Raw genomic sequence first — 52,405 nt, forward strand, 5'->3', positions numbered from 1 at the left:
AATTCACCGCGCGGCCATTTTTCTGATACACCTCCAGGCTTAACATCGGGTAGCGCTGCTTAACTTCGTTGAGCAGCGCGCTGCCAATGCCGCGATGCAGCGCCTGCGGTGCCACGAACAACGCCCCAACAAACTGGTTATCCATCACGCTGATAAACCCCAACAGGGTATCATTTTCTTCCCACACCCAGGTTTGTGCCGCCGGTAGGTAAACGTCGCGTACCAGCGCGAGGCTGTCGTGCCAGTACTGCTCATCAATAAAAGGATGCGCGAAGGTGGTGCTTTCCAGCCACAGCGTGAGCACCGGGTCGAGAGATTTAGCTGTCCACTTGCGGATCATGCTGGCCTCCGGGATGGCAGAAACAGCCCGTTACGTGATCGTTCACCAGCCCGCACGCCTGCATAAAGGAGTAGCAAATGGTCGTGCCGACAAATTTAAAGCCACGTTTTTTCAGCGCTTTTGATAAGGCATCGGAGGCGGGCGTCGATGTAGGAATGCCGGAGAGCTCTGCCGCCTGGGTGACGATGGGCGTGTTATCCACGAACGACCAGACGAAATCGACAAAGGGCTCGCCATTCTCTTCCATCGCCAGATACGCGCGTGCGTTACCAATGATGGCCTGAATTTTCCCGCGATGGCGAATAATTCCGGCATCCAGCACCAGCCGCTCAACATCTTCTTCCGTCATGGCCGCAACCTTGCGCGGGTCGAAATGGTGGAAAGCGTGACGGTAGTTTTCGCGTTTCTTAAGTACCGTTATCCACGAAAGCCCGGCCTGCTGGCCTTCAAGGCAAATCATTTCAAATAGCTGCTGCCCGTCTTTCTGCGCAACGCCCCACTCCTTGTCGTGATAGTCGATATAGAGTGGGTCCTGACTGACCCAACCACAACGCTGCATACCCTTCTCCTGTTTCATGGTCCTGACCTGATAATAAAACCTGCAAATCATGCTTGACGCCAGAAATAAAAAGACAATATTTAATACAGGGATACACACCCCCTAAAAACATAACAATATCGCCGGGTTCGGCTCTTTTCTGGAGTCGCTTGAATGATTGATAAGAAATGCACTGGCTTTCGACCAGGTGTTTTGACGGCGCCTGTCTTTATTTGCTTATTATTTGCAGCTTCGGCGCACGCCTGGCAGCAAGAATATATCGTGACTGACACAGAAAGTCGTACCGCTGAACGCTATACATGGGATAGCGATCACCAACCGCGCTATGACGATATTCTGGCGGAACGTATCAAGGCTGCCAGCGATGGGCCCGGTCTGGCGATGACGATGCCGGACGAGACGCCGCTGGACGCGACCAAATCAATGAGCATTGGCTGGAACATGCCGCTGACCGCGGGCCTGACGACCGGGCCGGTTGCTGCATGGCGTTACGATGGCTCGCCTGCCTCTGTGTTTAATGACTCGGGTGATAATGGCAGTTATACCGACCCAATGTGGCATGCCAGCATCAGTACGCTGGGCTGGCGAGTGGACTCCCGCTCCTGGTGGGGGGTTCATCCGTGGGCGCAGGTCAGTTATAACCAACAGTATGGCGAAAATCAGTGGAAAGCCCAGTCCGGCCTTAATCGCATGCCGGGCACCAATCAGGAAGGCAACTGGGTCGATGTGACGCTGGGGGCTGATATGTTTCTTAATCAACATGTTGCTGCGTATGCGGCTCTGTCGCAGGCGGACAACATGACCACCGGTTCCAACTACCTCTATACCATGGGGGTGAGCGCTCGCTTTTAGATTGTCGGATGGCGCGGGCGACAGACCGCGCCATCGGGCATAAGCTGCACGCAATGTCATTCATTCCACTCTCAGTGCATTTCATTCCGTCCTCAACGCACTTCATGCCTTTTTCCCCCATGGAATACGCGGGTTTCGTTATCGTAGCCGCAGTTAATTCAAGAAGGCATCTTCATCATGAACGCTGCAACTCAAAATCATACTCGCTGGCTGACGCTTATCGGCACCATCATTACCCAGTTCGCGCTGGGGTCAGTTTACACCTGGAGTCTGTTTAACAGTTCGCTCTCGAGCAAGCTGGATGCGCCGGTCAGCCAGGTCGCTTTCTCCTTCGGTTTATTAAGTCTTGGCCTCGCGCTTTCGTCCTCTGTGGCCGGCAAATTACAGGAACGTTTTGGCGTAAAACGCGTCACCATGGCTTCCGGGATTTTGCTGGGCGTCGGCTTTTTCCTGACGGCGCACTCTAACAGCCTGATGATGCTGTGGCTGAGCGCAGGTGTGCTGGTTGGCCTCGCCGACGGCGCGGGCTATCTGCTGACGCTCTCCAACTGCGTGAAATGGTTCCCGGAACGTAAAGGGCTGATTTCCGCGTTTGCTATCGGTTCTTACGGTTTAGGCAGCCTCGGTTTTAAATTCATCGACAGCCACCTGCTGGAAACTGTCGGCCTGGAAAAAACCTTCATGATTTGGGGCGCGATTGTACTGGTGATGATCGTCTTCGGCGCGATGCTGATGACCGATGCGCCGCAGCAGGAAGTGAAAAGCGTTAACGGCGTGGTCGAAAATGACTTCACTCTGGCGCAGTCCATGCGTAAACCACAGTACTGGATGCTGGCGGTGATGTTCCTGACTGCCTGCATGAGCGGCCTGTATGTCATTGGTGTGGCGAAAGATATTGCCCAGGGCATGGTACATCTGGATATCGCTACGGCGGCGAACGCAGTGACCATCATCTCTATTGCTAACCTGAGCGGTCGTCTGGTGCTGGGTATCCTGTCCGATAAAATCTCCCGTATCCGTGTCATTACTATCGGTCAGGTGATTTCGCTGGTGGGGATGGCCGCGCTGCTCTTCGCTCCGCTTAATGCCACCACCTTCTTCGCCGCCATCGCCTGTGTGGCCTTTAACTTCGGCGGTACCATCACCGTGTTCCCATCGCTGGTGAGTGAGTTCTTCGGTCTGAACAATCTGGCGAAAAACTACGGTGTGATTTACTTAGGTTTCGGTATCGGCAGCATCTGCGGTTCGTTGATTGCCTCACTGTTCGGCGGCTTCTACGTGACCTTCTGCGTTATCTTCGCTCTGCTGATTATCTCGCTGGCGCTGTCTACCACGATTCGTCAGCCGGCCCAGCCAACACTGCGCCAGATTCACGCGCACTAATTGCAAGTCCGAAAAAAGAGGAGCTATGCTCCTCTTTTGCTGTTTTTAACCCCTCTTTTGTCCGCTACCGCACTTGCTTTTTTGTAAATATCTGTAGCCAAAACACACATCATTGCCACTTTTCCCTCTGACTGTGGTCTACTTAGCCGCGCGTGTACCGAATGGACTCTATTACTTCCGCACAATTTGCCTGATGCGCGTACCCGGATGGTATAGCGCTGATCTGTTGTTCCCTTTTTTCAGGGTTATTTGCATGCGATATTTAAAAACGATGTCTCAGCAGACGCTGTGCTGGCTGCTGGCGGTCTACATCGGTCTGTTTATGAATGCCTCAGTCTTCCTGCGTCGCTTTGAAGGCTACGCTCAGGACCTCACTTTCTGGAAAGGCGTTGCGGCTATCGTAGAGATGCTTGCCGCCGTTCTGATCTGCTTCTTCTTGCTGCGTGTTCTGTCGTTACTCGGTAGACGGGTCTGGCAGGTACTGGCGTCGTTGCTGGTGCTGATCTCCGCTGGCGCCTGTTATTACATGACCACCATGAACGTCATGATTGGCTACGGCATTGTCGCGTCGGTGATGACGACGGATATCGATCTGTCAAAAGAAGTGGTTGGCTGGACACTGGTTATCTCAGTGGTGCTGATAAGCGCTATTCCGCTGTTCCTCATCTGGTTTAACGGCAGCAACATGACGCTGTGGCGTCAGATTCGCACCCCGAAACAGCGCTGGCGCAGCGTGCTGGTCGTGCTGCTGGCCGGCCTGATGGTCTGGGGCCCCGTTCGTTTTCTTGATACGCGCCAGAAGCGTGATGACCGTATCGCAGGCGTGGATATGCCGAGCTACGGTGGCGTACTGGCCAACTCCTACCTGCCGTCTAACTGGCTCTCAGCGCTGGGGCTTTACGCTTTTGCCCAGGTGGATGAGTCATCGGATAACAAATCGCTGATGAATCCGGTTAAGAAATTCACCTATACGCCGACGCAAAACCTCGACGATATCTATGTGATTTTTATCATCGGCGAAACCACTCGCTGGGATCACATGGGGATGCTGGGTTACGAACGCGACACTACGCCAAAACTCTCTAAAGAGAAGAACCTGGTGATGTACCGTGGTTACTCCTGTGACACCGCGACCAAGTTGTCGCTGCGCTGCATGTTTGTGCGTGAAGGTGGGGCGGAAGATAATCCGCAGCGTACGCTCAAAGAGCAGAACGTCTTTGCGGTGCTTAAGCAGTTAGGTTTCAGTTCTGATCTGTATGCGATGCAGAGCGAGATGTGGTTCTACACCAACACGATGGCGGATAACATCGCCTACCGTGAGCAGATCGCCGCTGAACCGCGTAACCGGGGTAAAGCCGTGGACGATATGCTGCTGTCGAGCGAAGTTCAGCGTTCGCTGGATGATAACCCGCAGGGTAAACACCTGATTGTGTTGCACACTAAAGGGTCGCATTACAACTATACTCAGCGTTACCCACGCGCATTCGCTAAGTGGGGGCCAGAGTGTTATGCCGTCGATCGTAAGTGTCCGAAAGACCTGATGATCAACTCGTTTGATAACTCCATCACCTATGTCGATCATTTTATCGATAACATTATCGATCAGGTGCGCGATAAGAAAGCGATCGTGTTCTACGCCTCTGACCACGGTGAGTCGATTGAAGAACGCGAGCACCTGCATGGCACCCCACGCCATATGGCCCCGCCGGAGCAGTTCCGCGTGCCGATGATGGTGTGGATGTCGGATAAATATCTGGAGAATCCCTCGAATGCTGCGGCCTTTGCCCAGTTGAAGAAGGAAGCGGATATGAAGCAGCCGCGTCGTCATGTCGAGCTGTATGACACCATTATGGGCTGCCTTGGTTACACCTCGCCAAACGGCGGGATTAACGAGAATAACAACTGGTGTCACATCCCGGATGCCAGCAAGAAAGCCACGAATTAACCGGGATGGCGAGTTTCTCGCCGAACGAATGGCTTTTTTAAGGTAAGGGATTGACGGGGATGCATCACAGCAGTAAGATGCGCCCCGCATTCGGTGATTGGCGCAGCCTGGTAGCGCACTTCGTTCGGGACGAAGGGGTCGGAGGTTCGAATCCTCTATCACCGACCAAATTTGAAAAGCCCGCTCTTTGAGCGGGCTTTTTTGCGTCTGGTGTTTGAAGACAACCCTCACCCTAGCCCTCTCCCTGAGGGAGAGGGGACCGATTGCATGCAAGTTTAAGGTTAGCGCTGGTTTTCTGCCTCCCCGTGAGGGAGAGGGGACCAATTGCACGCAGGTTTAGGTTCGTGCCGCTTTTCTCCCTCTCCCTGTGGGAGAGGGCCGGGGTGAGGGCAACAGCGTGCGACGATCACACATAAGGCCCTTTACGCATCTGAATCACCGCGACCTCTCCATTTTGTGACCTATTCCATTGCTTTTTTTTATACATAGTCAGATCTTTTTTTTCGTTGCTTATGGATAACCTCAGCATTTTCCCCTGTGCGTTTTAACGTTCGCGGTATTTATCGCTCAGATAATCACCGTTCTGTGATTATTTTTTCATAATGTGATTAAACGTTAATCACTGACCACCCGGAAATATCAAGAACAAAACTCTGGCTCGTGGCGAGTAGCATAAATTTCTCTGCTGAAAATACCGCTCTGGAGTTTTTTTAATCTTTGCCTGCCAATTCTCACCCTCGTTGTAAATCCCGGATGAGTGTATTGACGTTTTCACATTCTGTTGACAGATTGTAGGGCACGAGGGGCATTTCAGGGAGGATCTGCGCTGCAACTCACACGCTCACCTGAAAGGAATCTCCATCCCCTGTAACGCCTTCGGGCACTACCGACCAGACCGGTTAAAAAACAAATAAAGGCTGGCGGAATAACAACAACACAACACACATAACCTGGAGCACAATAATGAGTATTTCCTTGAAGAAGTCAGGGATGCTGAAGCTTGGTCTCAGCCTGGTGGCGATGACCGTCGCAGCGGGCGTGCAGGCCAAAACCCTGGTTTATTGTTCTGAAGGCTCGCCGGAAGGCTTTAACCCACAGCTCTTTACCTCGGGAACCACCTATGACGCCAGCTCGGTGCCAATCTATAACCGTCTGGTGGAATTCAAAACCGGTACTACCGAAGTTATCCCTGGCCTTGCTGAAAAGTGGGAAGTCAGCGAAGATGGCAAAACCTACACCTTCCACCTGCGTAACGGTGTGAAGTGGCAGGACAGCAAAGATTTCAAACCGACGCGCGACTTTAACGCCGATGACGTTGTGTTCTCATTCGATCGTCAGAAAAACGACCAGAACCCGTACCATAAAATTTCTGGCGGCAGCTATGAATACTTCGAAGGCATGGGCCTGCCGGAGCTGATTAGCGAAGTGAAAAAAGTCGACGATCACACGGTTCAGTTCATCCTGACTCGCCCGGAAGCGCCGTTCCTTGCTGACCTGGCAATGGACTTCGCCTCTATTTTGTCAAAAGAATATGCTGACAACATGCTGAAAGCCGGTACGCCGGATAAAGTCGACCTGAACCCAATCGGTACCGGACCATTCCAGCTGCAGCAGTACCAGAAAGACTCCCGTATTCTCTACAAAGCCTTCCCGGGCTATTGGGGCACCAAGCCGCAGATCGACCGTCTGGTCTTCTCCATCACGCCTGACGCTTCCGTGCGTTACGCCAAACTGCAGAAGAACGAATGCCAGGTGATGCCGTATCCGAACCCGGCGGACATCGCACGCATGAAGCAGGATAAAAATATTACCCTGCACGAGCAGGCAGGCCTGAACGTGGGCTATCTCTCCTACAACGTGCAGAAAAAGCCGCTCGATGAAGTGAAAGTTCGCCAGGCGCTGACCTACGCGGTGAACAAAGAAGCGATCATCAAAGCTGTTTATCAGGGCGCTGGCGTAGCCGCGAAAAACCTGATCCCGCCAACCATGTGGGGCTATAACGACGACGTTAAAGACTACAGTTACGATCCTGAAAAAGCCAAAGCGCTGCTGAAAGAAGCAGGCCATGCAGACGGTTTCACCATCGACCTGTGGGCAATGCCGGTTCAGCGTCCCTATAACCCGAACGCTCGCCGTATGGCTGAGATGATTCAGGCTGACTGGGCGAAAGTGGGCGTGAAAGCCAACATCGTTACCTATGAGTGGGGCGAGTACCTGAAACGCGCCAAAGCGGGTGAACACCAGACGGTGATGATGGGCTGGACCGGCGACAACGGGGACCCGGATAACTTCTTCGCCACCCTGTTTAGCTGTGCGGCCTCAGAGCAAGGCTCCAACTACTCGAAATGGTGCTATAAGCCGTTTGAAGACCTGATTCAGCCGGCACGCGCCACCGACGATCACAACAAGCGTATTGAACTGTACAAACAGGCTCAGGTGGTGATGCATGACCAGGCTCCGGCACTGATCATCGCTCACTCCACCGTATACGAGCCGGTGCGTAAAGAAGTCAAAGGCTATGTAGTCGATCCGTTGGGCAAACACCACTTCGACAACGTCTCCATCGAATAATTAAAAAGCTGGATTGCTGCGCCTGTCCTCACCTGCACCTGTAGGCCGGATAAGCGCAGCGCCATCCGGCGTAATACTTAGCCCGTGGCAGTGTACGTGCGGGCCAGGATTTGTGAGCAATACAGACACCCAGTTCCAGGCTGAGTGTCACTAGAGAGAATCCGGGTTATGTTGCAGTTTATTCTCCGACGTTTGGGACTCGTCATCCCCACGTTTATCGGTATTACCCTTCTCACGTTTGCGTTTGTCCATATGATCCCCGGCGACCCGGTGATGATTATGGCGGGCGAGCGTGGTATCTCCCCTGAACGCCATGCCGAACTGTTGGCAGCACTCGGCCTTGATAAGCCGATGTGGCAGCAGTACCTCCACTATATCTGGGGCGTGTTGCACGGTGATTTAGGGATCTCGCTGAAAAGCCGTCTCCCGGTGTGGGACGAGTTCGTGCCGCGTTTTAAAGCGACGCTGGAACTTGGTATCTGCGCCATGATGTTCGCCGTTGCCGTGGGTATCCCGGTGGGTGTGCTGGCTGCGGTGAAGCGCGGCTCTATCTTCGATCACACTGCGGTTGGCCTGGCGTTGACCGGCTACTCCATGCCTATCTTCTGGTGGGGCATGATGCTGATTATGCTGGTCTCGGTGCAGTGGAACCTGACGCCGGTTTCAGGGCGCGTGAGCGACATGGTGTTCCTTGATGACTCGAACCCGCTAACCGGTTTTATGCTGATAGATACCGCTATCTGGGGCGAAGAGGGCAACTTTATTGACGCGGTGGCGCATATGATTTTGCCAGCCATCGTGCTGGGGACCATCCCGCTGGCGGTGATTGTGCGTATGACGCGTTCTTCCATGCTGGAAGTATTAGGTGAAGATTACATCCGTACCGCGCGCGCCAAAGGGCTGACCCGCATGCGGGTCATCGTGGTGCACGCGTTGCGTAACGCCATGCTGCCGGTGGTGACCGTTATCGGCTTGCAGGTGGGGACGTTGCTGGCAGGGGCCATCCTGACGGAAACCATTTTCTCCTGGCCGGGGCTGGGCCGCTGGTTAATCGACGCCTTGCAGCGCCGCGACTACCCGGTGGTACAGGGCGGTGTGCTGCTGGTTGCGACGATGATTATCCTCGTCAACCTGCTGGTTGATCTCCTCTATGGCGTGGTGAACCCGCGTATTCGGCATAAGAAGTAAGGGGCCATCATGTCACAAGTTACTGAAAATAAAACGGTGTCCGCACCGGTGCCGATGACGCCGTTGCAGGAGTTCTGGCACTACTTTAAACGTAACAAAGGCGCCGTGGTTGGCCTGGTTTATGTGGTTGTTGTGCTGTTTATCGCTATTTTTGCCAACTGGATTGCGCCGTATAACCCGGCAGATCAGTTCCGTGATTCCCTGCTCGTGCCGCCGGTCTGGCAGGAAGGCGGAAGCTGGGCGCATTTGCTGGGAACGGATGACGTCGGCCGCGATGTGATGACGCGCTTAATGTATGGCGCGCGTTTATCTCTGCTGGTGGGGTGTCTGGTAGTGGTGCTGTCGCTGGTGCTGGGGATTGTTCTTGGGCTGGTGGCGGGCTACTTTGGCGGCCTGGTTGATAACGTCATTATGCGCGTGGTCGATATCATGCTGGCGCTGCCGAGCCTGCTGCTGGCACTGGTGCTGGTAGCCATTTTCGGCCCATCGATTGGTAACGCCGCGCTGGCGCTGACCTTCGTTGCGCTGCCGCACTACGTGCGCCTGACGCGTGCTGCCGTACTGGTGGAAGTGAACCGCGACTACGTCACCGCGTCTCGCGTGGCGGGGGCGGGGGCGATGCGCCAGATGTTCGTCAATATCTTCCCGAACTGCCTTGCACCGCTGATTGTTCAGGCGTCGCTCGGTTTCTCTAACGCCATTCTCGATATGGCCGCCCTTGGCTTCCTCGGCATGGGTGCGCAACCGCCAACACCGGAGTGGGGCACGATGCTCTCCGACGTGTTGCAGTTCGCGCAAAGCGCCTGGTGGGTCGTGACCTTCCCCGGTCTGGCGATCCTGCTGACGGTGCTGGCATTTAACCTGATGGGTGACGGTCTGCGTGACGCGCTCGATCCCAAACTGAAGCAGTAAGAGGTTCGAGATGGCGTTATTAAATGTAGATAAATTATCGGTGCACTTCGGTGACGAAGGTACACCGTTCCGCGCCGTTGACCGCGTCAGTTACAGCGTTGATCAGGGCGAAGTGGTCGGGATTGTGGGCGAGTCAGGTTCCGGTAAATCCGTCAGCTCACTGGCGATTATGGGGCTGATTGACTATCCGGGCCGGGTGATGGCAGAGAGCCTTGCCTTTAATGGGCAGGATCTCAAGCGTATCTCGGAGAAAGAACGCCGCAATCTGGTCGGGGCGGAAGTCGCGATGATCTTCCAGGATCCGATGACCAGCCTCAACCCGTGCTACACCGTCGGTTTCCAGATAATGGAAGCGATTAAGGTGCATCAGGGCGGTAACAAGAAAACACGTCGTCAGCGGGCAATTGACCTGCTGAATCAGGTCGGCATTCCTGACCCGGCCTCGCGTTTAGACGTATATCCGCACCAGCTTTCCGGTGGGATGAGCCAGCGCGTGATGATCGCCATGGCGATAGCCTGTCGGCCAAAACTGCTGATTGCCGATGAACCGACAACGGCGCTCGACGTGACCATTCAGGCGCAGATTATTGAACTGCTGCTGGAGCTTCAGCAGAAAGAGAACATGGCACTGATCCTGATTACCCACGATCTGGCACTGGTTGCGGAAGCCGCGCATAAAATTATCGTGATGTATGCCGGCCAGGTCGTGGAAACCGGGGCGGCACATGATATTTTCCGCGCGCCGCGCCACCCATACACCCAGGCGCTGCTGCGTGCGTTGCCGGAGTTTGCTCAGGACAAAGCCCGCCTGGCGTCGCTGCCGGGCGTGGTTCCGGGCAAATATGACCGTCCGAACGGATGTCTGCTTAACCCGCGTTGCCCGTATGCGACGGATAGATGCCGCACTGAAGAACCGGATCTGAACCTGCTAGATGGCGCGCGTCAGTCCAAATGTCACTACCCACTCGATGACGCCGGGAGGCCTACAAAATGAGTACGCAAGAGGCCGCTCTGCAACCGCTGTTGCAGGCAACCGAACTGAAAAAATACTACCCGGTGAAAAAAGGGCTGTTTGCCCCCGAGCGTCTGGTAAAAGCGCTGGACGGCGTGTCGTTTACGCTCGAGCGCGGTAAAACGCTGGCAGTAGTGGGGGAATCCGGCTGCGGGAAATCGACGCTGGGGCGTCTGCTGACGATGATTGAAACGCCTACCGGGGGGGCGCTTTCTTATCAGGGGCAGGACCTGCTCAAACACGATCCGCATGCGCAGAAATTACGTCGGCAGAAAATCCAGATTGTCTTCCAGAACCCCTACGGCTCGCTGAACCCGCGAAAAAAAGTGGGGCAGATCCTGGAAGAACCGCTGCTGATTAACACCTCACTCAGCAAAGCCGAACGTCGTGAAAAAGCGCTGGCGATGATGGCGAAAGTGGGCCTGAAAACGGAACACTACGACCGCTATCCGCATATGTTCTCCGGCGGCCAGCGTCAGCGTATCGCCATCGCGCGTGGGTTGATGCTCGACCCGGACGTGGTGATTGCCGACGAACCGGTTTCCGCGCTGGACGTTTCGGTGCGCGCGCAGGTGCTCAACCTGATGATGGATTTGCAGCAGGAGCTGGGGCTGTCTTATGTCTTCATCTCCCACGACCTGTCGGTGGTCGAGCACATTGCCGATGAAGTGATGGTGATGTACCTCGGCCGCTGTGTGGAGAAGGGGACGAAAGACCAAATCTTCAATAATCCGCGTCATCCGTACACCCAGGCACTGCTTTCAGCGACACCGCGTCTGAATCCGGACGATCGTCGCGAGCGCATTAAGCTCACCGGTGAACTGCCAAGCCCGCTGAATCCACCGCCGGGTTGCGCTTTCAATGCCCGCTGCCGTCGTCGGTTTGGGCCCTGTACCCAACTCGCGCCGCAGCTGAAAGAGTATAACGGTCAACTGGTTGCGTGCTTTGCCGTAGAGCAGGATGAAAACCCTGAAAAGGCGTTATAAGGTCTGGAAGGCAGCGCGCATCTTGCGAGATTGCCAGGTGAAGAGAATAAATAAAAAAGCGTAGTATCGACGCCAGGCCGGGTTCGCCCGGTCAGGCGCAATGTTGCGGGGGCTTGATCCCCGGCGGCATTGGTTGCTGGAAAGAGAAAACCCCCGCACGTTGAGAGGTTTAACCTGACAACATAACGGGGGCTTATCTTGACTCTAGACAATTCAAGAATAGCCGCGAACCGTTGTCATTTCAAGCAAGGCGGCTATATGACGTTCGCACAACTCTGTGTGATCTTCTGGCACGATCTGGCAGCGCCGATTCTGGTGGGGGTTATTACCACCGCAATCGTGAGCAGGTGGCGTAACCGGAGATAATCCGCAGGCGGGCGTCAGGCTGTCGAGATGGCAACGTGCGCCCGAAACAGGCCGCAGGGGTAACATCCTGCGGCCTTTTTTGCTTATTGCGGGTACGGCACCCAGTCACCGCCGTTCAGGCGAACGTAAGGTTTACCCTGGTATTGCATCACAACGGCGTTGGAGTTCTCGGAGACCGGAGCCGTTTGCGGCAGGTTGTTGGTATAAGCCTGCCAGTCCACGCTGTCTTCATTGAACATCTTACCGTCAACGGCGCGGGCAACCAGTTCGGAGACCGCAAGGTAGCTGCTCGGCTGATCGATGACGATCGGCGCGCCCTGATGCGGCGCTTTCATGCCAAAGAATTTCACTGCGGCAGGAACATGCGTAATGGACGGGCTCGGGATATCGCGCAGGCCAGAAACCTGCATTTTATCGCCCTGCAGCGCTGCGCCGTGTTCCGGCACCACGACGACCATCACTTTACGCCCTGATTTTTCCAGCTCGGTAAAGAAGGTATCCAGCTCATCAAACAGCTTCTGCGCACGCGCTTTGTAATCGGCGGTTTTGCTCTGGCCCTGATAGTGGTTACCGTCGTGCAGCGGCAGAATGTTGAAGAAGGTTGCGGTGCGTTTTTCCGCCCCCTGGCCTTCCGACTCCTGCCAGCGTTTCAGGACGGCAAGATCGTCATACACCGGCGAGCCGTCGAAGGAGAGCAGGTTAACCGGCAGTTTGCTTTGATCCATCAGCGGGCTTTGCACGCCTCCGTTATCACGTATTTCTTTCAGGAAGCCACCAAAGACGCCGTTGTGATCCAGCATCAGTTGCTGCGCGAAGCCCAGTTTGCTCAGGTTGTCGAACAGGTAGCACTGATTCCCGGCGGGTTGATATAGATTGGTATGCGACGGTTGACCGCAGCTGGCGCGCAGCAGGCGAATCGCCGCCGGTCCGCTGTAGGAGGTTGCTGAGTTGAAGTTGGTAAAGCGAATATCAAAGTGCGACCACAGCGGGTGCTGCATCAGGCCAGCCGCTTCAATATCGGCGTTCGAGAGCGAGCAGATGTTGATCACCAGCAGTTCAAACGGCTGGGCATCGGCAGGCAAGGCGTCCGGGAATTTGGTCGAGCGTTTCTCTTCAGATTGATAGAAGCTGCTTAGCCAGGCGTTGAGATTGGCCGAGGTCGGCGGCGCAGTTTGCGCAGGGATATCTCCGACGACCGGCGTATTGCCCGCCGTAGCGACCGTCGCGGCAGCCGTGCCGCCAGTGGTGGTGACAGTATTGGTCGGCTGGCCGCCCGGGAACAGGCTAAAAGAGGGGCCAACCAGGGTAATCAGGTTCAGCCAGACCATCGCCGCAACCACAAATACCGTTACGCGAATCCACTGGGTTAAGAACAGCCAGGCGACCAGCAGCACAAAGAAGGCGCCGACCATCTGCCAGTTAATAAAGCGAGTGACCAGATCCCACATGTAGTCCGCACTGAAGCCAGCAATTTGCGAGCCCTGGCTCATGATGCTTTCCGGACCCGGCAGCCAGGTATCATGCCAGAAGAGGGCAAAGCCTATCGGGATGGCAATCCAGTTACGCCATTTATGCAGGCGGCGATTGGGCAGCGGAAACAGCAGAAACGCCATAAACACCAGGTTCTGCATGGCGTGGAAATTGAGGTAACCGGCCCACAGCAGGCCGAATTTTACCAGGAAATAGAAGTTCCAGCCGGACAAGCCGCGCCAGTATTGCCAGAGCGGCGATGAGGCCGTGGCGGTTTGGGTTGATTGGGTCATTTTTCTGTTTTCGCTCTGGAACTGGAACCCCGGCGGACGATACCAGCCGGTTTGACATAACGCGGTTTAAAGAACATCAGCCGGAAGGCGTTTTCGATGCGGCGCTGATAGTGGCGCGTCAAATATCCCAGCGGGAAGAAAAGCAGCGCGCACAAGACGACTAACTGAATAATATCGCTTATCGACATCATGATGACTGTTCTCCCGTGTCAGCGGATAAACGATGCGGTTCCGGATACCGACGCCAGTGACGGCCATCGTGCGTGGCGTTGATAATTTTGCCCGGCTGGATGGTCACCGGCAGCGGCTTCGTCCAGCGCTCCGGTTTCACGTCCTGCATATTCACCAGTTCTGCCGCGATTTGTTTATCTTCAAACCAAATCACCCGGTTAGAGAAAATGTCGCCCGTCGGCAGCGGGAAAATATGGTTCAGGGCGATATCGAGATCGTTGACCCGACAAAACGATAAAAAGATCATCAGGCGCTTATCTGCAATGGTAGCAATATCGCCCATACGGTGCGGACGGCACAGGGTCAGCGCTTGTTCAACGCGCAATCCCGGCGCCGGACGCAGCGCGACCAGCACACCTTTGCCATCGGCAGGCAGCAACGGATTGCTGACGATTTTTTGTACCGCATCGCAGAATACATCCCACTTCTGGTAACCTTTAAGCTTCAGGGGTTCGGTATTACTGAACAGCGTAGTCAAATCTTCCGGTACGCGGCGGCTGAATTGCTGATTTTGCACGCTTTCAATTAAGGTCAGGCAGCGCGAAAGCGCCGAACTGTGAGAGATCACAAGGTTCGCCCCGCAGCTTAACAGCAGGCGCTCGTCGGTGGCGCGCAGGCTGGGCACGCTTTCGCGCACCACGATTTTCAACGCTGTACCGCGCTGGCGTCGTAAGGTGTGAATATAACGCGCGAGCTGTTCAATCTGGCTGTTCTGGCCCATCACGAAAATCACCGTCGCGGCCTGCGCGCTGCGCGCGGCATTAAAGACGGCATCGTTGGTGTCGAATACGGACCAGTGCTCAGAAAGCGGCGGAGCCCCTTCCAGAAAAGCAATATTGCTTAATACCGCTTTTTCATCAGTACGCGGCTGAACATTTGCCAGCTCTTCAGGAACTAATTCCAGACCGTTATCGTTTTTCCTGATGAGAAGTTGCTGGCGGGCGCTTACGCCTTTTTCATTTGCCCAAAAGGCAATGTCAAAAAGCATTCCATCGCCCTGGTAACGTAAACTTGCCAGACCGGCAAGCGAACCGTACTCACTTAACAAACGCGAGGTTTGGGCATCCGAATTGTTTCCGGGGCTGAGAATCAATAGGGTGCAACGATGGTATTTTACCCACTTATTGGATTTACTGAGCCAATCGTGAAATTTTTCTGGAGGAATATTTTTCCATGCATTATTGCTGCATAAAACCACAACCAGATAATTTGTAGGATCGAGACAACAGAGTAAATCGCGGCGCATAAAGTATAGACTGCTTTCATTTTCCTGCATGGAAAAAAGATCTATTTTTTGAGGCCCACAGTCTTCGTCTAACTTTATGATTTTCTTTGGATCTGAACCCATGCAGACCACCGCGACCCGCGCCTCTTTTGGTTGCGCGGAAAGGGTTTGGTTGAGCAGGCTGACAGCGTCTTCATGGCGATCGGTATTAACCCACCATATGCCACCGGTCGGCATGTGACTGACTTCGTCCCATAATGACTGAATACCAATAGAAAATATGGGGTTCATCGTGTCCTTCTTTTTGCGGATTAGCCTGCATATCAGTTTACTAGCGAAAGCAGTAGAATAAACCTAAGATTGAAATTAAATAACATCAGATTTAGCATGTAAACGAATTTCAGGAAAAGCTTGCATAGCACCGTAGCGTAGTTCCTGGTTTATTCCATAGGGATCGACAAAAATGCCTGATAATGAACCCATGACATCGTCAGATTCGACGCTCGGTTATACATTTCAGAATGACTTCCTGGCATTGAGCCGGGCATTTTCTTTGCCGGACATAGACTACACCGATATTTCTCAGCGCGAACAACTTGCCGCAGCCTTTAAGCGTTGGCCTTTGCTGGCTGAGTTTGCAGAACAAAAAGTCGAACAAAAATAAGGAAGCCATAATGGCCATTCTGGGATTACAGGGCTTGCGTGGCGGAGTGGGAACCACTTCCGTTACGGCAGCGCTAGCCTGGTCATTACAACTACTTGGCGAATCGGTGCTGGTGATTGATGCTTGCCCCGATAATTTGCTGCGCCTGTCATTTAATGACGACATCGCCCACAAAGGCGGCTGGGCGCGTGCGGTGCTTGACGGAGCCGACTGGCGCGATGCCGGGATGCGTTATACCTCGCTGATTGACGTTTTACCGTTTGGCGCGCTGACGCCGGGCGAGCGTGAGAATGTCCTGTCGCTGGCGGATAAACTTGCGGAAATTACCGCCATTGTTGACGCGCTCCAGCGTCAGGGAGAGTATCGCTGGATCCTCCTCGACCTGCCGCACGGTTTTTATCCGTGGACGCAATCCCTGATGGCGGCCTGCCATCATACGCTGATGATTGTCCAGCCGGACACCAACTGCCACGTGCGCCTGCACCAGCAGGCGCTGCCGGTGAATGCCCATATCCTGATTAACGACCTGCGCGTCGGCAGTCAGCTCCAGGAAGATCTTTATCAGGTATGGCTGCAAACCCAGCGCCGCCTGCTGCCGATTGCCGTGCATCGTGACGAAGCGATGGCCGAGAGTATGGCAGCGAAACAACCGCTGGGCGAATATCGTCACGACTCGCTGGCGGCGGAAGAGATCCTGACGCTGGCGAGCTGGTGTCTGCTGCATTACGCCGGTGTCCGCGCTCCTGAGGAGTCCGCATCATGATAAGCCTGAGCGCCTGGCTGTTTGCGCCGGAAGCCTATACGCGCCTGCATGCGCGCTATCAGGGCTATCGGCGCGCGGGCGCATCTCGTTTTAGCGCATCGCTGGGCTGCTTTTGGGTGGCGCTGGTGTGGGCGTTTATTCCGCTTGAACAGGCGAACTGGCAGCGGCTGATCGCCCGCCAGGATGAGCTTTATCCCCATATTGACGCCCAGCGTCCGCGTCCGCTCGACCCGCTACGCTATCTGCTGCAAAGCGTGTGGCTGCTGGCGACGAAGCGGCCTGAACCGGCTAAACGTCCTGGCTGGCGATCCCTTGCGGCGGTGCAGGGCGTGATGGGGCGCTATCATCAGTGGGTGGAGGCGATTCCGGCGAAGGTCAACGCGCGAACCGGGCACCTGGATAGCCACAAAGAGCTGGCGCACATCAACCCGAAAATCCGCCGTATTGTGCTGGGCGTGGTGGTGACGCTGTCGCTCGCGCTGGCGCTGATTTGTGTTACGCAGCCCTTTAACCCATTGTCTCAGTTCATCTTCCTGATGCTGCTGTGGGGCGTGGCGCTGCTGGTCAGACGCATTCCTGGGCGCTTCTCGGCGCTGATGCTGATTGTACTGTCGCTTACCGTTTCCTGCCGCTATATCTGGTGGCGTTATACCTCCACCCTTAACTGGAATGACCCGGTTAGCCTGGTGTGCGGACTCATTCTGCTGTTCGCTGAAACCTACGCGTGGATTGTGCTGGTGCTGGGGTATTTCCAGGTCGTCTGGCCGCTCAACCGCCAGCCCGTTCCGTTGCCAAAAGACATGAATCAGTGGCCGACGGTCGACATTTTTGTGCCAACCTACAACGAAGACCTCAATGTGGTGAAGAACACGGTCTACGCGTCGCTGGGTATCGACTGGCCGAAGGATAAAGTGTCAATCTGGATACTGGATGACGGCAACCGTCCTGAGTTTCGTCAGTTTGCGAAAGATGTCGGCGTCGAGTACGTCGCGCGTAGCACCCATGAGCATGCGAAAGCCGGGAATATCAACAATGCGCTGAAACTGGCGAAAGGCGAATTCGTGTCGATTTTCGACTGCGACCACGTGCCTACCCGCTCCTTCCTGCAAATGACCATGGGCTGGTTCCTGAAGGATAAAAAGCTGGCGATGATGCAGACGCCACACCACTTCTTCTCGCCCGATCCGTTTGAACGCAACCTGGGCCGCTTCCGTAAAACGCCGAACGAAGGCACGCTGTTCTACGGCCTGGTGCAGGACGGTAACGACATGTGGGATGCGACCTTCTTCTGCGGTTCCTGCGCCGTCATCCGCCGTAAACCGCTGGATGAAATTGGCGGCATTGCCGTTGAAACGGTGACGGAAGATGCGCACACCTCGCTGCGTTTGCATCGTCGCGGCTACACGTCTGCGTATATGCGCCTTCCGCAGGCGGCGGGGCTGGCGACCGAGAGTTTATCTGCGCATATTGGTCAACGTATTCGCTGGGCACGCGGAATGGTGCAAATCTTCCGTCTGGATAACCCCTTGTTTGGAAAAGGGTTAAAGTTTGCGCAACGCCTCTGTTACGTCAACGCCATGTTCCACTTCTTGTCCGGCGTGCCGCGGCTTATCTTCCTGACCGCGCCGCTCGCTTTCCTGTTGCTGCACGCCTACATCATTTACGCGCCGGCGCTGATGATTGCGCTGTTTGTGCTGCCGCACATGATCCACGCCAGCCTGACCAACTCGAAGATTCAGGGCAAATACCGCCACTCCTTCTGGAGCGAAATCTACGAAACGGTACTGGCGTGGTATATCGCGCCGCCGACGCTGGTTGCGTTGATTAACCCGCACAAAGGCAAATTCAACGTCACTGCAAAAGGTGGGCTGGTAAAAGAGGAGTATGTCGACTGGGTGATTTCCCGGCCTTACATCTACCTTGTTTTGCTCAATCTGGTGGGTGTGGCGTTCGGTATCTGGCGCTATATGTATGGCCCGGAAGATGAAATTCTCACCGTATGGGTGAGCCTGGTGTGGGTCTTCTACAACCTGATTATCCTCGGTGGCGCCGTCGCCGTGTCGGTTGAAAGTAAACAGGTTCGCCGCTCGCATCGCGTAGAGATCAAAATGCCTGGCGCGATTGCCCGCGAGGACGGACATCTCTTCTCCTGCACGGTGCATGATTTTTCCGACGGCGGGGTGGGGATCAAAATTAACGGTGACGCGCAGGTGCTGGAAGAGCAGAAAGTGAATCTGCTGCTTAAGCGTGGTCAGCAGGAGTACGTCTTCCCGACGCAGGTGGTGCGCGTGATTGGCAACGAAGTCGGTCTGAAGCTGCTACCGATGACCACCCGTCAGCATATCGATTTTGTTCAATGTACTTTCGCGCGCGCCGATACCTGGGCGCTCTGGCAGGACAGCTATCCGGAAGATAAACCTCTGGAAAGTCTGCTGGATATTCTCAAGCTCGGTTTCCGGGGCTACCGCCATCTGGCGGAATTTGCTCCACCGTTTGCAAAAGTAATTTTCCGTACGCTCACTTCGCTGGTGGCCTGGGTGGCTTCTTTTGTCCCGCGTCGTCCTGAGCGTGAAGCTGTGCAGCCGCACTCACAGCCGGTTATGGCTCAACAATAATGATGATTACACGATGAAAAGAAAACTCTCCTGGATTTGTGCAGTGGCGATGGGAATGGGCAGCTTGCTGCCTGCGACAACCTGGTCTGAACCGACGACCGCAACGCCGGTTATGCCGCCTGCTCAGGAGAGCGCGACGACGCCTGCTGCTGCGCCGTCCGATGCCTCGCCGGTGGTGGTGGAAAGCGTGCCATCGCGTGATGTCAAACTTACCTTCGCGCAAATTGCGCCGCCGCCGGGCAGCATGGTGCTGCGCGGAGCGAATCCCAATGGCTCCATTGAATTCGGTATGCGCAGTGATGAAGTTGTGTCGAAGGCCTTGCTGAATCTCACCTATACGCCTTCGCCGTCGCTTCAGCCGGTGCTGTCGCAACTGAAGGTGTACCTGAACGAAGAGCTGATGGATGTGCTGCCGGTCACCAAAGAGCAACTGGGGAAAAAGGTCAGCGCGCAGATCCCTATCGACCCGCTCTATATCACCGATTTTAACCGCGTGCGCCTGGAGTTTGTCGGCCACTATCGCGACGTCTGTGAAAACCCGGCTAACAGCACCGTCTGGCTGGATGTAGGCCGCAACAGTTCGCTGGATTTGACCTATCAGGCGCTGAATGTGCGTAACGATCTGTCGCACTTCCCGGTGCCGTTCTTCGATGCCCGCGACAATCGTCCGCTCACTTTGCCTATCGTGTTTGCGGCGACGCCGGATCTGCAACAGCAGCAGGCGGCGGGCATTGTCGCCTCGTGGTTTGGTTCGCGTGCAGGCTGGCGTGGGCAGACCTTCCCGGTCAGCTACAACACGCTACCGGATAAAAATGCCATTGTTTTTGCCACCAACGACAAGCGTCCTGACTTCCTGCGCGATCATCCGGCGGTAAAAGCCCCGACTATCGAAATGATCAATCACCCGGACAATCCTTACGTCAAGCTGCTGGTGATCATGGGCCGTGACGATAAAGATCTGTTGATGGCGGCGAAGGGCATTGCTCAGGGCAATATCTTGTTCCGTGGCGACAGCGTGGTGGTGGACGATGTAAAACCGCTGCTGGCGCGTGTGCCATACGATGCGCCGAACTGGGTGCGTACTGACCGCGCGGTCACTTTTGGTGAGCTGAAAACTTACGAGCAACAGCTGCAATCTACCGGGCTGGAACCGGCGTCCATTAACGTGGCGCTGAACCTGCCGCCGGATCTCTACCTGCTGCGCAGCAACGGTATCGATATGGATCTCAAATATCGCTTTACCATGCCTGCGGTGAAAGACAGTTCGCGAATGGATATCAGCCTGAACGATCAGTTCTTACAGTCGTTTAATCTTAACAGCACCCAGGAAGTGAGCAGCCTGCTGCTGCGTCTGCCGGTATTGCAGGGATTGGTTGACGGTAAAAACGAAGTGACTATTCCGGCCCTGCGTCTGGGTGCAATGAACCAGTTACGTTTCGACTTCCAGTATATGAACCCGATGCCGGGCGGCTCGATCGACAACTGTATTACCTTCCAGCCTGTGCAGAACCATGTGGTGATTGGCGACGACTCGACGATCGACTTCTCTAACTATTATCACTTCCTGGCGATGCCGGACCTGCGCGCGTTTGCCAACGCGGGCTTCCCGTTCAGCCGCATGGCCGATCTTTCTGATACCACCGTGGTGATGCCGAAAACGCCGACCGTTGAACAGGTGACCACGTTGCTGAATACCGTCGGCGAGATGGGCGCACAAACCGGTTTCCCGGCGATGAACGTGACCCTGGCCGACGAAAGTAGCGACATTCAGGGCAAAGATACCGACTTGCTGCTGATTGGCTCCATTCCGCAAAAACTGAAAAACGACAAGCAGATTGACCTGCTGGTTGAAGCCACGAAGAGCTGGGTGAAAACGCCGCTGCGTCATCATGAGCTGCCGAGCATCTATCTCGATGAAAACGAACGTAAACCGAACGTGCAGACGGACGTCACCTCATCCGGCCCGATGGCGGCGATAGTCGGCTTCCAGTCGCCGTATAACGATCAACGCAGCGTGGTTGCGCTGCTGGCAGATAGCCCGCGCGGTTATGAACTGCTGAACGGTGCGCTGAACGACAGCGGCAAGCGCGCAGCCATGTTTGGTTCTGTTTCTGTTATTCGCGAATCGGGCGTGAACAGCCTGCGCGTGGGCGATGTGTACTACGTCGGTCACCTGCCATGGTTCGAGCGTCTGTGGTTTGCCCTCTCTAACCATCCGATTCTGCTGGCGCTGTTTGCCGCTATCAGCATCGTATTGCTGGCGTGGGTGCTGTGGCGACTGCTGCGCATTATCAGCCGCCGTCGACTGGACCCTGAAGACGAGTAAGCCGTGATGAAAAGCGTACGCTGGATAGTTTTGCTGTTAGCGCTGGGCACGATGATACAGGCCCAGGCGGCCTGTAACTGGCCTGCCTGGGATCAGTTCAAAAAAGACTATATCAGTGCCGAAGGGCGCGTTATCGACCCGAGCGATGCGCGCAAAATTACTACCTCCGAAGGGCAGAGCTATGCGCTGTTCTTCGCGCTGGCGGCCAACGATCGCGAAACGTTCGGCAAATTGTTCGACTGGACGCAGAACAACCTGGCGCAGGGTGACCTGAAAAGCACGCTGCCCGCCTGGCTGTGGGGCAAGAAAGACGACAACGCATGGACGGTGCTGGATACCAACTCCGCATCCGATTCTGATGTCTGGATCGCCTGGTCGCTGCTGGAAGCCGGTCGTCTGTGGAAGAACGCGAACTATACCGAAACCGGGAAAGCGCTGCTCTCGCGCATTGCCCGTGAAGAGGTGGTGAACGTACCGGGGTTAGGCTCAATGCTGCTGCCGGGCAAAATTGGTTTTGCCGAGACCAGCAGCTGGCGCTTTAACCCAAGCTACCTGCCGCCGCAACTGGCGAGTTACTTCACCCGCTTTGGCGCGCCGTGGACGACGTTGCGCGAAACCAATCAGCGCCTGCTGATGGAAACAGCCCCGAAAGGCTATTCGCCGGACTGGGTGAATTACGAGAAAGGCAAGGGCTGGCAGAAGCAGAGTAAAACGCCGCTGGTGGGCAGCTATGACGCCATCCGCGTCTATTTATGGGTGGGCATGATGCATAACAGCGACCCGCAAAAAGCCCGTCTGTTAACCCGATTTAAAGCGATGGCGGCGCAGACCGCTCGCGAAGGCGTTCCGCCGGAAAAAGTCGACACACTGACTGGCAAAGTGACCGGCAATGGCCCGGTGGGCTTCTCCGCCTCGCTGCTGCCGTTCCTGCAGGATCGTGACGCGCAAGCCGTTCAGCGTCAGCGCGTGGCCGACAATTTCCCTGGCGCAGACGCCTATTACAGCTATGTCCTGACCCTCTTTGGCCAGGGCTGGGACCAACACCGTTTTCGCTTCAGCGCCCGCGGTGAATTACTACCTGACTGGGGCCAGGAATGCGCAAGTTCACACTAAGTTTACTCACTCTCTCTTTAGGTATTACGCTGGCTCCGGCGAGTTACGCCGCGCCCTCAGCGCAGGAACAATTGCTTAATCAGGTGCGGTTGGGGGAATCCAGCAAGCGCGAAGATATCGTGCAGCAGTCGTTGTATCGCCTGGAGCTGATCGACCCGAATAATCCGCAGGTGCTTGCTGCGCGGTTGCGTTACATGCTGCGTCAGGGCGATACCGCCGGGGCGCAAAAACAGCTTGAACGACTAAAAAGCCTCGCGCCCAATTCAACGGAATACAACGCTTCGCGTACAGAGCTTTTGTTGAATTCAGCGGAAGGTCGCCAGGCGCTGCAACAGGCGCGTCTGCTGGCGACCACCGGTCACGCAGACGAAGCCATCGCAGCCTATGAGAAAGCGTTTAACGGCCCGCCGCCGGATGGAGATTACGCGGTGGAGTATTGGGCCACGGCGCTGAAAATCCCGGCGCGGCACAATGACGCGGTGACACGTTTACAGGCGCTCAATAAACAGATGCCGGGCAACGTCACCTTGCAATCCACCCTGGCGCGCACCCTGCTGGCGGATAACCGTCGTGACGACGCGTTTGCCGTACTGGAACAGATGGCGAAATCGTCCAACGGGCGCAATGAAGCGGGCGATGTCTGGTTCAACGCCATTAAGGATCAGCCGCCGAGCCAGGCGAGCGTCCAGTCGCTTCAGCGTTTCCTGCAAATTTTCACAACCGGTGAGCAGGCGGATAACGCCCGTGGATTGTTGGCGGATCAACAGAAAACCCTGTCTGACCCAACCGTTCGCGCGAAGAGTGAAGCCGCTGCTGCGCTGGCGTCGGGGAATGCCGCGTCAGCCATTGCCGATTTGCAACGCGCTGTTGCAACAAACAATAAGGATGCCGACGCCATCGGCACGCTCGGTGAAGCCTATTCACAGAAAGGTGACCGCGCACGCGCAGTCGCGCAACTGCAAAAAGCGATTGCCCTCGACCCGCAAAACACCAGCCGCAGCAAGTGGGATAGCCTGCTGAAAACCAACCGCTACTGGCTGCTGATTCAGCAGGGCGACGCGGCGCTGAAGGCCAATAACCCGACGCAGGCGCAAGCGTATTACCAGCAGGCGCAGCGGGTGGATAATACCGACAGCTATGCGATTCTTGGGCTGGGCGACGTCGCTGCCGCACGTAAGGATTACCCGACGGCGGAAGGCTATTACAAACAGACTTTGCGCATGGACCGGGATAATAATCTCGCGGTGCGTGGTCTGGCGAATGTCTATCGGGTGCAGTCTCCCGAGAAAGCGACCGCTTACATTCAATCGTTACCTGCGACACAACGTCGCAGTATTGATGATATTGAGCGCGGTCTGACCAACGATCGCCTTGAACAGCAGGCCGAAGCGCTTGAGAACAAAGGCCAGTGGGCGCAGGCCGCCGAGGTGCAGCGTCAGCGCCTGGCGCTCAACCCGGACAGCGTGTGGATAACGTATCGCCTGGCGAAAGACCTCGACAGCGCGGGCAAGCGCGGTGAAGCCGATTCGCTGATGCGCAATCTGGCGCAGAAGCAGGCAAAAGATCCGGATCAGGTTTACGCCTACAGTCTGTATCTCTCCAGCACTGAACGCGATGCTGCCGCCATTTCTCACTTAGACACGCTGCCGCGCAGTCAGTGGAACAGCAACATTCAGGAACTCTCAGACCGCCTGCAATTCGCCAAAACGATGCAGGAGGCAAACCGGCTGCGTGACGCCGGTCAGGAGAAACAAGCCATTGCGCTTTTGCGCAAACAACCCGCGTCTACGCGCATCACGTTGACCCTCGCCGACTGGGCGCAGCAGCGCGGCGATGCGTCGCAGGCTATTGCGCTCTACAACGAGGTACTGAGCCAGGAGCCGCAAAATGACGATGCGCGACTGGGGCTGGCGGAGCTGTATTTAGCGCAGGGCGATAAGGCTGCCGCGCGTGCGCAACTGGCGCAACTCTCCACCACGGGCGAAGCGCCGTCGATGGGCATGCAGCGGCGTATTGCGCTGGTGCAGTCAGGGCTCGGCGATAACGAAACAGCGCGTAATACCTTTAATACGCTGGCGCAGCAGGCGAAATCTCAGCCGCCGTCAATGGACAGCGCGCTGGTGCTGCGCGATGCCGCACGTTTCCAGGCGCAGGATGGCAACCCGCAGCAGGCGCTGGAAACCTATAAAGATACGATGGTCGCCACCGGGATTACGCCGACGCGACCGCAGGATAACGACACCTTCACCCGCCTGACGCGCAACGATGCCAGCGATGACTGGCTCAAGCGCGGCGTGCGCAGCGATGCGGCGGACCTCTATCGTCAGCAGGATCTCAACGTCACGCTGGAGCATGACTACTGGGGTTCCAGCGGCACGGGCGGGTATTCGGCCCTGAAAGCACATACCACCATGCTCCAGGTGGATGCGCCGCTCTCAGACGGACGCATGTTCTTCCGCTCCGATTGGGTGGACATGAATGTCGGGAGTTTTTCACGCAAAAATGACGGCAGCTACGCGCCAGACTGGGGTACCTGCGGCATTAAAGATCACCCCTGTCATGGCGGTGCCAGTTCGAATGACAACGGCGTCAGCGTAGCGGTGGGTTGGAAAAACGACACCTGGAGTGGCGACATCGGTACCACGCCGATGGGCTTCAATGTGGTGGATGTGGTCGGTGGCCTGAGCTACAGCAGCAAAGCGGGCCCGATTGGTTACACCCTGGAAGGTCATCGTCGCCCAATCTCCAGCTCGCTGTTGGCCTTCGGCGGCCAGCAGGATAACAGCAAAGATGGTCACACCGGCAAGAAATGGGGCGGGGTACGCGCCGACGGCGGCGTACTCAGCCTGAGCTATGACAAAGGCGAGGCCAACGGCGTCTGGGCGTCGCTGGGCGCGGACCAGTTAACCGGCAAGAACGTTGACGATAACTGGCGTGTACGCTGGATGACCGGCTACTACTACAAGGTGATTAATGAAAATAATCGCCGGGTGACGGTCGGTCTGAACAACATGATTTGGCATTATCAGAAGGATCTGAGCGGCTATACTTTGGGCCAGGGGGGATACTACAGCCCGCAAGAGTATGTGTCGTTTGCCGTGCCGGTGACCTGGCGTCAACGGACAGAAAACTGGTCGTGGGAGCTGGGCGGTTCGGTATCGTGGTCGCATTCACGCACCAAATCGCAGGCCAGCTATCCGCTGATGAATCTGATTCCGACCGACTGGCGGGAAAACGCCAGCCAGGATAGCAGCAGCGGTGGCAGCAGTCAGGGCTTCGGTTACACCGCGCGTGCGCTGGTAGAGCGTCGGGTGACGTCGAACTGGTTCGTTGGCGCGGCGGTGGATATTCAGGAAGCGAAGGATTACACCCCAAGCCATGCCTTGTTGTATGTGCGTTACTCGGCGGCAGGCTGGCAGGGCGATCTGGATATGCCGCCTCAGCCATTAGTCCCATACGCTGACTGGTGATTTTAATCGCTGAAATTAACCGACAACTGTCACGAATTCCATCCTCTTAGCGTATAATCGGCCCGCGAAACGTCATACTTTGTTACGTTATCGCGGGCTTTGTCCTGTTTTGTTGCGCATCTGATATCTGCACAGTAAGACATTTGTGCTTTCTGTTGTGGATCGTCGTTTTGTCGGCCTGTTCCTTTTGGTCACCTTTTGACTTTGTCATCGACCTCGTTATCCTCATGACGGGCAGTGCGTTAAGTTTTTAGTGGAGAATTCTTTTGCGCGTCAGCCGTTCACTTACGATCAAACAAATGGCAATGGTTGCAGGCGTAACCATGGTGTTCGTGTTTGTCTTTTGTTTCATTCTGCTTTTTCACTTTGTGCAGCAGAACCGCTATAACACGGCCACGCAACTTGAAAGCATCGCCCGTTCCGTTCGCCAGCCGCTTTCTGCGGCCATTCTCAAGGCCGATATTCCGGAAGCGGAAACCATTCTTGGCCGCATTCAGCCTTCCGGCATTGTGAGCCGGGCCGATGTTGTGTTGCCTAACCAGTTCCAGGCGCTGCGCATGAGCTTTATTCCGGAACGCCCGGTTCCGGTGATGATCACCCGTATTTTTGAGCTGCCAGTACAGATTTCGCTACCGCTCTATTCGCTGGAACGCCCGGCAAACCCACAGCCGCTGGCTTATCTGGTGCTTCAGTCCGATTCGTACCGTATGTACAAATTCGTGATGAGCGCCCTTGCTACGTTAGTGACTGCTTACTTACTTTTGGTGCTGATCCTCACCGTGGCGCTGACATGGAGCATCAACCGCCTGATTGTGCGTCCGCTGCGTGCGATTGCCAATGAACTGAACGACCTCTCGCCAGAAGAGCGCGTGGGCCATCAACTCGCCCTGCCGCGTCTGCATCACGACGATGAAATCGGCAAAATGGTGCGCAGCTACAACCGTCATCAGCAGCTTGCGTTGCGCCAGTATGATGAGCTTTGCAGCCGCGCAACGCGTTTCCCGGTGTCCGAATTACCCAACAAAGCCTTCTTACTGGCGTTGCTTGAGCGAACCGTGAGCCAGCAGAAAACCACCGCGCTGTTGATGGTGGCCTGTGAGACCCTGCAGGACACGGCGGGCGTCCTGAAAGAAGAGCAGCGCGAAATGCTGTTGCTGACCCTGGTTGAGAAGCTGAAACAGGTGATCTCACCGCGCATGGTACTGGCGCAGGTCAGCGCCTATGACTTCGCCATTCTGGCAGAAGGTGTCACCGAACCGTGGCACGCCATCACATTAGGTCAGCAAGTACTCACTGTCATGAATGAGCGTTTGCCGTTGCAGGGGATTCAACTGCGCCCAACTGCAAGCGTCGGTATTGCCATGTTCGAAGGCGGGTTGAGCGCCGAACAACTCTATCGTCGCGCGATTTCGGCGGCCTTCAGTGCGCGCCGCAAGGGTAAAAATCAGATTGAGTTTTTTAACCCGGAACAGATGGAAAAAGCGCAAAAACGCCTGACGCAGGAGAGCGACATTCTCTCGGCCCTGGAACACCACCAGTTTGCCATCTGGTTACAGCCGCAAATCGATACCGAAACCGGCAAGGTGTGCAGCGCGGAAGTGTTGCTGCGCCAGCAGCAGGTGAACGGCGAATGGGAGTTGCCAAACGACCTGATCGACACCATCGAGTCCTGCGGGCTGATGGTGACCGTCGGCCATTGGGTACTGGAAGAGGCGTGTCGCCTGCTTTCCGCGTGGCAGAAGCGCGGCATCATGCTGCCGCTGTCGGTCAATCTCTCTGCCCTGCAACTGATGCACTATAATATGGTGCCGGATATGCTGGCGCTGCTCGAACGCTACCGTATCGCACCTGGCACGCTGGTACTGGAAGTGACGGAAAGCCGCAGTATCGACGATCCCAAAGCCGCTGTAGCGATTCTGCGACCGTTGCGCAATGCCGGGGTGCGTATCGCGCTGGATGATTTTGGTATGGGCTATGCGGGGCTCCAGCAGCTTCAGCATATGAAGTCGCTGCCTGTGGACATCCTGAAAATCGACAAGCTGTTCGTGGATACCTTGCCGGAGGATGCCAGCATGGTGGCGGCGATTATTCAGCTCGCACGTAGCCTGCATCTGCGGCTGGTGGCGGAGGGGGTGGAAACGCAGGCACAATATGACTGGCTGAAGGCGGCGAATGTCGATGTGTTACAGGGTTTCCTGTTTGCGCGTGCGGTGTCACCGGAAAGTTTTGAGCAGGACTACCTGCCGAAGTCGGCGGTGAAACCCGATTGAAAATGATTTTGCAGTTGTGCGAGTCAGCTCAAGGTTTTTAACAATTCAGTTGCAAATGTAGCTATATATATTTCCGTAATGTTTCGTGGGTGTTATTTTGAGGTCACAAGTTGGGTAATCCCCTACCTGGTTTGTGGTTTTATCTTAAGGACATCCTATGAAAACCTCTTTCTTCAAAAGCCTCTACGTGCAGGTTCTGACCGCCATCGTCATCGGTGTGCTGTTAGGCCACTACTACCCTGAGTTAGGCGCGCAAATGAAACCGCTTGGCGACGCGTTCGTTAAGCTGATTAAAATGATCATCGCGCCTGTCATCTTTTGTACCGTCGTGACCGGTATTGCCGGGATGGAAAGCATGAAGGCGGTAGGGCGTACCGGTGCGGTGGCGCTACTCTACTTCGAAGTGGTCAGTACCATTGCGCTGATTATTGGTCTGATTATTGTTAACCTGGTGCAACCCGGTGCGGGCATGAACGTGGATCCGGCGAGTCTGGATGCGGGCGCGGTTGCCGTGTACGCCGAGCAGGCGAAGGATCAGGGCATTGTTGCTTTCATATTGGATATCATCCCTTCCAGTGTAATTGGCGCGTTTGCCAGCGGTAACATACTGCAGGTGCTGCTGTTTGCGGTGCTGTTCGGCTTTGCGTTGCACCGTCTGGGCAGCAAAGGCCAGCTGATTTTTAACGTCATCGAGAGCTTCTCGCAGGTTATCTTCGGCATCATCAACATGATCATGCGTCTGGCGCCTATCGGGGCGTTCGGGGCCATGGCCTTCACCATTGGTAAGTACGGTGTGGGCACGCTGGTGCAACTCGGCCAGTTGATCATCTGCTTCTACATCACCTGTATTCTGTTCGTGGTGGTGGTACTCGGTTCTATCGCCAAAGCCACTGGCTTCAGCATCTTCAAGTTCATCCGCTACATCCGTGAGGAACTGCTGATTGTGCTGGGCACGTCTTCTTCCGAATCGGCGCTGCCGCGTATGCTGGACAAGATGGAGAAGCTGGGTTGTAAGAAATCGGTGGTGGGGCTGGTGATACCGACGGGGTACTCGTTCAACCTCGACGGCACCTCTATCTATCTGACGATGGCGGCGGTGTTTATCGCCCAGGCAACCAACAGCCACATGGATATTTTCCACCAGATCACCCTGCTGGTGGTGCTGTTGCTCTCCTCTAAAGGGGCGGCGGGTGTCACCGGAAGCGGGTTTATCGTGCTGGCGGCAACCATCTCCGCCGTTGGGCATTTACCGGTCGCGGGCCTGGCTCTGATTCTGGGTATCGACCGCTTTATGTCGGAAGCGCGCGCGCTGACCAACCTGATTGGTAACGGCGTGGCAACGATTGTGGTGGCGAAACGCGTTAAGCAGCTCGACCAGCAACAACTGGATGATGTGCTGAATAATCGTACGCCTGCCAACAAATCGCACGAATTATCCTCTTAAATCCTCATCTTAAGCCCGTACTCCCTTGCTGGAGTGCGGGCTCCTGCGCATAATTAGGCGGCGTCGCACATTGCTGGCGACGATGTCATGCTATCGTAAGACATTATTTTTCGTAGCGATGTGACGTTTTGACGATCGTGTGGTCAAACAGACGTGTTTACGACATTCTTTTCGGCAACCACGACGTGTGGATTGCCTTTGTAACCAGGAACGTTCATCAGGGGTTCACATGCAGGGCACAAAAATTCGACTCTTAGCTGGCAGTTTGCTGATGATGGCGACAGCGGGTTATGTGCAGGCAGAGGCGCTACAGCCCGATCCCGCCTGGCAACAGGGTACCCTGGCTAATGGTTTTCAGTGGCAGGTACTTTCCACGCCTCAGCGTCCCAGCGATCGCGTTGAAATCCGGCTGGTGGTGAATATCGGCTCGCTCTCTGAAAGCGCGCAACAAACCGGCTACAGCCATCTCATTCCCCGCATTGCGCTGACGCAAAGCGGAAGCTTACAACCGATGCAGGCTCGCTCTCTGTGGCAGCAGGGCATCGACCCGAAACGGCCGCTACCGCCCGCGATCGTTTCCTATGATTACACCCACTTTAATTTAAGCCTGCCTAACAACCGCACAGACTTACTGAAAGAGTCGCTCTCCTGGCTTGCCAGCGCCGGCGGCAGTGTCTCAATTACGCCGCAGACGATAGAACATGCGTTGAGTACGCAGGATATGGTGGCAACCTGGCCGCAGGATACCAAAGATGGCTGGTGGCGCTATCGCCTGAAAGGTTCCACCATGCTGGGCCACGACCCGGCAGAGCCGTTGAAGCGCCCGGTGGATGCCGGGCAGGTGAAAGCGTTTTACCAGAAATGGTACACGCCGGATGCGATGACCCTGATTGTGGTCGGCAACGTCGATAGCCGCACGGTTGCCGAGCAAATCAACAAAACTTTCGGCGAGCTAAAGGGCAAGCGTGAAACGCCTGCGGCCGTGCCGACGCTTTCGCCGCTGCGCCCGGAAGCGGTCAGTATCATGACTAAAAACGTCACCCAGGATCGTCTGTCGCTGATGTGGGATACCCCATGGCAGCCCATCCGTGAATCTGCGGCGATGCTGCGTTACTGGCGTGCGGACCTCGCGCGTGAAGCGCTGTTCTGGCACGTTCAGCAGAAACTGAGCAAAAACAACGCGAAAGACATCGCATTAGGCTTTGATTGCCGGGTGCTGTACCTGCGCGCCCAGTGTTCCATCAACCTGGATTCCCCGGGCGATAAGCTCGACGGTAACCTTGGCGTGGTGGCGAAAGAGCTGGCGGAAGTCCGCGAAAAGGGTTTGCCGGTCGAAGAGTTTGACGCGCTGGTCGCGCAGAAAAAGCTGGAACTGCAAAAACTGTTCGCGACTTATGCCCGCACCGACACCGATGTGCTGATGAGCCAGCGTATGCGTTCATTGCAGAATCAGGTGGTGGATATTGCGCCAGAGCAGTATCAGCAACTGCGCCAGAACTTCCTTGATACGTTAACGCTCGATATGGTGAACCAGGATCTTCGCAACCAGCTGTCGCAGGATATGGCGCTGATTTTGCAGCAGCCTACCGGTGAACCGGAGCATAACATGAAGGAACTGAAGGCCACGTGGGATACCGTAATGGCAGCGCCTGCGGCGGCAGAACCGGTAAGCGGGGATGACGTGCGCCAGGACGTGTCGGATATTCCGCCGGGGCAGTAAAACAACCCTCACCCCGCCCTCTCCCTGAGGGAGAGGGAGAAAACCGCACACGTTTAACCTTTGGCACAATCCGTCCCCTCTCCCTCAGGGAGAGGGTTAGGGTGAGGGGTTAAGCCGGCATCGCCTCGCGCGGAATAATCGCGCCGCGATGCTGAATGACGGTGCTGGCGGTCAGGTGACCACGCTGCGCCGCCGCTACCGCATCGCCGCCGGTCAAACGTACCGCCAGGTACCCCGCACTGAAAGAATCGCCTGCTGCGGTGGTATCCACAACTTTCTCTTTCGGCAGTTTCACCGCAGGAACATCCACCACGTTCTGGCCTGCAATCGCCACCAGACAGGAGTCGGCGCCGCGTTTCACCACCACTTCCTGCACGCCTGCCGCATGGGTACGCGCAATCACGTCTTCAACCGGCTTCTCGCCCCACAGCGCGTCTTCATCGTCCAGCGTCAGGAAAGCGATGTCGGTGCATTCCAGCATCTGTTGGTAAACCTGCTGAGTCTCTTCTTTGCTGGCCCACAGGCGCGGACGGTAATTATTGTCGAAGATGACTTTCCCGCCGTTGGCGCGGCATTCGCGCAGCAGAGAGAGCAATTTTTCGCGGCTTGTCGGGCTCAAAATCGCCAGGCTGATCCCGCTCAGGTAGAGGTAGTCGTAGGTCGCCAGTTCTTCACAAACGGCGGCTGCTTCATCGCTTTCCAGCCAGAATTTTGCCGCCGCTTCGTTACGCCAGTAATAGAACGTACGCTCGCCGGTATCGTCGGTTTCGATGTAGTAGAGGCCCGGCATGCGGTTGCTCATGCGCTGAATCAGCCCGGTACCGACGTTTTCTGCTTTCCAGGCATCCAGCATCTGCTGGCTGAACGTATCGGTGCCCAGTGCGGTGACGTAGTCGACGCGCAGCGCAGCAGAATCAACCTGGCGCGCGATATACACTGATGTGTTTAAAGTGTCGCCGCCAAAGCCGCGGGTTACGTCTGCGCCCTTCTCGGACAGCTCAATCATGCATTCGCCAATCACGGCAATTTTTTTAGACATAGTCGTGAACCTGATCTGAATCGGAATATTAGCGCTAGTGTGCGCTGCGCTGTTTTAGTGGTCAACTATATTAAAACATCGTTCCATTATTTTTTTGAGCTAGCGCGTATTAGCGCAAATTTTTGCACATAAAGTTCTCCTTTAACCCGCCGATAACCTGTGACGAGTTCCATTCGATCCCTCATTGCAACAGGAAGCTGAAATGAAGTTAACGCCGGTCATCCCGCAGTTGAGCATTCCTGAGCCAGGTCTCGCGAATCTGCAGGCACAGCACTACTGGCTGGAGTGTGAACGCGCCTACACTTACCAGCCCATCTACACCACCGAAGGCCGCCTGATGGCGATTGAAGTGCTGACGGTCGTGACGCATCCCAGCCATCCCTCTCAACGCATAGCACCCGACCGTTATTTCTCTGAAGTGCCCGTCAGCCAACGTATTGCGATCTTAAAAGAGCAACTGCACATGCTGATGCTGAAGCAGGATTTCTTTACACAGAACCAGATCCTGGCGTCGGTCAACGTGGATGGCCCCACGCTGATGGCGATGCAGCAGGATCAGTCGCTAAAAAATAGGATCGAGCCGCTCGACTGGCTGCGTTTTGAATTAGTTGAGCATACGCGTCTGCCGCAGGAATCGTCGTATGCGTCCATTTGCGAGTTTGGCCCGCTGTGGCTCGACGATTTTGGCACGGGCATGGCAAACTTCTCCTCGCTCAGCGAAGTGCGCTACGACTACATCAAAGTCGCCCGCGACCTGTTTATCATGCTGCGTAAAACCCCGGAGGGGCGCAATCTCTTCACCATGCTATTGCAACTGATGAATCGCTACTGCCGTGGCGTGATCGTGGAAGGTGTGGAGACCCAGGAGGAGTGGCAGGATGTGCAGGACTCGCCTGCTTTTGCAGCGCAAGGCTACTTTCTTTCCCGCCCGGTTCCCATGAAGACGCTCGACGATGTGGTGATAGCATTTTCCTGATTTATCCCGCTCTCTTCTCCCTCAGCTATCTTTATGAGAGGTGAGGAATTTCACAAAAGGAGCGAGCGTGACGAAATTAAGCAAAGCGATTGCCATCACCGCAGGGGTATTAGTAGCCCTGATTATCCTGCTGGTGATAATTATTGCGACCTTCGACTGGAACCGGCTGAAGCCAACCATCAATGAAAAAGTCTCCACTGAACTGCACCGACCTTTCGCTATACGCGGCGATCTTGGTGTGGTGTGGGAGCGTCAGAAGCAGGAAACCGGCTGGCGAAGCTGGATCCCCTGGCCACACGTGCATGCTGAAGACATCATGCTCGGCAACCCACCGGATATTCCGGACGTCACCATGGTGCACCTTCCGCGCGTAGAAGCCACGCTCGCACCGCTGGCGCTGCTCACCAAAACGGTCTGGCTACCATGGATTAAGCTGGAACAACCTGACGCGCGCCTGATTCGCCTCTCGGAAAAGAACAATAACTGGACCTTCAATATTGGCGACGGTAAGGACGATAAAAATGCCCAGCCGTCGGCGTGGTCATTCCGGCTGGATAATATTTTGTTCGATCGCGGGCGCATTACCGTGGATGACAAAGTGAGCAAGGCCGATATTGAGATCCTGGTCGATCCGCTCGGCAAACCGCTGCCGTTCAGTGAAGTGACCGGCAACAAAGGTCAGGGCGATAACGCCAAAGCCGGGGATTATGTGTTTGGCCTGAAAGCACAGGGGCGCTATCGCGGTGAACCGCTCACCGGTACGGGTAAGATTGGCGGCATGCTGGCACTGCGTGGTGAAGGACAGCCTTTCCCGGTGCAGGCCGATTTCCGATCCGGCAGCACGCGAGTGGCGTTTGTTGGCGCGGTTAACGATCCGATGAAGATGGGCGGGGTCGATCTGCAACTTAAATTCTCTGGCGACTCGCTGAGCGATCTCTACGATCTCACCGGCGTACTGCTGCCGGACACCCCGCCGTTTGAAACGGATGGTCGGCTGGTGGCGAAAATTGATAGCGAAAAGTCGTCTGTCTTTGACTATCGCAAATTTAATGGTCGCATCGGTGATAGCGATATCCACGGCTCGCTGACCTATACCACCGGGAAACCACGCCCGAAACTGGAAGGCGACCTGGAATCGCGTCAGCTTCGGCTGGCGGATTTAGGCCCGCTGATTGGCGTGGATTCCGGAAAAGGCGCGCAGAAAGCGAAAAGCGCCGAGGCGCGAAAAGGGGAATCCACAGTACAGCCTGCCGACAAAGTGTTGCCTTATGACCGCTTCGAAACGGACAAATGGAACGTGATGGATGCGGATGTGCGCTTTAAAGGGCGACGCATTGAGCACGGCAGCACGTTGCCGATTAGCGATTTGTCCACGCACATCATTCTCAAAAATGCCGATTTGCGCCTGCAGCCGATCAAACTGGGTCTGGCGGGCGGCACTATCAGCGGCAATATCCATCTGGAAGGTGATCGTAAACCCATGCGTGGCCAGGCGGATATTCAGGCGCGCCGTCTGAAATTGAAAGAGCTCATGCCTAACGTTGAGCTGATGCAGAAAACGCTCGGTGAGATGAACGGCGATGCGCAATTCCGCGGCACCGGGAATTCCGTGGCCGCGCTGCTGGGTAACAGCAACGGTAACCTTAAGCTACTGATGAACGATGGGCTTATCAGCCGTAACCTGATGGAGATTGTCGGGCTTAACGTCGGTAACTTTATTGTCGGGCAGATCTTTGGCGATGACGAAGTGCGGGTAAACTGCGCGGCGGCAAATCTCGATATTGTGAACGGCGTGGCACGTCCACAGATTTTTGCCTTTGATACGGAAAACGCGCTGATTAACGTCACCGGCACCGCCAGTTTCGCCTCAGAGCAGCTCGATTTGACGATTGACCCGGAAAGTAAGGGCATTCGCATCATTACCCTGCGCTCACCGCTGTATGTGCGCGGCAGTTTTAAGAACCCGCAGGCGGGGGTGAAAGCCGGGCCGCTGATTGCCCGTGGTGCGGTGGCGGCGGCGCTGGCAACGCTCGTGACACCGGCAGCGGCGCTGCTGGCGTTAATCTCGCCGTCGGAAGGGGATGTGAATCAGTGCCAGACGATTTTGTCGCAGATGAAGCATTGATGTTGGACGGTGCGCGCTGATGCCCTCACCCCGGCCCTCTCCCACAGGGAGAGGGAGAAAACCGCACATGCCTTACCATTGGCACCATCGGTCCCCTCTCCCACAGGGAGAGGGAGAAAACCGCACATGCCTTACCATTGGCACCATCGGTCCCCTCTCCCTGCGGGAGAGGGTTAGGGTGAGGGGGAAATTACAACGCCTGATGCTTCGTTTCATGCGTCAGCAGCAGCGCAATCAGCGTCAACGCCGCCATCGCCGCCAGATACACGCCCACGTAATACAATCCGTAACTACCCTGTAACCAGGCCGCGATGTACGGCGCAACCGACGCGCCAAGAATCGACGATACGTTATAAGAGAACGATGCCCCCGTATAACGCACTTCCGTCGGGAACAGCTCCGGCAGCAGTGCGCCCATCGGGCCGAAAGTCAGCCCCATCAGGCTCAGGCCAATCAGCAGGAACAGCATAATCAGCGACGGCTCGCCGGAGCCCAGCAGCGGCTGGAAGAAGAACAGGGCGAAGAGAATAATCAGCGAGGTAATAACGATCATGCTGGAACGACGACCAAAACGGTCGGCCAGCAGCCCGGCAATCGGCACCATCACGCCAAAACCTATCACCGCCAGCATCAGCATCCACAATACTTCGTTACGCGGCAGCCCCAGCCCGTTCGGCGCGGCGGCGGTGCTATAGCTCATGGAGTAAACGGTCATGATGTAAAACAGTGTATAGGTCGCCAGCATGATAAAGGTGCCGAGAACCGTCACGCGCATATGTTTGGTCAACAACGTGCCCATCGGCACTTTAACCTGTTTTTTTGCGGCGGCGACTTTCGCGAACACTGGCGTTTCATGCAGCGATACGCGGACATACAACCCGATAATTACCAGCACCGCAGAGAAGATAAAGGGTACTCGCCAGCCCCAGCTCATGAATTGCTCGTCGGTCAGCAGCCAGGAGAGCAGCAGGAAGGTGCCGTTGGCAAAGAAGAAACCGATAGGTGCGCCCAGTTGCGGGAAAGAACCGTACAGCGCACGTTTACGTGGCGGGGCGTTCTCCGTCGCCAGCAGCGCCGCGCCCCCCCATTCGCCGCCTAATCCCAGCCCCTGACCAAAACGTGCCAGCGCCAGCAACATCGGCGCCAGAATGCCGATCGTTTCATAGCCGGGCAGCAGGCCAATCACCACCGTGGAAATGCCCATCGTCAGCAACGAGGCCACCAACGTCACTTTACGCCCGACGCGATCGCCAAAGTGGCCGAATAGCGCGGAGCCAATTGGTCGCGCGACGAAAGCAATGGCAAAGGTCGCCAGCGACTGGAGCGTGGCCGCGGCCGGGTCGCCCTGCGGGAAGAAGATGTGCGGGAACACAATCACCGCAGCGGTGGCGTAAATGTAGAAATCGAAGAACTCGATGGCAGTGCCGATGAGTGAGGCGACGACGACTTTATTACGTGAGTTAACCGGTGCGATGTCTTGTTCGTTATCGAGCGTTGTGGCGGTAGCTTGCATAGTCTTTTCTTATTTTATAGCGAACGAACGGCCATATTAGACATAGCAAAATCGACATTTCAATCTGTAACAGAGCAGGCTGGCGCGTAAAAAAACGGCAAAAAGTGAATAGTTTTTAAGCCAGCGAAATCGCTTCTATGAAATGCTTCACAGAATTTACACGTCAGTGGATAAAACTGGTTTTTGGTTAAAAAAAAGTTACTAACTGGATTTATCTGCTGAAATGATGAATCGGGCTGAAATTTTGCATTTTCATTCAGCCCGATAGTGCATTAACGGTGAGTTTTCCCTGGCATGCGTGGGTCATCTTTGTACTGCGCGGTGGCAATCCATGCGGCGCAAAACAAGGTGAGTCGCGCGAAGAAATAGAAGAACGCCATCAGCCCCAGAACCGAACCAAACGCCGCGCCGGACGGGGATTTCACCAGCGCAGGCAGCGTCCAGGTCATGATGATTTTAATCACTTCAAAACCAATTGCCGCAATGAAGGTACCGCGAACCAGCGCCTTTTTGCGTGGGCGGTGGCGCGGCAGTCGCCAGAAGATCCAGAAGAAGAGCAAATAGTTGGCGAAGATAGAAATCGCCAGGCCTATTAACCGCCAGGCGGGTTTCAGCCACTCAATGCTGTCGAGATAGAGGGCTGAGATAATCATCTGCTGCGCCGCCCCTGAAACAGAAGTAATCGACAGGGTAACAATCAGCGCAATCAACAGGCCAATTAGCGAGACAAAATCGCGCAGGTATTTAATCCAGATTTTCTCTTGATCCTGCGGGGTGCGCTCCCAGACATCACGCGATTGCGCGCGGATGGCCTCGCGCAGGTTGCCCATCCAGTTCACACCGGAATAAAGCGCCACTGCAAGCCCAACTAAACCGACGGTGGTACGCTGCTGGACGGCGGTGTTGATAGTGCTTTTAAGCGTCGCGGCAAGCGTCGGGTCACTGACGTTGGTGAGGATTTTATCGAAGATGTCCTGTAACAGTGTCGGGTGCGAGGCGAGGATAAAACCGCCTGCGGCAAAGGACACCATCAGTATCGGAATCATCGACAGGAATGAAAAGTAGGTGATAGCGGCGCCAAACTGATTGCCCAGGCGATCGTTAAAGCGCTCGGCGGCACGAAGCAGGTGGGCGATGATCGGCTGCTGCTGAATCTTCTGTGCGGTATGCGTAACTTTGTTCAGCGCCTGTGTGGCTTTTCCGGGCTCCTCAGGGGCCCGATGCGTTTCGGTATCGATGGGTTTGATGGGGTCGTGCTCCAGTTCCTGAGTAGGACGTTTTACGTCATTTTCCGGCGTCATCAGGTCGGTTTTCCTTTTCTCTTGTTTACTATCACTAAATTATAGACTCTGCTAATCAACGTACTCTTTCATCACCTCAGTTAGCCATTCCATAAACAGGTGCACCCGGCGCGACAGGTTACGGCGATGGGGATAAATCAGCGAAACCGGCATCGGCTCTGCGCGGTACTGCGGCAGAATCTCTATCAGCTTACCGCTGCGCAACGCCTCCCGCACACCAACGCGCGGTACCTGAATAATCCCCAGCCCGGCAAGGCAGGCGGCGTGATAGGTTTCGGTGCTGTTGACCGTCAGCACGCCGCCGGTTTTCACCCAGCGCGTGGTGTTATCCAGCACCACTTCAAACCCCTGCAGGCGTACGCCGAGGCTGGTTGCGTAGTGCACCACCGCATGATCGTCGAGTTCGTCCAACGATTCGGGAAACCCAAATCGCGCCAGATAATCCGGGCTGGCGCAGTTTATCACCGTCAGTTTACCGAATGGCCTGGCGATTAATCCTGAATCCTTCAGATGACCCACGCGTACCACGCAGTCGAATCCTTCACGAACGACATCCACCAGACGGTCGCTGCTGCTCAGTTCCAGCTCAATGCCGGGGTAGTGCTGTAAAAATGCGGGCAGGCGGGGAATGACCACATTTCGCGCCACGGCAACGGGCATATCGACGCGTAGACGCCCGCTCACGCTGCTGGGGTCGCTCTGGAACATGCTGTCGAGCTCTTCAAGGTTGCTGAGGAGGTCCTTAGCGCGCTCATAGTAGACCATGCCGTCCTGCGTCAGCTGAACGCGCCGCGTGGTGCGATGCAGCAGGCGACAGCCGAGCTGGTTTTCCAGCGCCTGAATCTGGCGCGATACGCTACCTTTAGGAAGGCCGAGGGTATCGGCGGCGCGGGAGAAACTCTCCAGTTCTGCCACGCGGATGAACAGTTGCATTGCATGAATTTTATCCATCCCCAATCCTTATTGTTGTTTTTAATGAGACAGTGAAGCGTATTTAGCAATATTTATTGTTCTTTTAGCACCTAATAAGCTTGTTCTCAACGAACACACCCACTGAAATGAGGTTTCTCATGACACAACGTATCGCATTAGTGACTGGCGGCAGCCGTGGACTGGGCAAAAATGCCGTATTGAAGCTGGCGGAGCAGGGAACAGATATTATTTTTACCTGGCATAGCCAGCAGCAGGCTGCAGAGGATGTGGTGAAAGAACTGCAGCAAAAAGGTGTGAAAGCAGTGGCATTACAGCTTAACGTCAGTGATATCAGCACGTTTAGTGATTTTGCTGAGAAGGTCAAACAGGCGCTAAAAGAGACGTGGCAGCGCGACACGTTTGATTATTTAGTGAACAATGCCGGAATTGGAATTAATGTTCCGTTTTCCGAGACTACGGAAGCACAGTTTGATGAATTATTGAACATCCAGTTTAAGGGCCCCTTTTTCCTGACTCAACGCCTGTTGCCGCTGATTAAAAACGGCGGGCGCATTCTGAACGTCTCGACGGGGCTGGCACGTTTTGCGCTTCCGGGGTTTGCCGCCTATGCCGCCATGAAGGGCGCAATGGAAGTGTTAACGCGCTATCAGGCGAAAGAACTGGGTGTGCGCGGCATTTCGGTTAATGTGATTGCGCCGGGGGCGATTGAAACCGACTTCGGCGGCGGCAGCGTGCGAGATAATGAACAGATTAATCAGCACATCGCCTCGCAAACCGCGCTGGGGCGCGTAGGGATGCCGGACGACATCGGCGATGCGATTGCCGCGCTGCTGAGCGATAAGCTCGGCTGGATGAACGCGCAGCGGGTGGAGGTCTCCGGGGGGATGTTTTTGTAGTTTTTATCTGCGGAGGGAAGGTGCGCGCTGATGCCCTCACCCCGGCCCTCTCCCACAGGGAGAGGGAGATCCGCATACAATTAACCGCTGGCGCGGTCGGTCCTCTCTCCCACAGGGAGAGGGAGATCCGCACACAATTAATTGCTGGCGCGGTCGGTCCCCTCTCCCTTGAGGGAGAGGGCTAGGGTGAGGGGGAAAATGCCTACACAGATACCCTTTCATCTCGTGCTATTTCATATTTCGTAACACTCAACTTACCCACTCGCATTTCCTTTATTCCCGGCCCTGAATTATCCTTTTGTGAATTAATATTAATTGTGCGACAGCTATTTTCAGGATTTCCTGAAATAGAGTTGTAATAAACGATATGAATACGTAATTGTCACGCGAAGGCTGTAAGTATTCATAATAAAAATGTTTTTATTTTTATTTTCATCAGTAAAATAGCCCAGGCCAAACAGCGAGTTCTTATTTACCTCCGCTAGTAATACCCTTCACCCCTAAATGTGTAGGGTTCATTTTTCTGATGAGGAATCAGTATGCAGGTAATCATGTTTGACAGGCAGTCAATATTTATTCATGGAATGAAGATCAGTTTGCAGGAAAATATTCCTGAAGTAGATATTTACGCCGTCAGTCAGGCTGATGAACTGTGGCGACGGTTGCTGGAATATCCAGAGGCATTACTTATTCTGGATGGCGACATGGATAAATCGTTTTGCAGTTGGTTATTGCAGGAAAAAGCGCAGCAGTTTCCGGCATCACATACGGTGATTGTGGCAAGTGATTGCCAGCAGGCCTGGCTTAAAGAGTCGCTTGCGTGGAATGTGCAGGCTATTGTGCCGCGTGATGAAAGCGTCGAAACGTTTGTGCAGGCGATTAACGGCGCCGCGTGCGGATTAATGTGTCTTCCCGGCGGCTGGACGTTTAATTATGAAAGCGAAAAGCGTGGGCTGGAACAGCTTAGCCACCGCCAGCGTGAAATACTGGAGCTGCTGGCGAACGGCGAGTCGAATAAAGAGATCAGTCGAACGTTGAATATCAGCGCGGGTACGGTGAAAGCGCATCTGGAATCACTGTACCGGCGTCTGGATGTGAAAAACCGCACTCAGGCGGCGATGTTATTCGGCGCACACGAACTCCCCTCCCAAATCTGTTCGGAATAAGGCACATTCGGCCTGACGCTGTCTGTTCAGGCCGTAGCTTCTTACCCCGTTAAGCTCTGTTTCCAGTAACCACACGGCAAGCGCTTTTGTGAACTGGTGCTGATTGATATAGCGCACCACTGCGGAAGCGGCAAACGTCTCGGGCCCCAAACTGAGCGCAAGCGATATCAGTGCATCATATTGAATCTGGCACAGCGGCACCTCTATTTCTTGCGCCAGTACGCGCTGGCAGGCGTAAATATCCAACTGCAATAACGCGTTGGCCTGCGACTGGCTAAGCGGCGTATCAAACGTCTCGCTTCCCTGGATCAGATGACCGTAACCCACGACCCACAGATGACATTCATCCTGGTAGGGCTCAGCAGAAAACCCCTGACATTGTTTAATAAACGCTAACCCTTCCGGGCTGAGGCGTAGGGTACTATTTGGCATTTTTCTTCCTCACTCAGATGGTTAGCGAGTGTAGAGGATGGGGAAACGCACGCCTATTCGCCAGATGGCCTGGGTAAATCCGGCATGCGCCGAGAATATATTCCGCCAATCGTAAAATTCGCTGCAACAATAGAAAGACAGGGCAATCGTTTGCCGGAAAGTCGTGAGAACGATCGAGTTTCGCATCAGTGTCGGCCCCGCGGCCTTTCAATTTTTGGGGTTTCGTATATGTTGTATCGGCAAAAAAACAAAAATAAACCTTACTAATCTTCAGGTTATTTTCCTTCTGTGGGTTAAGGACGTGAATGATGCCTACTCCGTCGCATCAATTATTTGAACATTGCCTCGGCGTGATTCGCCAGGCGTCTGTGGAGATCCTTAATCTGCTCGAGATGCGCGTCGGGGAGGGTAAGGAGCCTCGTTGGTTTCTGGAGCAACTGGATCAGGCTCGGCTGAATCTTGGCGGCTGGGCGAGCGTGGCGAAAAAGCTGAACCTCAATGATGCCGAGCTGAGCGAGTTCACCCTGCAACTGCGCCATTTACAGAAACTGGTGCCGAACTATGAGCGCGGGCAATCCATCACGGAGGATCAGCTGATTGCTGCGGCGCGAATGGTGGCCGCGCTGGAACTGATGCGCCGCCGTCAGCCGTTGCTGGTCTTTGAGAGCGATTCTGATGCGGATGCCGAACAGCTGGAGGCCCTGGCGCTGCGGCAGCTACGTATGATCCAGCTGATGCTGGCTGCACTTATTCGTCAGGCCTGGCCGGATACCACCCGTTTGCACAATCACCTCAAACTACAGTTTGGTGCGGACTGCGTGCGGCGCTGGCTCTCGCGCAGCAAAGAGGGCGATATTCTCAGCGGCATGCAGTTCAGCGAGCTGGCGCTACTGGTGGTGGATAAAAAAGCGTTTTCACGGCACTACGCTTCGCTTTTCCACAGCGCGACTCTGCTGACTTTTCATGCGGACCCACGTCTGACACTCCACGCTTTCCTGGACGATATCCGCCAGATGCGCAGGGCGGTGGTCAGCCAGCGGACCGTGTCATCCACCGCTTTTTTGCTGCTGGATATCTATACCCGGCAGATTGCCACGCCGATTCAGCACGCGTTTGAGCAGGGTAGAACGTTGGTGAATCCCGCAAGCCTGTTGGCGACGGACGGTAACGTGGTGCAGCATTTCTGGGATGAGCAACGCGAGTTTGCCCGGCTTAACGGGGCGGATGATCAGCCAGTCCATGAGTCTATTGAACGTACTCGTAAAAAATCGGCCCGAACGGTGGAGGCGCGGGATAAATTAATCTCCTCGGGGCTATGGGCCGCCGTGGGCCTGATGATACTGGCGATGATTGTTGGGGGCTTCTGGATGCTCAATGCGTCGCCTGCCGCGCCAACGGCCAGCGCCTCAACAACACCTGCTCCGGGAATTGAAGCACCGTCGCGTGAGTCACCTCGAGAACAGCTGGCGAATCGTGGTATTAATTGGGATATCAATGGATTACGTTCGGCAATTGATCGTAACGATGCGGGTGTCGTACAGCTGTTTATGCGTGGCGGGATGGACTGGCAGCTCGCCTGGACGGAGCAGGCGCTTTCAGCGCAGCACGATGAGGTGATTGCTTTGCTGTTGCGATATCGCCTGCAAATGGATGAACCAAAACCGTGTCGGCGCTTTATCACCACCCTGAGCCACGCGCTGGCGGATGGTGAAGCGCTCACGTCGTCAAGGAGAGATCTTTTGCAAGCGTTTTGCACCCGCCCCGCCGTGGTAGAACGGCAACGACGGGAAGTGGATAACGCCCGACAACGCGTGAAGGCCGAGCCGACGACACACAACAAGCGATGGCTGGACGTACAGCGCGAGATTTATGCCGTGATTAAGTAGCGGGTTTTGAGCCGTTGTAGGCGGGGCAAGCGCAGCGCCCCCGGCGAGTGCGGGGAAAATGCCTGATGCGCTTCGCTTATCAGGCCTACGGTTTTTGAGCTATTGTAGGCCGGGCAAGCGCAGCGCCCCCGGCATGTGCGGTGTAAATGCCTGATGCGCTTCGCTCATCAGGCCCACGGGATTTCTGAAACGTGTAGGCCGGGCAAGCGCAGCGCCCCCGGCATGTGCGGTGTAAATGCCTGATGGCGCTTCGCTTATCAGGCCTACGGTTTTTTTCACGTTGTTAAGGTTCGCCGTACAATCCAATCAAACGGCGTACCACGCCATTGGTCCAGCCAAAACCATCCTGCAACGGATACTCCCCGCCGCCCCCTTCGCGCGGGGTGCCTTCGGCGATGTGATATTTCTCAATCAGCTTATGATGGTCGCGATAGAAATGATTCACCGTCTCCAGCCAGTTGTGGGCGATTTCGTTGCCCAGCACGTCGTGGCCGTAGAGCTTGAATCCCTGAATCGCCATCCACTGTAGTGGGGCCCAGCCGTTCGGGTAATCCCACTGCTCGCCGCTTTCGTACTCTGTTGCCAGAATCCCTCGTGGCGTCAGCAGTCGGGCGCGTACCGCCAGTGCCAGTCGGTCTGCCTGCTCATGCGTCGCCATACCGACATACAGCGGCACGACGCTGGCGGCAGAAAATAGCGCCTGCTGTTCCCGACGCCAGTCGTAATCACGGAACAGACCGTTCTCTTCATCCCACATATAATGCGTCACTGCCGCGCGGCGTGCGCTGGCCTTCTGCTTAAACAGTGCCTGCGTCTCTTTGTCGCCCTTCAATCCGGATAGATTGGCGATGGTATTTTCCAGTTTGAACAGAAAAGCGTTCAAATCGATGGGAATAAACTGGGTGGTGCGAATGCTTGCCAGTCGCGACGTATCGCGCAGCCAGCGTGAGGAATAGTCCCAACCGGATGCCGCCCCGGCGCGCAGGTCGCGATACACCTCATTGGGCGGCCGACCTGAATGCTGCGCCGTTTCGACATCTTCAATCCACGACTCATCACGCGGCGTGTCGCGGTCGTCCCAGTAACGGTTGAGTAAAGCACCGTCCGGCATGCGCACCACGTGGCGATAAGCCTGATTAGGAATGAGCGAATCCGCGCCATCCATCCAGAAGCTGTACTCCATCTTCAGATGGTCAAGGTAGCGTTTCGCGCCGCGCACGCCATCCTCTTCAAACAATTCAACCATCAGCGCGAATACCGGCGGCTGCGAGCGGCTAAGATAGTAGGTGCGGTTACCGTTAGGAATATGCCCATAGCGCTCAATCATCCACGCGAAGTTATCCGCCATGCATTTCAGCAGGTCTTCCCGGCCGCTCTCCGCCAGGCCCAGCATGGTGAAGTAGGAATCCCAGTAATAAGTTTCGGTAAAGCGTCCACCGGGCACGATATAAGACTGTGGCAGCGCCAGAAGAGACGAGCCAGGAATATGGTCCTGCGGCTCTCGGGTGAGCACTGGCCAGAGCGAGTCGATGTGCTCCTTCAGCGATTTGTCCGGGTCTGAAACGTACTCGCTGTCGCGCAGTTCCGGCGGCCAGAAGTTCTCTTCCACAAAGCGGCGCAGATCGAAGCCGGGTATGCGCTTGATTCGGCGATAATGGATGAGAATATCCAGCGGATCTTTCTTCGGTGCACAGTCAGGAAACGTTTTGCTATCGCTAAAAATGCGTGAACGCTGAACGTTTTCGAACAGCTCCAGATAGCGATCGGCAGGCGTCAACGCATCGGAGGCGGGTAGCCCCTCGATGATCTCCGGCTCCGGTTCGGCATCGAGCATTTCATCCAGTTTTAATTCGTACGGATCCGCTTCGTAGCACAGCTCGATATCAATGGCTAAGGCCTCGGACTCTTCGTGACGTATTTTCTGGTTGAACATATCGCAGGTCACCTCCGGTGAGCGTCGTTTTACATCCCGGTTTTATCCGGCCACCTGTAAAGCGTAGACATTCGCTTCGGTTACCGGTGAGCAAAGCGTGCGGAAGATCACGTTTTTATACGTCGTGAAAATGTGCGTGTTTTTCAGGTTTCTGAAAAATAATAGAAAAATGATATCCCGGTTTTAATCTTCACCGGGATTTTCAGAACAATCGATTGTAACGGGTTTTAACGCGGGCTGAATTTATAAAACAGATTTGGTTCGCTGACGATGTAAAGGTTACCCGTACCGTCGGTGGCGATACCTTCCGGTTGCGGAATATCACGGGCAAGGCCGTAATGCCCCGCCGTCAGCGACATAAATTTCAGGTTATGTTCGCGGTCGACCAGCACGACTTTTTGCGAAATGTCGGAGAGAATATAGAGGTTAGACGTCGAGCCATCAAAGTCCATTCCGGAGATATCGCGCACGTACCAGGAAAGCATTAATTCATTGAGCGGACTTTTATCTGTTTTGAATACCCCTTCGTTATCGAGGATATTAAAAATCCGTACAGGCTTTTTCTCCTGGGCCGTTACCATGCGGGAAAGTTCGGGTTTCCAGGCTAATCCTTCCACACCGCTGTTTTGTTTATCGGCCTGAACTGTCGGACGATAAGTTTCGGCATGGCTGATATCCACTTTTTGCGTATCATTATTAATGGTGATGATAGCCAGCGTGCCGCTCTTTTCTTTAGAAAGGTAGAAGCGATGATTACCGATATATTCAATTGCCTCAAGATCTGCGGGCTTATCCGTTTTGATACGACGCAGCACCTTCCCATCCGTGCTAAGTTCCAGAATTAAAGAAGGGGCATCGGTAACGGCAAAGAGAGTCTGGGTGTCTGTATTCCAGGTCAGGCCAGATAGTCCACCTTCTAAACCTGAGATTTCTCGGGCATCGATAGTGACGTGATAGTTGTCTATTTGTGGGTAATTTGTGATGTAGTAATAGAAAGAAAAAATACAAAAAAGAACAATAATAAGGCCTGCAAATATTTTGGTTTTCTTATTCTTCATAAATCCACAGCGAATGAACGGGAGAGTCAGATATCCCCTATATGTTTCCATATAGGGGATTGCGCGTCATATATTAGCGCATGGTAACAAACTCTTCCGCCGCTGTCGGGTGAATTGCCACGGTATTATCGAAATCTTTTTTGGTTGCACCCATTTTCAGGGCTACGGCGAAACCTTGCAGCATTTCATCCATACCAAAACCGATGCCGTGAATACCGACAATTTTCTCTTCCGGGCCAACACAAACCAGTTTCATACGGCACGGCTGGCGATGCGTGGTGACGGCGGTATACATCGCCGTAAAGGACGATTTATAGACCTTCACCGCGTCGTCGCCATACTGCTCACGTGCCTGCGGTTCGGTTAAACCGACGGTGCCGATGGGCGGGTGGCTGAAGACAACGGTCGGGATATTGCTGTAATCCAGATGCTCATCCGGCTTGTTATTAAACAGGCGTTCTGAGAGACGACGACCTGCGGCCACTGCAACCGGCGTCAGTTCAACGGCGCCAGTATTATCACCGACGGCGTAAATCCCCGGAACGTTGGTGTTCTGGAATTTATCGACGACGATATAGCCTTTATCGTTGGTTTTCACGCCCGTTGCTGCCAGGTTGAAGTTGTCGTTCGCCGGTTCACGGCCAATCGCCCAAATCAGGCAATCTACCGTCTGGCTGCGGCCATCTTCCAGTTCAATGGTCAGGCTGCCGTCGGCGTTTTTCACGACCGCTTTTGGAATCGCCTGAGTATGCAGCGTTGGGCCTTCCGCGTTCATCACTTCAACCAGCGTCTCGGTAATCAGCGGGTCGAAGGAACGCAGCGGCGCGTGTTTACGCACAAACAGGTGCGTTTCCGCGCCCAGTCCGTTAATCACACCCGCCAGTTCCACTGCGATATAGCCCGCGCCCACAACCGCAACGCGTTTCGGCAATGCGGGCAGCGCGAAGAAACCGTCGGAGTCGATACCGTATTCCACGCCCGGAATATCCGGATGGCTTGGGCGACCGCCGGTGGCGATCAGGATATGATCGGCGGTGATCGTCTCCCCGTTCACTTCCACGGTTTTCGCATCAACAAAGCGGGCAAAGCCTTTAATCACATCGACTTTGTTCTTCGCCAGGCCATTGTCATAGGACGTATGAATACGGTCGATATAGGCGGTACGGCTGGCAATCAGTTTATCCCAGTCGAAGTTGTTGATGGTGGTATCAAAACCGTAATCCGGGCCATACATGTGGATGGCTTCGCGGATTTGCGCGGCATGCCACATCACTTTTTTCGGCACGCAACCGACGTTGACGCAGGTGCCGCCCAGCTCTTTAGCTTCAATCAGTGCACACTTCTGGCCGTACATCGCCGCCCGGTTGATTGAGGCGATGCCGCCGCTGCCGCCGCCAATAGCGATATAGTCGTAATGTTTGGTCATGACCGCTCCTTCCTGTTCATTGTCAGGCGAGGGCTCTGTGCCCAGCGCCAAAGATCCGCGATTGTATACCTGAAACTGATAGGTTCTGGCTATGTCTGCGATTACTCAGGCACGATCCAGCTTACCGTGGTGTGGCCGATACCGTTCGGCACCAGCTTGCTGTGCAGCCATGGCAGAACGGCGTTCATCTGCTGTTCCAGCTTCCACGGCGGGTTGATAACAATCATGCCGGAAGCCGTCATGCCGCGCTGATCGCTGTCCGGGCGTACCGCCAGCTCGATTTGCAGGATTTTACGGATGCCGGTGGCTTCGAGGTCTTTGATCATGCGTTTGATTTGCGCACGCAGGACGACCGGATACCATAACGCATAGGTGCCTGTCGCAAAGCGCTTATAACCTTCGTGAATGCCCGTAACCACAGCCTGATAATCGGTTTTGATTTCGTACGGCGGGTCGATGAGGATCAGCCCACGACGTGAAACTGGCGGCAGTTTGGATTTGAGTTGTTGATAACCGTCGGTTTTTTCCACGCGCGCACGGTCGTCTTTCTGGAATTCGGAACGCAGCAGCGGAAAATCGCTCGGGTGCAGTTCAGTCATCATCAGGCTGTCTTGTTCACGCAGCAACTGACGGGCAATCAGCGGTGAACCAGGGTAGTAGCGCAACTGGCCGCTGCGGTTGAAGTGCTGGACCACGCTGATATATGGCTCCAGTTCGGCAGGCAGATCGTCCTGTTGCCAGATACGGGCGATACCCTCCAGATACTCACCGGTGCGCTCGGCGTGCTCGCTGCTTAACTGGTAACGGCCTGCGCCCGCATGGGTGTCCAGATAGAGAAACGGTTTCTCTTTCTCTTTCAGTGATTCGATGATCAGGCTCTGAACGGTGTGTTTAAGGACGTCGGCGTGGTTGCCAGCGTGAAAGCTGTGGCGATAACTGAGCATGGGTAAAGGAGTTCCGCTAAGTAAAACATGGGCCCGTTACCGGGCAACAAAAAAGCCTATCCAGACAGTATACCGAAAAGTCGCCGCCGCCGCGAAAGCGCAACGCTTATCATTGAAATTCACTACACTTAACCCCATGCTACATATATTACATGGCGGATGGCGACGTAGCCGCCATCCGACAATAACGCGCATACGCGTTTGTTTCCCCTTTTTAACCAGGACTGTGCATATGACGAATCCATTACTGACTCCCTTCGAACTGCCGCCGTTTTCCGCCATCAAGCCTGAGCATGTTGTTCCCGCTGTCACTAAAGCGCTGAACGACTGCCGTGAAAATGTGGAACGCGTGGTAGCACAGGGCGCACCGTATTCCTGGGAAAATTTATGCCAGCCGCTGGCGGAAGTGGACGATGTGCTGGGGCGTATTTTCTCGCCGGTCAGCCATCTGAATTCGGTCAAAAACAGCCCGGAACTGCGCGAAGCCTACGAGCAAACCCTGCCGCTGCTGTCGGAATACAGTACCTGGGTCGGTCAGCATGAAGGGCTGTACAAAGCGTATCGCGACCTGCGCGACGGCGATAACTACGCCACGCTTTCTACGGCACAGAAAAAAGCGGTCGATAACGCACTGCGTGATTTCGAATTGTCCGGCATCGGACTGCCGAAAGAGAAACAGCAGCGCTACGGTGAAATTGCGACGCGTTTGTCTGAACTCGGCAACATCTATAGCAACAACGTGCTCGATGCCACCATGGGCTGGACGAAACAGGTGAGCGACGAAGCGGAACTCTCCGGTATGCCGGAAAGCGCGCTGGCGGCCGCTAAAGCACAGGCTGAAGCCAAAGAGCTGGACGGTTATCTGCTGACGCTGGATATCCCAAGCTATCTGCCGGTAATGACCTACTGCGACAATCAGGCGCTGCGTGAAGAGATGTATCGCGCCTACAGCACTCGCGCGTCTGATCAGGGCCCGAATGCCGGTAAATGGGATAACAGCCCGGTGATGGCGGAAATTCTCGCCCTGCGTCACGAGCTGGCGCAACTGCTGGGCTTCGAAAGCTACGCCTTTAAATCGCTCGCCACCAAAATGGCGGAAAATCCGCAGCAGGTGCTGGAATTCTTAACCGACCTCGCCAAACGTGCGCGTCCGCAGGGTGAAAAGGAGCTGGCGCAACTGCGTGCCTTCGCGAAAGCGGAATTTGGCGTCGATGAGCTGCAACCGTGGGATATCGCCTACTACAGCGAAAAACAGAAGCAACACCTCTATAGCATCAGCGACGAGCAACTGCGCCCGTACTTCCCGGAAAACAAAGCCGTTAACGGCCTGTTTGAAGTGGTGAAACGCATATACGGCATTACCGCCAAAGAGCGCAAAGATGTTGATGTCTGGAGCCCGGAAGTACGCTTCTTCGAGCTGTATGACGAAAATAACGAACTGCGCGGTAGCTTCTACCTTGACCTGTACGCACGTGAACACAAACGCGGTGGGGCGTGGATGGACGACTGTGTTGGCCAGATGCGCAAGCTCGATGGCTCACTGCAAAAACCGGTCGCCTACCTGACCTGCAACTTTAACCGTCCGGTCAACGGCAAACCCGCGCTGTTTACGCATGATGAAGTGATCACCCTGTTCCACGAGTTCGGTCACGGCCTGCACCACATGCTGACCCGCATCGAAACCGCAGGCGTTTCCGGGATCAACGGCGTGCCGTGGGATGCGGTCGAACTGCCGAGCCAGTTTATGGAAAACTGGTGCTGGGAGCCGGACGCGCTGGCGTTTATCTCCGGCCACTACGAAACCGGCGAACCGCTGCCGAAAGAACTTCTGGATAAAATGCTGGCGGCGAAAAACTACCAGGCGGCGCTGTTTATCCTGCGTCAACTGGAATTCGGCCTGTTCGACTTCCGTCTGCACGCGGAATTTAACCCGGAGCAGGGCGCGAAAATCCTCGAAACCCTGGCGGAAATCAAGAAACAGGTTGCCGTGGTGCCGGGGCCGTCATGGGGCCGCTTCCCGCACGCCTTCAGCCACATCTTTGCCGGTGGTTATGCGGCGGGTTACTACAGCTATCTGTGGGCCGATGTGCTGGCGGCAGATGCCTTCTCCCGCTTCGAAGAAGAGGGGATTTTCAACCGCGATACCGGGCAGTCGTTCCTTGATAACATCCTGACGCGCGGCGGTTCTGAGGAGCCAATGGCGCTGTTCAAACGCTTCCGTGGCCGTGAACCGCAGCTTGATGCGATGCTGGAGCACTACGGGATCAAAGGCTAATCAGTCAGTGAAAATCTGTTTACTTGATGAAACGGGCGCCGGAGACGGCGCCTTATCTGTTCTTGCTGCCCGCTGGGGGCTGGAGCACGATGAAGACAACCTAATGGCGCTGGTGTTAACGCCGGAGCATCTTGAACTGCGCAAGCGCGATGAGCCAAAGCTTGGCGGCATCTTCGTGGATTTTGTTGGCGGCGCGATGGCGCATCGGCGTAAATTCGGCGGCGGTCGCGGTGAGGCGGTGGCAAAAGCCGTCGGCATTAAAGGCAGCTATTTGCCGGACGTGGTTGACGCCACGGCGGGGCTGGGGCGCGATGCCTTTGTGCTGGCCTCGGTAGGCTGCCATGTGCGGATGCTGGAACGCAACCCGGTAGTGGCGGCACTGCTCGACGATGGCCTGGCGCGCGGCTATGCCGATGCGGAAATCGGTGGCTGGTTGCAGGAACGCTTACAGTTGATCCACGCCTCAAGCCTGACGACGCTCGCGGATATCACCCCGCGTCCGCAGGTGGTGTACCTTGACCCGATGTTTCCGCATAAGCAGAAAAGCGCGCTGGTGAAGAAAGAGATGCGCGTGTTTCAGTCGCTGGTGGGGCCGGATTTAGATGCGGACGGATTGCTGGAGCCTGCACGATTGCTGGCGACAAAACGCGTGGTAGTGAAGCGACCGGACTATGCGCCGCCGCTCGCGGACGTGGCGACGACCAACGCGGTGGTCACGAAAGGGCATCGGTTTGATATTTATGCGGGGACGGCTGAATAGGGGAAGTGCGGCCTGGGCCCCTCA

The 52,405-nt window shown here is 55.4% G+C and carries 39 protein-coding genes and 1 tRNA gene (1 of these 40 cut by a window edge); 26 read left to right on the top strand and 14 right to left on the bottom strand.

What is annotated here, in order from left to right; all coding sequences use genetic code 11:
• Together NMC31_RS05955 and tag are read right to left on the bottom strand one after the other, a co-directional pair.
• Positions 1–340, bottom strand: partial view of an N-acetyltransferase gene (locus tag NMC31_RS05955; RefSeq protein WP_149463627.1) — the 5' portion only. The gene continues 107 nt to the left of window position 1, outside the view; the window shows 340 of its 447 coding nt (coding positions 1–340); its start codon is at positions 338–340; its stop codon lies beyond the left edge, outside the window.
• A complete protein-coding gene (tag, locus tag NMC31_RS05960; RefSeq protein ID WP_149463824.1) occupies positions 318–899 on the bottom strand; it encodes a DNA-3-methyladenine glycosylase I in 582 nt (193 codons plus the stop codon). Before tag ends, NMC31_RS05955 begins: the two co-directional genes overlap by 23 nt.
• Before the next feature lie 153 nt (positions 900–1,052).
• Between tag and NMC31_RS05965 the strand changes: the two genes are divergently transcribed.
• The 10 genes from NMC31_RS05965 to NMC31_RS06010 all read left to right on the top strand — a co-directional run bounded on the left by NMC31_RS05965 (position 1,053) and on the right by NMC31_RS06010 (position 12,114).
• Complete coding sequence (locus NMC31_RS05965) at positions 1,053–1,751, top strand: autotransporter domain-containing protein (protein ID WP_253897284.1); 699 nt, start codon at positions 1,053–1,055, stop codon at positions 1,749–1,751.
• A 177-nt stretch (positions 1,752–1,928) separates the two neighbouring features.
• Positions 1,929–3,134: an L-lactate MFS transporter gene (locus NMC31_RS05970; RefSeq protein WP_015962561.1), complete on the top strand. Its 1,206-nt coding sequence runs from the start codon at positions 1,929–1,931 to the stop codon at positions 3,132–3,134.
• A gap of 253 nt (positions 3,135–3,387) precedes the next feature.
• A complete protein-coding gene (gene eptB / locus NMC31_RS05975; protein WP_253897285.1) occupies positions 3,388–5,079 on the top strand; it encodes a kdo(2)-lipid A phosphoethanolamine 7''-transferase in 1,692 nt (563 codons plus the stop codon).
• Between the two features lie 91 nt (positions 5,080–5,170).
• A tRNA-Pro gene (locus NMC31_RS05980) sits at positions 5,171–5,247 on the top strand.
• A 795-nt stretch (positions 5,248–6,042) separates the two neighbouring features.
• Positions 6,043–7,650, top strand: a complete 1,608-nt coding sequence (gene dppA / locus NMC31_RS05985) for a dipeptide ABC transporter periplasmic-binding protein DppA (RefSeq protein WP_253897286.1) — start codon at positions 6,043–6,045, stop codon at positions 7,648–7,650.
• Positions 7,651–7,818: 168 nt separating this feature from the next.
• The gene (dppB, locus tag NMC31_RS05990) at positions 7,819–8,838 is read left to right on the top strand and encodes a dipeptide ABC transporter permease DppB (RefSeq protein WP_149463623.1); all 1,020 of its coding nucleotides are present in this window, start codon (positions 7,819–7,821) and stop codon (positions 8,836–8,838) included.
• 9 nt (positions 8,839–8,847) lie between these two features.
• Entirely contained in the window at positions 8,848–9,750 is a 903-nt protein-coding gene (dppC, locus tag NMC31_RS05995) for a dipeptide ABC transporter permease DppC (protein WP_149463622.1), read from the top strand.
• A gap of 10 nt (positions 9,751–9,760) precedes the next feature.
• Complete coding sequence (gene dppD / locus NMC31_RS06000; protein WP_253897287.1) at positions 9,761–10,744, top strand: dipeptide ABC transporter ATP-binding protein; 984 nt, start codon at positions 9,761–9,763, stop codon at positions 10,742–10,744.
• Positions 10,741–11,748 (top strand): dipeptide ABC transporter ATP-binding subunit DppF, encoded by a 1,008-nt coding sequence (gene dppF / locus NMC31_RS06005; protein ID WP_253897288.1) that lies wholly within the window; start codon positions 10,741–10,743, stop codon positions 11,746–11,748. Before dppD ends, dppF begins: the two co-directional genes overlap by 4 nt.
• 258 nt (positions 11,749–12,006) lie before the next feature.
• On the top strand, positions 12,007–12,114 hold the full coding sequence (locus NMC31_RS06010; RefSeq protein WP_253897289.1) for a type I toxin-antitoxin system toxin Ldr family protein: 108 nt from the start codon (positions 12,007–12,009) through the stop codon (positions 12,112–12,114).
• Positions 12,115–12,197: 83 nt separating this feature from the next.
• Here the strand turns inward: NMC31_RS06010 and bcsG are convergent, their stop codons facing one another.
• The 3 genes from bcsG to bcsE are packed head-to-tail and all read right to left on the bottom strand — an operon-like array spanning position 12,198 to position 15,624.
• A complete protein-coding gene (gene bcsG / locus NMC31_RS06015; protein WP_253897290.1) occupies positions 12,198–13,877 on the bottom strand; it encodes a cellulose biosynthesis protein BcsG in 1,680 nt (559 codons plus the stop codon).
• Positions 13,874–14,068, bottom strand: a complete 195-nt coding sequence (gene bcsF, locus NMC31_RS06020; protein WP_253897291.1) for a cellulose biosynthesis protein BcsF — start codon at positions 14,066–14,068, stop codon at positions 13,874–13,876. Before bcsF ends, bcsG begins: the two co-directional genes overlap by 4 nt.
• A complete protein-coding gene (gene bcsE / locus NMC31_RS06025) occupies positions 14,065–15,624 on the bottom strand; it encodes a cellulose biosynthesis protein BcsE (RefSeq protein ID WP_253897292.1) in 1,560 nt (519 codons plus the stop codon). The genes bcsF and bcsE overlap by 4 nt, the downstream gene beginning before the upstream one ends.
• Before the next feature lie 172 nt (positions 15,625–15,796).
• On the opposite strand from bcsE, the gene bcsR reads away from it, so the two are divergent.
• The 9 genes from bcsR to NMC31_RS06070 all read left to right on the top strand — a co-directional run bounded on the left by bcsR (position 15,797) and on the right by NMC31_RS06070 (position 31,718).
• Positions 15,797–15,997: a cellulose biosynthesis protein BcsR gene (gene bcsR, locus NMC31_RS06030; RefSeq protein ID WP_015962571.1), complete on the top strand. Its 201-nt coding sequence runs from the start codon at positions 15,797–15,799 to the stop codon at positions 15,995–15,997.
• A gap of 10 nt (positions 15,998–16,007) precedes the next feature.
• Positions 16,008–16,760: a cellulose biosynthesis protein BcsQ gene (gene bcsQ, locus NMC31_RS06035; protein WP_253897293.1), complete on the top strand. Its 753-nt coding sequence runs from the start codon at positions 16,008–16,010 to the stop codon at positions 16,758–16,760.
• Positions 16,757–19,375 (top strand): UDP-forming cellulose synthase catalytic subunit, encoded by a 2,619-nt coding sequence (gene bcsA / locus NMC31_RS06040; RefSeq protein ID WP_253897294.1) that lies wholly within the window; start codon positions 16,757–16,759, stop codon positions 19,373–19,375. The genes bcsQ and bcsA overlap by 4 nt, the downstream gene beginning before the upstream one ends.
• Before the next feature lie 13 nt (positions 19,376–19,388).
• Complete coding sequence (gene bcsB / locus NMC31_RS06045) at positions 19,389–21,701, top strand: cellulose biosynthesis cyclic di-GMP-binding regulatory protein BcsB (protein ID WP_253897295.1); 2,313 nt, start codon at positions 19,389–19,391, stop codon at positions 21,699–21,701.
• Between the two features lie 6 nt (positions 21,702–21,707).
• Entirely contained in the window at positions 21,708–22,814 is a 1,107-nt protein-coding gene (bcsZ, locus tag NMC31_RS06050) for a cellulose synthase complex periplasmic endoglucanase BcsZ (RefSeq protein WP_253897317.1), read from the top strand.
• A complete protein-coding gene (bcsC, locus tag NMC31_RS06055) occupies positions 22,796–26,284 on the top strand; it encodes a cellulose synthase complex outer membrane protein BcsC (RefSeq protein ID WP_253897296.1) in 3,489 nt (1,162 codons plus the stop codon). The genes bcsZ and bcsC overlap by 19 nt, the downstream gene beginning before the upstream one ends.
• Positions 26,285–26,550: 266 nt before the next feature.
• Complete coding sequence (gene hmsP, locus NMC31_RS06060; RefSeq protein ID WP_253897297.1) at positions 26,551–28,554, top strand: biofilm formation regulator HmsP; 2,004 nt, start codon at positions 26,551–26,553, stop codon at positions 28,552–28,554.
• A 157-nt stretch (positions 28,555–28,711) separates the two neighbouring features.
• On the top strand, positions 28,712–29,998 hold the full coding sequence (locus tag NMC31_RS06065) for a dicarboxylate/amino acid:cation symporter (RefSeq protein WP_149464062.1): 1,287 nt from the start codon (positions 28,712–28,714) through the stop codon (positions 29,996–29,998).
• A 229-nt stretch (positions 29,999–30,227) separates the two neighbouring features.
• Positions 30,228–31,718 carry a M16 family metallopeptidase gene (locus NMC31_RS06070; RefSeq protein WP_253897298.1) on the top strand — a complete coding sequence of 497 codons (1,491 nt, stop codon included), beginning with the start codon at positions 30,228–30,230 and terminating at the stop codon, positions 31,716–31,718.
• Between the two features lie 109 nt (positions 31,719–31,827).
• On the opposite strand, the gene kdgK is transcribed toward NMC31_RS06070, so the two are convergent.
• Positions 31,828–32,757, bottom strand: a complete 930-nt coding sequence (gene kdgK, locus NMC31_RS06075) for a 2-dehydro-3-deoxygluconokinase (protein WP_253897299.1) — start codon at positions 32,755–32,757, stop codon at positions 31,828–31,830.
• A 202-nt stretch (positions 32,758–32,959) separates the two neighbouring features.
• Here kdgK and pdeH point away from each other — a divergent pair, with 202 nt between their 5' ends.
• Both pdeH and NMC31_RS06085 read left to right on the top strand, forming a co-directional pair.
• Positions 32,960–33,733 carry a cyclic-guanylate-specific phosphodiesterase gene (gene pdeH, locus NMC31_RS06080; RefSeq protein WP_149464064.1) on the top strand — a complete coding sequence of 258 codons (774 nt, stop codon included), beginning with the start codon at positions 32,960–32,962 and terminating at the stop codon, positions 33,731–33,733.
• An 88-nt stretch (positions 33,734–33,821) separates the two neighbouring features.
• Positions 33,822–35,858 (top strand): AsmA family protein, encoded by a 2,037-nt coding sequence (locus NMC31_RS06085; protein ID WP_436649742.1) that lies wholly within the window; start codon positions 33,822–33,824, stop codon positions 35,856–35,858.
• Between the two features lie 190 nt (positions 35,859–36,048).
• Here NMC31_RS06085 and NMC31_RS06090 read toward each other — a convergent pair whose 3' ends face one another.
• The 3 genes from NMC31_RS06090 to NMC31_RS06100 form a co-directional block, all read right to left on the bottom strand.
• Positions 36,049–37,371 carry an MFS transporter gene (locus NMC31_RS06090; protein WP_015962584.1) on the bottom strand — a complete coding sequence of 441 codons (1,323 nt, stop codon included), beginning with the start codon at positions 37,369–37,371 and terminating at the stop codon, positions 36,049–36,051.
• A gap of 272 nt (positions 37,372–37,643) precedes the next feature.
• Complete coding sequence (gene yhjD, locus NMC31_RS06095) at positions 37,644–38,672, bottom strand: inner membrane protein YhjD (protein WP_149464067.1); 1,029 nt, start codon at positions 38,670–38,672, stop codon at positions 37,644–37,646.
• A 51-nt stretch (positions 38,673–38,723) separates the two neighbouring features.
• On the bottom strand, positions 38,724–39,623 hold the full coding sequence (locus NMC31_RS06100; RefSeq protein WP_253897301.1) for a LysR family transcriptional regulator: 900 nt from the start codon (positions 39,621–39,623) through the stop codon (positions 38,724–38,726).
• 119 nt (positions 39,624–39,742) lie between these two features.
• Between NMC31_RS06100 and NMC31_RS06105 the strand changes: the two genes are divergently transcribed.
• Together NMC31_RS06105 and NMC31_RS06110 are read left to right on the top strand one after the other, a co-directional pair.
• A complete protein-coding gene (locus NMC31_RS06105) occupies positions 39,743–40,501 on the top strand; it encodes an SDR family NAD(P)-dependent oxidoreductase (protein ID WP_253897302.1) in 759 nt (252 codons plus the stop codon).
• A 539-nt stretch (positions 40,502–41,040) separates the two neighbouring features.
• Positions 41,041–41,667 carry a response regulator transcription factor gene (locus NMC31_RS06110; protein ID WP_253897303.1) on the top strand — a complete coding sequence of 209 codons (627 nt, stop codon included), beginning with the start codon at positions 41,041–41,043 and terminating at the stop codon, positions 41,665–41,667.
• Here NMC31_RS06110 and NMC31_RS06115 read toward each other — a convergent pair.
• Positions 41,623–42,099 (bottom strand): lysozyme, encoded by a 477-nt coding sequence (locus NMC31_RS06115; protein ID WP_253897304.1) that lies wholly within the window; start codon positions 42,097–42,099, stop codon positions 41,623–41,625. The genes NMC31_RS06110 and NMC31_RS06115 overlap by 45 nt on opposite strands.
• 305 nt (positions 42,100–42,404) lie before the next feature.
• Between NMC31_RS06115 and NMC31_RS06120 the strand changes: the two genes are divergently transcribed.
• On the top strand, positions 42,405–43,985 hold the full coding sequence (locus NMC31_RS06120) for an STY4199 family HEPN domain-containing protein (protein ID WP_253897305.1): 1,581 nt from the start codon (positions 42,405–42,407) through the stop codon (positions 43,983–43,985).
• A 283-nt stretch (positions 43,986–44,268) separates the two neighbouring features.
• On the opposite strand, the gene NMC31_RS06125 is transcribed toward NMC31_RS06120, so the two are convergent.
• The 4 genes from NMC31_RS06125 to NMC31_RS06140 form a co-directional block, all read right to left on the bottom strand.
• Complete coding sequence (locus tag NMC31_RS06125) at positions 44,269–45,918, bottom strand: alpha,alpha-trehalase (protein WP_253897306.1); 1,650 nt, start codon at positions 45,916–45,918, stop codon at positions 44,269–44,271.
• 227 nt (positions 45,919–46,145) lie between these two features.
• Positions 46,146–46,976 carry an SdiA-regulated domain-containing protein gene (locus NMC31_RS06130; protein ID WP_253897307.1) on the bottom strand — a complete coding sequence of 277 codons (831 nt, stop codon included), beginning with the start codon at positions 46,974–46,976 and terminating at the stop codon, positions 46,146–46,148.
• 73 nt (positions 46,977–47,049) lie between these two features.
• Positions 47,050–48,402, bottom strand: a complete 1,353-nt coding sequence (gene gorA, locus NMC31_RS06135) for a glutathione-disulfide reductase (protein ID WP_253897308.1) — start codon at positions 48,400–48,402, stop codon at positions 47,050–47,052.
• A 101-nt stretch (positions 48,403–48,503) separates the two neighbouring features.
• A complete protein-coding gene (locus NMC31_RS06140) occupies positions 48,504–49,346 on the bottom strand; it encodes a 23S rRNA (adenine(2030)-N(6))-methyltransferase RlmJ (protein ID WP_149464075.1) in 843 nt (280 codons plus the stop codon).
• A 232-nt stretch (positions 49,347–49,578) separates the two neighbouring features.
• Between NMC31_RS06140 and prlC the strand changes: the two genes are divergently transcribed.
• Together prlC and rsmJ are read left to right on the top strand one after the other, a co-directional pair.
• Positions 49,579–51,621: an oligopeptidase A gene (prlC, locus tag NMC31_RS06145; RefSeq protein WP_015962596.1), complete on the top strand. Its 2,043-nt coding sequence runs from the start codon at positions 49,579–49,581 to the stop codon at positions 51,619–51,621.
• Positions 51,622–51,628: 7 nt separating this feature from the next.
• Complete coding sequence (rsmJ, locus tag NMC31_RS06150; protein ID WP_253897309.1) at positions 51,629–52,381, top strand: 16S rRNA (guanine(1516)-N(2))-methyltransferase RsmJ; 753 nt, start codon at positions 51,629–51,631, stop codon at positions 52,379–52,381.
• Positions 52,382–52,405: the final 24 nt, after the last annotated feature.

This window comes from Pseudocitrobacter vendiensis (assembly GCF_943590815.1).
In the GTDB taxonomy this organism is placed as follows: domain Bacteria; phylum Pseudomonadota; class Gammaproteobacteria; order Enterobacterales; family Enterobacteriaceae; genus Pseudocitrobacter; species Pseudocitrobacter vendiensis.

Coding starts and splice junctions, on each gene's coding strand:
- tag (WP_149463824.1), bottom strand. CDS start 899: ATGCAGCGTTGTGGTTGGGTCAGTCAGGACCCACTCTATATCGACTAT.
- NMC31_RS05965 (WP_253897284.1), top strand. CDS start 1,053: ATGATTGATAAGAAATGCACTGGCTTTCGACCAGGTGTTTTGACGGCG.
- NMC31_RS05970 (WP_015962561.1), top strand. CDS start 1,929: ATGAACGCTGCAACTCAAAATCATACTCGCTGGCTGACGCTTATCGGC.
- eptB (WP_253897285.1), top strand. CDS start 3,388: ATGCGATATTTAAAAACGATGTCTCAGCAGACGCTGTGCTGGCTGCTG.
- dppA (WP_253897286.1), top strand. CDS start 6,043: ATGAGTATTTCCTTGAAGAAGTCAGGGATGCTGAAGCTTGGTCTCAGC.
- dppB (WP_149463623.1), top strand. CDS start 7,819: ATGTTGCAGTTTATTCTCCGACGTTTGGGACTCGTCATCCCCACGTTT.
- dppC (WP_149463622.1), top strand. CDS start 8,848: ATGTCACAAGTTACTGAAAATAAAACGGTGTCCGCACCGGTGCCGATG.
- dppD (WP_253897287.1), top strand. CDS start 9,761: ATGGCGTTATTAAATGTAGATAAATTATCGGTGCACTTCGGTGACGAA.
- dppF (WP_253897288.1), top strand. CDS start 10,741: ATGAGTACGCAAGAGGCCGCTCTGCAACCGCTGTTGCAGGCAACCGAA.
- NMC31_RS06010 (WP_253897289.1), top strand. CDS start 12,007: ATGACGTTCGCACAACTCTGTGTGATCTTCTGGCACGATCTGGCAGCG.
- bcsG (WP_253897290.1), bottom strand. CDS start 13,877: ATGACCCAATCAACCCAAACCGCCACGGCCTCATCGCCGCTCTGGCAA.
- bcsF (WP_253897291.1), bottom strand. CDS start 14,068: ATGATGTCGATAAGCGATATTATTCAGTTAGTCGTCTTGTGCGCGCTG.
- bcsE (WP_253897292.1), bottom strand. CDS start 15,624: ATGAACCCCATATTTTCTATTGGTATTCAGTCATTATGGGACGAAGTC.
- bcsR (WP_015962571.1), top strand. CDS start 15,797: ATGCCTGATAATGAACCCATGACATCGTCAGATTCGACGCTCGGTTAT.
- bcsQ (WP_253897293.1), top strand. CDS start 16,008: ATGGCCATTCTGGGATTACAGGGCTTGCGTGGCGGAGTGGGAACCACT.
- bcsA (WP_253897294.1), top strand. CDS start 16,757: ATGATAAGCCTGAGCGCCTGGCTGTTTGCGCCGGAAGCCTATACGCGC.
- bcsB (WP_253897295.1), top strand. CDS start 19,389: ATGAAAAGAAAACTCTCCTGGATTTGTGCAGTGGCGATGGGAATGGGC.
- bcsZ (WP_253897317.1), top strand. CDS start 21,708: ATGAAAAGCGTACGCTGGATAGTTTTGCTGTTAGCGCTGGGCACGATG.
- bcsC (WP_253897296.1), top strand. CDS start 22,796: ATGCGCAAGTTCACACTAAGTTTACTCACTCTCTCTTTAGGTATTACG.
- NMC31_RS06065 (WP_149464062.1), top strand. CDS start 28,712: ATGAAAACCTCTTTCTTCAAAAGCCTCTACGTGCAGGTTCTGACCGCC.
- NMC31_RS06070 (WP_253897298.1), top strand. CDS start 30,228: ATGCAGGGCACAAAAATTCGACTCTTAGCTGGCAGTTTGCTGATGATG.
- kdgK (WP_253897299.1), bottom strand. CDS start 32,757: ATGTCTAAAAAAATTGCCGTGATTGGCGAATGCATGATTGAGCTGTCC.
- pdeH (WP_149464064.1), top strand. CDS start 32,960: ATGAAGTTAACGCCGGTCATCCCGCAGTTGAGCATTCCTGAGCCAGGT.
- NMC31_RS06090 (WP_015962584.1), bottom strand. CDS start 37,371: ATGCAAGCTACCGCCACAACGCTCGATAACGAACAAGACATCGCACCG.
- yhjD (WP_149464067.1), bottom strand. CDS start 38,672: ATGACGCCGGAAAATGACGTAAAACGTCCTACTCAGGAACTGGAGCAC.
- NMC31_RS06100 (WP_253897301.1), bottom strand. CDS start 39,623: ATGGATAAAATTCATGCAATGCAACTGTTCATCCGCGTGGCAGAACTG.
- NMC31_RS06105 (WP_253897302.1), top strand. CDS start 39,743: ATGACACAACGTATCGCATTAGTGACTGGCGGCAGCCGTGGACTGGGC.
- NMC31_RS06110 (WP_253897303.1), top strand. CDS start 41,041: ATGCAGGTAATCATGTTTGACAGGCAGTCAATATTTATTCATGGAATG.
- NMC31_RS06115 (WP_253897304.1), bottom strand. CDS start 42,099: ATGCCAAATAGTACCCTACGCCTCAGCCCGGAAGGGTTAGCGTTTATT.
- NMC31_RS06120 (WP_253897305.1), top strand. CDS start 42,405: ATGATGCCTACTCCGTCGCATCAATTATTTGAACATTGCCTCGGCGTG.
- NMC31_RS06125 (WP_253897306.1), bottom strand. CDS start 45,918: ATGTTCAACCAGAAAATACGTCACGAAGAGTCCGAGGCCTTAGCCATT.
- NMC31_RS06130 (WP_253897307.1), bottom strand. CDS start 46,976: ATGAAGAATAAGAAAACCAAAATATTTGCAGGCCTTATTATTGTTCTT.
- gorA (WP_253897308.1), bottom strand. CDS start 48,402: ATGACCAAACATTACGACTATATCGCTATTGGCGGCGGCAGCGGCGGC.
- NMC31_RS06140 (WP_149464075.1), bottom strand. CDS start 49,346: ATGCTCAGTTATCGCCACAGCTTTCACGCTGGCAACCACGCCGACGTC.
- prlC (WP_015962596.1), top strand. CDS start 49,579: ATGACGAATCCATTACTGACTCCCTTCGAACTGCCGCCGTTTTCCGCC.